The organism is Prochlorococcus marinus str. MIT 0918 (genome assembly GCF_027359415.1).
Taxonomy (GTDB): Bacteria; Cyanobacteriota; Cyanobacteriia; order PCC-6307; family Cyanobiaceae; genus Prochlorococcus_E; species Prochlorococcus_E marinus_C.
In genome coordinates this window covers 109633-167303 of the sequence record NZ_CP114780.1, presented here as the reverse complement: position 1 = coordinate 167303, position 57671 = coordinate 109633, and the positions used below count along the sequence as shown (strand labels likewise).

The 57671-nt window shown below is 34.4% G+C and carries 67 protein-coding genes and 1 tRNA gene (2 of these 68 only partly in view); 39 read left to right on the top strand and 29 right to left on the bottom strand.

Annotation, left to right across the window (positions count from 1 at the left end; translation table 11 throughout):
• Positions 1-529 carry the 3' portion of a helix-turn-helix domain-containing protein gene (locus O5636_RS01050; protein ID WP_269622777.1) on the top strand. 5 nt of this gene lie to the left of the window's left edge, so 529 of the gene's 534 nt are visible here — the last part of the coding sequence; its start codon lies beyond the left edge, outside the window; the stop codon is at positions 527-529.
• A gap of 26 nt (positions 530-555) precedes the next feature.
• Here the strand turns inward: O5636_RS01050 and malQ are convergent, their stop codons facing one another.
• Positions 556-2103: a 4-alpha-glucanotransferase gene (gene malQ / locus O5636_RS01045; protein WP_269622776.1), complete on the bottom strand. Its 1548-nt coding sequence runs from the start codon at positions 2101-2103 to the stop codon at positions 556-558.
• A 320-nt stretch (positions 2104-2423) separates the two neighbouring features.
• A complete protein-coding gene (locus O5636_RS01040) occupies positions 2424-2966 on the bottom strand; it encodes a hypothetical protein (RefSeq protein WP_269622775.1) in 543 nt (180 codons plus the stop codon).
• An 86-nt stretch (positions 2967-3052) separates the two neighbouring features.
• On the opposite strand from O5636_RS01040, the gene O5636_RS01035 reads away from it, so the two are divergent.
• Entirely contained in the window at positions 3053-4048 is a 996-nt protein-coding gene (locus O5636_RS01035) for a ribose-phosphate pyrophosphokinase (RefSeq protein WP_269622774.1), read from the top strand.
• 8 nt (positions 4049-4056) lie between these two features.
• On the opposite strand, the gene O5636_RS01030 is transcribed toward O5636_RS01035, so the two are convergent.
• On the bottom strand, positions 4057-4476 hold the full coding sequence (locus tag O5636_RS01030; RefSeq protein ID WP_269622773.1) for a hypothetical protein: 420 nt from the start codon (positions 4474-4476) through the stop codon (positions 4057-4059).
• 486 nt (positions 4477-4962) lie between these two features.
• On the opposite strand from O5636_RS01030, the gene O5636_RS01025 reads away from it, so the two are divergent.
• Both O5636_RS01025 and O5636_RS01020 read left to right on the top strand, forming a co-directional pair.
• Positions 4963-6102, top strand: a complete 1140-nt coding sequence (locus O5636_RS01025; RefSeq protein WP_269622772.1) for a histidine kinase — start codon at positions 4963-4965, stop codon at positions 6100-6102.
• A gap of 51 nt (positions 6103-6153) precedes the next feature.
• Positions 6154-6226 (top strand) — tRNA-Glu (locus O5636_RS01020).
• 12 nt (positions 6227-6238) lie between these two features.
• Here O5636_RS01020 and O5636_RS01015 read toward each other — a convergent pair.
• Positions 6239-6796 carry an SRPBCC family protein gene (locus O5636_RS01015; RefSeq protein WP_420063778.1) on the bottom strand — a complete coding sequence of 186 codons (558 nt, stop codon included), beginning with the start codon at positions 6794-6796 and terminating at the stop codon, positions 6239-6241.
• Between the two features lie 169 nt (positions 6797-6965).
• Between O5636_RS01015 and O5636_RS01010 the strand changes: the two genes are divergently transcribed.
• The 4 genes from O5636_RS01010 to O5636_RS00995 all read left to right on the top strand — a co-directional run bounded on the left by O5636_RS01010 (position 6966) and on the right by O5636_RS00995 (position 12542).
• Complete coding sequence (locus O5636_RS01010; protein ID WP_269622771.1) at positions 6966-8063, top strand: FAD-binding oxidoreductase; 1098 nt, start codon at positions 6966-6968, stop codon at positions 8061-8063.
• Positions 8064-8236: 173 nt separating this feature from the next.
• Positions 8237-9754 carry a glucose-6-phosphate dehydrogenase gene (gene zwf / locus O5636_RS01005; protein ID WP_420063777.1) on the top strand — a complete coding sequence of 506 codons (1518 nt, stop codon included), beginning with the start codon at positions 8237-8239 and terminating at the stop codon, positions 9752-9754.
• A 45-nt stretch (positions 9755-9799) separates the two neighbouring features.
• The gene (locus O5636_RS01000; protein ID WP_269622770.1) at positions 9800-11107 is read left to right on the top strand and encodes a glucose-6-phosphate dehydrogenase assembly protein OpcA; all 1308 of its coding nucleotides are present in this window, start codon (positions 9800-9802) and stop codon (positions 11105-11107) included.
• A gap of 31 nt (positions 11108-11138) precedes the next feature.
• On the top strand, positions 11139-12542 hold the full coding sequence (locus tag O5636_RS00995) for a cobyrinate a,c-diamide synthase (protein ID WP_269622769.1): 1404 nt from the start codon (positions 11139-11141) through the stop codon (positions 12540-12542).
• A gap of 5 nt (positions 12543-12547) precedes the next feature.
• On the opposite strand, the gene O5636_RS00990 is transcribed toward O5636_RS00995, so the two are convergent.
• The 4 genes from O5636_RS00990 to folD are packed head-to-tail and all read right to left on the bottom strand — an operon-like array spanning position 12548 to position 16357.
• Positions 12548-13996 carry an ATP-dependent DNA helicase gene (locus O5636_RS00990; RefSeq protein ID WP_269622768.1) on the bottom strand — a complete coding sequence of 483 codons (1449 nt, stop codon included), beginning with the start codon at positions 13994-13996 and terminating at the stop codon, positions 12548-12550.
• Positions 13993-14508 carry a divergent PAP2 family protein gene (locus O5636_RS00985; RefSeq protein WP_269622767.1) on the bottom strand — a complete coding sequence of 172 codons (516 nt, stop codon included), beginning with the start codon at positions 14506-14508 and terminating at the stop codon, positions 13993-13995. Before O5636_RS00985 ends, O5636_RS00990 begins: the two co-directional genes overlap by 4 nt.
• Positions 14505-15407, bottom strand: a complete 903-nt coding sequence (gene crtE, locus O5636_RS00980; RefSeq protein ID WP_269622766.1) for a geranylgeranyl diphosphate synthase CrtE — start codon at positions 15405-15407, stop codon at positions 14505-14507. The genes O5636_RS00985 and crtE overlap by 4 nt, the downstream gene beginning before the upstream one ends.
• A gap of 41 nt (positions 15408-15448) precedes the next feature.
• Entirely contained in the window at positions 15449-16357 is a 909-nt protein-coding gene (gene folD, locus O5636_RS00975) for a bifunctional methylenetetrahydrofolate dehydrogenase/methenyltetrahydrofolate cyclohydrolase FolD (protein ID WP_269622765.1), read from the bottom strand.
• A gap of 178 nt (positions 16358-16535) precedes the next feature.
• On the opposite strand from folD, the gene O5636_RS00970 reads away from it, so the two are divergent.
• Positions 16536-18530: an HDIG domain-containing metalloprotein gene (locus tag O5636_RS00970; protein ID WP_269623598.1), complete on the top strand. Its 1995-nt coding sequence runs from the start codon at positions 16536-16538 to the stop codon at positions 18528-18530.
• A 61-nt stretch (positions 18531-18591) separates the two neighbouring features.
• Here the strand turns inward: O5636_RS00970 and O5636_RS00965 are convergent, their stop codons facing one another.
• The 3 genes from O5636_RS00965 to O5636_RS00955 form a co-directional block, all read right to left on the bottom strand.
• Entirely contained in the window at positions 18592-18996 is a 405-nt protein-coding gene (locus O5636_RS00965; protein ID WP_420063776.1) for a hypothetical protein, read from the bottom strand.
• Positions 18997-19243: 247 nt separating this feature from the next.
• Positions 19244-19459, bottom strand: a complete 216-nt coding sequence (locus O5636_RS00960; protein WP_269622764.1) for a hypothetical protein — start codon at positions 19457-19459, stop codon at positions 19244-19246.
• Positions 19460-19541: 82 nt separating this feature from the next.
• On the bottom strand, positions 19542-21152 hold the full coding sequence (locus tag O5636_RS00955) for a 2-isopropylmalate synthase (RefSeq protein ID WP_269622763.1): 1611 nt from the start codon (positions 21150-21152) through the stop codon (positions 19542-19544).
• A gap of 86 nt (positions 21153-21238) precedes the next feature.
• Between O5636_RS00955 and O5636_RS00950 the strand changes: the two genes are divergently transcribed.
• Positions 21239-22801 (top strand): glycoside hydrolase family 57 protein, encoded by a 1563-nt coding sequence (locus O5636_RS00950; protein ID WP_269622762.1) that lies wholly within the window; start codon positions 21239-21241, stop codon positions 22799-22801.
• Between the two features lie 10 nt (positions 22802-22811).
• Here O5636_RS00950 and crtL read toward each other — a convergent pair whose 3' ends face one another.
• Together crtL and gyrA are read right to left on the bottom strand one after the other, a co-directional pair.
• Positions 22812-24041 carry a lycopene beta cyclase gene (gene crtL, locus O5636_RS00945; protein WP_420063775.1) on the bottom strand — a complete coding sequence of 410 codons (1230 nt, stop codon included), beginning with the start codon at positions 24039-24041 and terminating at the stop codon, positions 22812-22814.
• Positions 24038-26653 (bottom strand): DNA gyrase subunit A, encoded by a 2616-nt coding sequence (gyrA, locus tag O5636_RS00940; protein ID WP_269622761.1) that lies wholly within the window; start codon positions 26651-26653, stop codon positions 24038-24040. The genes crtL and gyrA overlap by 4 nt, the downstream gene beginning before the upstream one ends.
• A 670-nt stretch (positions 26654-27323) precedes the next feature.
• Between gyrA and O5636_RS00935 the strand changes: the two genes are divergently transcribed.
• The 4 genes from O5636_RS00935 to rsmD all read left to right on the top strand — a co-directional run bounded on the left by O5636_RS00935 (position 27324) and on the right by rsmD (position 30311).
• Positions 27324-28487: a GuaB3 family IMP dehydrogenase-related protein gene (locus O5636_RS00935; protein WP_269622760.1), complete on the top strand. Its 1164-nt coding sequence runs from the start codon at positions 27324-27326 to the stop codon at positions 28485-28487.
• 226 nt (positions 28488-28713) lie between these two features.
• Positions 28714-29037: a thioredoxin gene (gene trxA, locus O5636_RS00930; protein WP_269622759.1), complete on the top strand. Its 324-nt coding sequence runs from the start codon at positions 28714-28716 to the stop codon at positions 29035-29037.
• 29 nt (positions 29038-29066) lie between these two features.
• Positions 29067-29702, top strand: a complete 636-nt coding sequence (gene hisH, locus O5636_RS00925) for an imidazole glycerol phosphate synthase subunit HisH (protein WP_269622758.1) — start codon at positions 29067-29069, stop codon at positions 29700-29702.
• A 6-nt stretch (positions 29703-29708) separates the two neighbouring features.
• Positions 29709-30311, top strand: a complete 603-nt coding sequence (gene rsmD / locus O5636_RS00920) for a 16S rRNA (guanine(966)-N(2))-methyltransferase RsmD (RefSeq protein WP_269622757.1) — start codon at positions 29709-29711, stop codon at positions 30309-30311.
• Here rsmD and petG read toward each other — a convergent pair.
• The gene (gene petG / locus O5636_RS00915) at positions 30292-30411 is read right to left on the bottom strand and encodes a cytochrome b6-f complex subunit V (RefSeq protein WP_269622756.1); all 120 of its coding nucleotides are present in this window, start codon (positions 30409-30411) and stop codon (positions 30292-30294) included. The two genes, rsmD and petG, sit on opposite strands and share 20 nt — an antisense overlap.
• 56 nt (positions 30412-30467) lie before the next feature.
• Here petG and O5636_RS00910 point away from each other — a divergent pair, with 56 nt between their 5' ends.
• The 11 genes from O5636_RS00910 (at position 30468) to O5636_RS00860 (ending at position 39755) form a co-directional block, all read left to right on the top strand.
• Positions 30468-30860 carry a c-type cytochrome gene (locus O5636_RS00910; protein WP_420063774.1) on the top strand — a complete coding sequence of 131 codons (393 nt, stop codon included), beginning with the start codon at positions 30468-30470 and terminating at the stop codon, positions 30858-30860.
• Between the two features lie 2 nt (positions 30861-30862).
• Positions 30863-31603 carry an RNA methyltransferase gene (locus O5636_RS00905; RefSeq protein WP_269622755.1) on the top strand — a complete coding sequence of 247 codons (741 nt, stop codon included), beginning with the start codon at positions 30863-30865 and terminating at the stop codon, positions 31601-31603.
• Between the two features lie 95 nt (positions 31604-31698).
• Positions 31699-32658 (top strand): serine hydrolase, encoded by a 960-nt coding sequence (locus tag O5636_RS00900; protein ID WP_269622754.1) that lies wholly within the window; start codon positions 31699-31701, stop codon positions 32656-32658.
• Between the two features lie 114 nt (positions 32659-32772).
• Complete coding sequence (gene bchI, locus O5636_RS00895; RefSeq protein WP_269622753.1) at positions 32773-33861, top strand: magnesium chelatase ATPase subunit I; 1089 nt, start codon at positions 32773-32775, stop codon at positions 33859-33861.
• Positions 33862-33865: 4 nt separating this feature from the next.
• Positions 33866-34330, top strand: a complete 465-nt coding sequence (gene ruvC / locus O5636_RS00890; protein ID WP_269622752.1) for a crossover junction endodeoxyribonuclease RuvC — start codon at positions 33866-33868, stop codon at positions 34328-34330.
• 17 nt (positions 34331-34347) lie between these two features.
• Positions 34348-34929 (top strand): 5-formyltetrahydrofolate cyclo-ligase, encoded by a 582-nt coding sequence (locus tag O5636_RS00885; protein WP_269622751.1) that lies wholly within the window; start codon positions 34348-34350, stop codon positions 34927-34929.
• Positions 34930-34963: 34 nt separating this feature from the next.
• Positions 34964-35410, top strand: a complete 447-nt coding sequence (locus tag O5636_RS00880) for a SufE family protein (protein WP_269622750.1) — start codon at positions 34964-34966, stop codon at positions 35408-35410.
• Positions 35411-35461: 51 nt separating this feature from the next.
• Positions 35462-36778, top strand: a complete 1317-nt coding sequence (locus tag O5636_RS00875) for a homoserine dehydrogenase (protein WP_269622749.1) — start codon at positions 35462-35464, stop codon at positions 36776-36778.
• A 138-nt stretch (positions 36779-36916) separates the two neighbouring features.
• On the top strand, positions 36917-37120 hold the full coding sequence (locus O5636_RS00870; protein ID WP_269622748.1) for a hypothetical protein: 204 nt from the start codon (positions 36917-36919) through the stop codon (positions 37118-37120).
• Between the two features lie 15 nt (positions 37121-37135).
• The gene (locus O5636_RS00865) at positions 37136-38743 is read left to right on the top strand and encodes an ABC transporter substrate-binding protein (RefSeq protein ID WP_269622747.1); all 1608 of its coding nucleotides are present in this window, start codon (positions 37136-37138) and stop codon (positions 38741-38743) included.
• On the top strand, positions 38736-39755 hold the full coding sequence (locus O5636_RS00860) for an ABC transporter permease (protein ID WP_269622746.1): 1020 nt from the start codon (positions 38736-38738) through the stop codon (positions 39753-39755). The genes O5636_RS00865 and O5636_RS00860 overlap by 8 nt, the downstream gene beginning before the upstream one ends.
• Here the strand turns inward: O5636_RS00860 and O5636_RS00855 are convergent.
• A complete protein-coding gene (locus O5636_RS00855; protein ID WP_269622745.1) occupies positions 39752-41335 on the bottom strand; it encodes an alpha/beta hydrolase in 1584 nt (527 codons plus the stop codon). The genes O5636_RS00860 and O5636_RS00855 overlap by 4 nt on opposite strands.
• A 23-nt stretch (positions 41336-41358) precedes the next feature.
• Here O5636_RS00855 and O5636_RS00850 point away from each other — a divergent pair, with 23 nt between their 5' ends.
• Complete coding sequence (locus tag O5636_RS00850) at positions 41359-42612, top strand: MFS transporter (RefSeq protein ID WP_269622744.1); 1254 nt, start codon at positions 41359-41361, stop codon at positions 42610-42612.
• A gap of 51 nt (positions 42613-42663) precedes the next feature.
• On the opposite strand, the gene O5636_RS00845 is transcribed toward O5636_RS00850, so the two are convergent.
• Entirely contained in the window at positions 42664-43014 is a 351-nt protein-coding gene (locus O5636_RS00845; RefSeq protein WP_269622743.1) for a DUF2834 domain-containing protein, read from the bottom strand.
• A 181-nt stretch (positions 43015-43195) separates the two neighbouring features.
• Between O5636_RS00845 and O5636_RS00840 the strand changes: the two genes are divergently transcribed.
• The 3 genes from O5636_RS00840 (at position 43196) to O5636_RS00830 (ending at position 44725) form a co-directional block, all read left to right on the top strand.
• Positions 43196-44014: a PfkB family carbohydrate kinase gene (locus O5636_RS00840; protein WP_269622742.1), complete on the top strand. Its 819-nt coding sequence runs from the start codon at positions 43196-43198 to the stop codon at positions 44012-44014.
• A gap of 69 nt (positions 44015-44083) precedes the next feature.
• On the top strand, positions 44084-44296 hold the full coding sequence (locus tag O5636_RS00835; protein ID WP_269622741.1) for a hypothetical protein: 213 nt from the start codon (positions 44084-44086) through the stop codon (positions 44294-44296).
• Between the two features lie 249 nt (positions 44297-44545).
• Positions 44546-44725: a hypothetical protein gene (locus O5636_RS00830; RefSeq protein ID WP_269622740.1), complete on the top strand. Its 180-nt coding sequence runs from the start codon at positions 44546-44548 to the stop codon at positions 44723-44725.
• 79 nt (positions 44726-44804) lie between these two features.
• On the opposite strand, the gene O5636_RS00825 is transcribed toward O5636_RS00830, so the two are convergent.
• The 3 genes from O5636_RS00825 to O5636_RS00815 form a co-directional block, all read right to left on the bottom strand.
• The gene (locus O5636_RS00825; protein ID WP_269622739.1) at positions 44805-45053 is read right to left on the bottom strand and encodes a hypothetical protein; all 249 of its coding nucleotides are present in this window, start codon (positions 45051-45053) and stop codon (positions 44805-44807) included.
• 126 nt (positions 45054-45179) lie between these two features.
• The gene (locus O5636_RS00820; protein ID WP_269622738.1) at positions 45180-45374 is read right to left on the bottom strand and encodes a hypothetical protein; all 195 of its coding nucleotides are present in this window, start codon (positions 45372-45374) and stop codon (positions 45180-45182) included.
• Positions 45375-45497: 123 nt separating this feature from the next.
• Positions 45498-46049, bottom strand: coding sequence for a pentapeptide repeat-containing protein (locus tag O5636_RS00815; RefSeq protein ID WP_269622737.1), 552 nt, complete (start codon positions 46047-46049; stop codon positions 45498-45500).
• An 868-nt stretch (positions 46050-46917) separates the two neighbouring features.
• Here O5636_RS00815 and O5636_RS00810 point away from each other — a divergent pair.
• Entirely contained in the window at positions 46918-47121 is a 204-nt protein-coding gene (locus O5636_RS00810; protein ID WP_269622736.1) for a hypothetical protein, read from the top strand.
• Positions 47122-47161: 40 nt separating this feature from the next.
• On the opposite strand, the gene fldA is transcribed toward O5636_RS00810, so the two are convergent.
• The 3 genes from fldA to O5636_RS00795 form a co-directional block, all read right to left on the bottom strand.
• Positions 47162-47683: a flavodoxin FldA gene (gene fldA, locus O5636_RS00805; protein ID WP_269622735.1), complete on the bottom strand. Its 522-nt coding sequence runs from the start codon at positions 47681-47683 to the stop codon at positions 47162-47164.
• Positions 47684-47794: 111 nt separating this feature from the next.
• On the bottom strand, positions 47795-48106 hold the full coding sequence (locus tag O5636_RS00800) for a hypothetical protein (RefSeq protein WP_269622734.1): 312 nt from the start codon (positions 48104-48106) through the stop codon (positions 47795-47797).
• 436 nt (positions 48107-48542) lie between these two features.
• The gene (locus O5636_RS00795) at positions 48543-49628 is read right to left on the bottom strand and encodes a chlorophyll a/b binding light-harvesting protein (RefSeq protein WP_269622733.1); all 1086 of its coding nucleotides are present in this window, start codon (positions 49626-49628) and stop codon (positions 48543-48545) included.
• A gap of 572 nt (positions 49629-50200) precedes the next feature.
• Here O5636_RS00795 and O5636_RS00790 point away from each other — a divergent pair.
• Positions 50201-50413, top strand: a complete 213-nt coding sequence (locus O5636_RS00790; RefSeq protein ID WP_269622732.1) for a hypothetical protein — start codon at positions 50201-50203, stop codon at positions 50411-50413.
• A 193-nt stretch (positions 50414-50606) separates the two neighbouring features.
• Here O5636_RS00790 and O5636_RS00785 read toward each other — a convergent pair whose 3' ends face one another.
• Positions 50607-51656, bottom strand: coding sequence for a chlorophyll a/b binding light-harvesting protein (locus tag O5636_RS00785; RefSeq protein ID WP_269622731.1), 1050 nt, complete (start codon positions 51654-51656; stop codon positions 50607-50609).
• Positions 51657-51847: 191 nt separating this feature from the next.
• Here O5636_RS00785 and O5636_RS00780 point away from each other — a divergent pair, with 191 nt between their 5' ends.
• Both O5636_RS00780 and O5636_RS00775 read left to right on the top strand, forming a co-directional pair.
• A complete protein-coding gene (locus O5636_RS00780) occupies positions 51848-51997 on the top strand; it encodes a hypothetical protein (protein ID WP_269622730.1) in 150 nt (49 codons plus the stop codon).
• A 393-nt stretch (positions 51998-52390) separates the two neighbouring features.
• Positions 52391-52585 (top strand): hypothetical protein, encoded by a 195-nt coding sequence (locus O5636_RS00775; protein WP_269622729.1) that lies wholly within the window; start codon positions 52391-52393, stop codon positions 52583-52585.
• A gap of 148 nt (positions 52586-52733) precedes the next feature.
• Here the strand turns inward: O5636_RS00775 and O5636_RS00770 are convergent, their stop codons facing one another.
• Both O5636_RS00770 and O5636_RS00765 read right to left on the bottom strand, forming a co-directional pair.
• Positions 52734-53792: a chlorophyll a/b binding light-harvesting protein gene (locus O5636_RS00770; protein WP_269622728.1), complete on the bottom strand. Its 1059-nt coding sequence runs from the start codon at positions 53790-53792 to the stop codon at positions 52734-52736.
• 108 nt (positions 53793-53900) lie between these two features.
• Entirely contained in the window at positions 53901-54059 is a 159-nt protein-coding gene (locus O5636_RS00765) for a hypothetical protein (RefSeq protein WP_269622727.1), read from the bottom strand.
• Positions 54060-54274: 215 nt separating this feature from the next.
• Here O5636_RS00765 and O5636_RS00760 point away from each other — a divergent pair, with 215 nt between their 5' ends.
• The 5 genes from O5636_RS00760 to O5636_RS00740 all read left to right on the top strand — a co-directional run bounded on the left by O5636_RS00760 (position 54275) and on the right by O5636_RS00740 (position 55754).
• Positions 54275-54382 (top strand): high light inducible protein, encoded by a 108-nt coding sequence (locus tag O5636_RS00760; protein ID WP_269622726.1) that lies wholly within the window; start codon positions 54275-54277, stop codon positions 54380-54382.
• Positions 54383-54394: 12 nt separating this feature from the next.
• Positions 54395-54604 carry a high light inducible protein gene (locus tag O5636_RS00755; RefSeq protein WP_269622725.1) on the top strand — a complete coding sequence of 70 codons (210 nt, stop codon included), beginning with the start codon at positions 54395-54397 and terminating at the stop codon, positions 54602-54604.
• 202 nt (positions 54605-54806) lie between these two features.
• Positions 54807-55136 carry a hypothetical protein gene (locus O5636_RS00750; protein WP_269622724.1) on the top strand — a complete coding sequence of 110 codons (330 nt, stop codon included), beginning with the start codon at positions 54807-54809 and terminating at the stop codon, positions 55134-55136.
• A 139-nt stretch (positions 55137-55275) separates the two neighbouring features.
• Positions 55276-55416, top strand: a complete 141-nt coding sequence (locus O5636_RS00745) for a hypothetical protein (RefSeq protein WP_269622723.1) — start codon at positions 55276-55278, stop codon at positions 55414-55416.
• A gap of 107 nt (positions 55417-55523) precedes the next feature.
• Positions 55524-55754 (top strand): hypothetical protein, encoded by a 231-nt coding sequence (locus tag O5636_RS00740; protein WP_269622722.1) that lies wholly within the window; start codon positions 55524-55526, stop codon positions 55752-55754.
• Positions 55755-55804: 50 nt separating this feature from the next.
• On the opposite strand, the gene O5636_RS00735 is transcribed toward O5636_RS00740, so the two are convergent.
• The 3 genes from O5636_RS00735 to O5636_RS00725 all read right to left on the bottom strand — a co-directional run bounded on the left by O5636_RS00735 (position 55805) and on the right by O5636_RS00725 (position 57224).
• A complete protein-coding gene (locus O5636_RS00735; RefSeq protein ID WP_269622721.1) occupies positions 55805-56011 on the bottom strand; it encodes a hypothetical protein in 207 nt (68 codons plus the stop codon).
• 223 nt (positions 56012-56234) lie between these two features.
• A complete protein-coding gene (locus O5636_RS00730) occupies positions 56235-56510 on the bottom strand; it encodes a DUF2470 domain-containing protein (protein ID WP_269622720.1) in 276 nt (91 codons plus the stop codon).
• A 45-nt stretch (positions 56511-56555) separates the two neighbouring features.
• The gene (locus tag O5636_RS00725) at positions 56556-57224 is read right to left on the bottom strand and encodes a DUF3386 domain-containing protein (protein WP_269622719.1); all 669 of its coding nucleotides are present in this window, start codon (positions 57222-57224) and stop codon (positions 56556-56558) included.
• Between the two features lie 166 nt (positions 57225-57390).
• Here O5636_RS00725 and O5636_RS00720 point away from each other — a divergent pair, with 166 nt between their 5' ends.
• A complete protein-coding gene (locus O5636_RS00720; RefSeq protein WP_269622718.1) occupies positions 57391-57624 on the top strand; it encodes a hypothetical protein in 234 nt (77 codons plus the stop codon).
• 8 nt (positions 57625-57632) lie between these two features.
• Here the strand turns inward: O5636_RS00720 and O5636_RS00715 are convergent, their stop codons facing one another.
• Positions 57633-57671, bottom strand: partial view of a Nif11-like leader peptide family natural product precursor gene (locus O5636_RS00715; RefSeq protein WP_269622717.1) — the end only. The gene runs 177 nt beyond the window's last position; only the last 39 of its 216 coding nucleotides appear in the window; its start codon lies beyond the right edge, outside the window — the gene reads right to left on this strand; the stop codon is at positions 57633-57635.

Sequence of the window (57671 nt, the reverse complement as noted above, 5' to 3'; positions counted from 1 at the left end):
TAGATGGATCAAGAATGATTCAAAAATTAAACTAGTAATTCAAAAAAATAAATATCCAGATAAAGAGTCTATTCAAAAAGCAGGCCTATTGCTCAGAGAACAAAGAGAGCAAAATGGAATTAATATAATAACACTTTCTCAAAGAACAAAGATATCAGTCACGGTCATTGAATCAATAGAAAATGGCTGGATAGAAAATCTACCAGAAAGAACATATCTAATATCTATGTTAAAGATACTTGAAAAAGAACTAAATATTGAGGAAACTATACTGGAAAAATTACTCTTTGCAGATATAAAAGCCAATAAAGGTTTAAATGTGAATCATTTTAAGATGAAAGAAAATCAATCAATATATTATTCAAGATATAACTTGTATTATTTTTTCTGCATATTAATCTCAATCTTTTTTCTAAATGTTTACCAAATTTATTTAGCAAAGAAAAATGTTCTTACAACCAATCCATTATATTTTAATAATATCAATGAAGAAAATCCATCTATACTAATGAAAGAAATAGAAGAATAATGAAATGAAAATTGATATGATATATATTAAATCAATAAAGAATGAATATTCTTAAAAGAACGTCCACATTTATCAGAAAGTTCTCCATATTTCTTTATCGACATTCTAAAATCATCATTAAAATCTTTTAATCTCCAAGACCAATTAAAACCAATTGTACCTGGCTTATTTAGTCTTGCCTCATTTCCTAAAGAAAGAACATCTTGCACAGGACAAACAAACAGAAAGGTTTTTGTGTTCATTCCAATCTCTATTAATTTCCAAGCCGGAGAATTATAAGTTCCTTTATCTCTATTGTTTACCATTTCCCTAACTTCATTATCAGACTCTTCCCACCAACCATTAGTAGTCGCATTATCATGAGTTCCAGAATATACAATCCACTTATAACCTTTAATGTTTTCTGGCAAATAAGGGTTATCTAAATTTCCATCAAATGCAAATTGAAGAATTTTCATACCTGGGAAACCAAAGTAATCACGTAGCTTCTTAACATTGGAAGTTATTACGCCAAGATCTTCTGCCACCAATGGAAGATTGGCACCAAAATCTTTTTTCAAATGGGAAATTAATTCCAATCCAGGTGATGGAATCCAACATCCATTTTTTGCAGTTTTATGATCCCCTGGGACAGACCAATATGAATCAAGAGCCCTAAAATGATCTAAACGCAACAAATCAACTTGTGACCATTGCCTTTTAAATCGACTTCTCCACCAACTAAAATTTGTTCTCTTATGTTTACTCCAACGGTATACAGGGGTTCCCCAAAGTTGGCCTGTTTCAGAAAAGTAATCTGGTGGAACACCACTTTGTTTATCTAAATTACCTTTAGCAAGTACTGAAAAAAGTGATCGATTTGCCCATACATCTGCACTATCTCTTGAAACATAAAAAGGCAGGTCTCCAAAAAGCAGAACTCCCAGATCCTTTGATAAAGACCTTAATTTATTCCATTGGCGATTTAAATGCCATTGCAATAAAGAATGCTCTAACAAATTATCTTTATACTTAAGTTTCCAAAGACTTAATTCATTACTTCTAAAAGAAGAAAAAGGTTCTGGCCACTCCCACCATGGAATTCCCTTAAATTGACGCCTTAATTCCATAAAACAAGAATGATTCTCCAGCCAAAATTGATTGGAGGACCATTCCAGAAATTCATTATGATGTTTTATATTTTGACCTTTCCATGATCTAACCAAAGCTTGACCAATTTTATAACTTTTTATTTGTGCTTTACCAAAATCAATCTTATCAATATTATTTTCAGTAGTTATATTTGAGAATTCATTAATAATTGAAGAAGGCAAAAAACCATCTTCTATGAGATCATCTAAATCAATTAACCAAGGATTTAAAGCAAAACAAGAAGGAGAACTATAAGGGGAACCAGTTGAATCAGTTGGAGTAAGAGGTAAGAATTGCCAAACACTTATATGATTCTCAGCAAGCAACTTAATAAAAGTCCTAGCAGATTCTCCAAAAGTCCCACAAATATCTTTGCTTGGCAAAGAAGATGGGTGAATTAAAATCCCAGTAAATCTTGGCTTTGATATAGAATCAAGCACCATTAGAGGAAAGTTTCAAAAAACATAAAATCTTTTTCTTTTCTAGAAAACGTTGAATAATGAAGAAGACTTATTCAATGTAACAAGTGATAAGAATATATCCAGGTAGAGTGGTTCATTGTATTGCAATTACTTTGCTTGGAATTTGGTGTTCGAATTTGATTTCCAATAATATAACACTGGAATTCAATAATATTAGAGAAGATATTAAAATTATTTCTAAACCTAGATAGGAAATACACATATCTAATTTCTATATTTTTATTTTAATAAATTAATTTTAGAGATATAGATAATACTAAGTTTTTTTAAGATAACCTTAATCATTTTTTTTCAATTAGCAGCGATATACGCTTTCTTATATTGAACATACTTTCTTCCATTTGCTGAAGAGATAAAGAGCTGATTTTATTAATTTGGAAATCAGCTCTTAAAACTTCATCCGGCATGAGACCACACCACGGCAACCCATCTAATTTTCTATCTAAAGAGTTCCAAATACCGCCTAACTGAATTAATCCAACTAAAGGAACCCTTAAATCCTTGCATAAACTTACATAAGCAGCCGCGATGCCAGGAATATTGCCTGAAGTGAGTGGTGGTATTAATAAAATGAATGGTATTTTCCATGCTCCAATTGCTCCTAACCAGCTATCTCCAGATGGTCTTAACATGGCTGGATCTCCACAAATTTTCCCAATATCATTTCTTTTTACAAATAATTCAAGAACAACATTTGGATCTTCTTCACATGCAATATTTAAAACTCTTGTACCTGTAAACTTAGAAATAGCAATGGATCCTGCAATCTCTAACTCCTTAGACAAATCACCAATCGAATAAAGAATAGGGTTATGAGAAATCATCGATCGCCTACAAGAGTTAAAAAAAATTTGGAATAGAGAGCTATCAGCATTAGCATCAATATAAGGGTTATTGATTGCGGCGAATTGTGACTAGCTTTATCACCGCATCTACGGCTGAAAATCTAAAGAACAGCCATAATACTCAAAGATTAAAGCTAATAAGCGGTACTTCTAATCCTACTCTTGCAAAAGAGATAGCATCATATATAGGCATAGAGGATGTACCACTTGTATCTAAAAGGTTTGCCGATGGGGAACTATATGTACAGATTCAGCAATCAATAAGAGGATGTGATGTTTTTTTAATACAACCAACATGTGCTCCTGTAAATGACAGCCTTATGGAGTTAATGATCATGGTAGATGCATGTAAAAGAGCCTCAGCTAGACAAGTTACTGCTGTTATTCCTTATTATGGATATGCAAGGGCAGACAGGAAAACAGCCGGAAGAGAATCGATTACAGCCAAACTCACTGCAAACCTCCTCGTATCTTCAGGAGTTGACAGAGTCCTAGCTATGGATTTGCATTCAGCCCAAATCCAAGGTTATTTTGATATACCTTGTGATCACATATATGGATCACCAGTATTAGTTGATTACCTTTCAACAAAAAACTTAAGTGATGTGGTGGTAGTTTCTCCTGATGTTGGAGGGGTTGCTAGAGCAAGAGCATTTGCAAAACAAATGAAAGGTGCACCGCTTGCTATTATTGATAAAAGGAGATCAGCTCATAATATCGCTGAGAGCCTTACAGTTATTGGTGATGTCTCAAATAAAACCGCAATATTAATTGATGACATGATTGATACTGGTGGAACTATATGTGCAGGCGCACAACTTCTAAGAAAAGAAGGAGCTAAAAGAGTAATTGCATGTGCCTCACATGCAGTTTTTTCACCGCCAGCCTATACACGTTTATCAGCAAAAGACCTTTTTGAAGAAGTGGTAGTTACAAATAGTATTCCTGTTCCAAGGGATCAATTATTTAGTCAATTAAAAGTACTTTCTGTTGCAAATATGCTTGGAGAAGCAATATGGAGAATACATGAAGAAAGCTCAATAAGTTCTATGTTCAGATAAACTTAAGATCATTTTCTTTTGGTTTTTTTCTTCAATTCTTTTAAATATTTTTCTACATCTTTCTTTGTCTTATTTGGAATTTTATCTGGGCAGTATTCAACTGCTGCTGGGATGAGTTGATTATTTGCACCAACTATTAACTCTTTTCTTGATAATTCTTTATCGCCTATAACTTTAATCTTTCCACCATGTTTTCCTTCTAATAAATTAACATATGTAATAGCTGCAATAGCTGAAGCCTTGGAGAATTCAATGTCTACCTCGCGTGCAACACAAATATAAGTAGCTCCTATAGCTCTATATAAAAAAAGGTCCTCTTCTGTGGCTGATTTTTTTTGTAGAGTCTTTTCCGCTAATGCTGGAGAAAAAGAATATCCAAGAAATACTTGAAAAAGAAGAAATCCCAAAGAGAGTTTTCTTAAACGCATAGTGATTTTTCTCAAGTGAGTAAAGCAATTAAACACAGAGTCCAGTAAGCTTCAAATTAAACATAATTATAATAGTCTATCTTCTTAAAAATTCAATTATCCTTTAAAAGCAATATAAATCACTTTTAACTAAAGATAAAATAATTGTTTTTCTATGAGTTATATCCTCTAGACCCTATTAGAAAAAAAACCATTTAAAAAAAATAATATTTTAAAGGAATAAATGAATATATATATAACCTAAACTGAGAGTAAAATATATTTTGATTTGATTTTATATTTACTTTTAACAACAATATACATACATTATTAACATCAAACTTGTTTGCAAAAATAAAGCCTAATATTAATGATTAAAGCCTTAAGAAAAGGCTTTAATCATTAATATTATTAAATATAACAGAACAAAGTGATCATAAATCTCTTCATAAAGCACTATATCGACTATGCTGTATAAACTATTCTCTACTTCAATTGTTCTAAGCTGTGATCAAACAAACAGCTACTGAACTAAAAAAGCTCACACTTCTTCTCGTTGCAAGTAAGCAACAGTTATCAAGAGCTGATTTAAGATCTCTAATAAACTTTCTCAAGTCAGAGGCTTCTGGATTTGAAGTAACTCTTCAATTCTCGGACCCAAAACAAGAACCTGAATTGCTTGAATTTCATAGACTTGTAGCAATACCAGCACTAATAAAAATTAATCCACTTCCTAAACAGGTTTTTGCAGGTACCAGAATTTTTCAACAAATTCAGAATTGGCTCCCAAGATGGGAAGAAGAATTCTTTAAAAATGGTCTTGACTTAAATCTCAAAAAAACAGAAATTGAATTCAATAGAACTAAACAAGAATTACATCTACAAGATGAAAATCTGGTCTTAAAACAAGAAAACGAAACCCTCACGAACCGTATTGAAGCTCAGGAAAGACTACTTAGGATGGTCGCTCATGAATTGAGGACACCTCTTTCTGCAGCAAAGTTAGCTATTCAAAGCCAACAACTTGGGCAGATTGATTTAAGTAAATTGCAAGAGGTTATAAAAAGACGTTTAGAGGAAATTGAATCACTTTCAAAAGACCTCCTTGAAGTTGGTTCAACCAGATGGGAAGCTTTATGCACACCTAAACAATCAAACCTTGCAAATATTTCTGCAGAAGTAATTCTTGAATTAGAGAAATTTTGGTTAAGTAGAGGAATTGGAATTAATACAGATATACCTTCGGATCTACCAGCTGTATTTGTAGATCACAAGAGGATCAGACAAGTCTTATTAAATTTAATTGAAAATGCTCTTAAGTTTTCAGTTAAAGGAGATTCCATAGAAATAACTATGCTCCACAGAACTAATCAATGGGTTCAGGTAAGCATTTGTGACAATGGTCCTGGAATCCCCAAGGAAGAACAACAAAGAATATTTCTAGATCGTGTTCGATTACCTCAAACTTCTGACAAAACTTCTGGCTTTGGAATAGGACTATCTGTCTGCAGAAGAATAGTAGAAGTCCATGGTGGAAAGATATGGGTAGTCTCTGAACCCAACAAAGGAGCCTGTTTTTATTTCACAGTTCCGGTTTGGGATAAACAAAACAAGTCCCTTGAGGTCTTGACGCAGGAGCAGTCTTAAACTTAGCTTTCAAATGTGATAGTGATCACATTTGTGTATGATCACCGGCAAGGCCCCATCGTCTAGAGGCCTAGGACACCTCCCTTTCACGGAGGCGACAGGGGTTCGAATCCCCTTGGGGCTATACATTAATTTTTCATAAGCCTATTTGAGCGGCAGCTTTCTCAACTGCTAATAGATTTGTTGTCAAATTTTTTCTTAAATGCTTTTCAATAAGACTTACAGGCATACCAAAACAACCTTGGACAGTAAGTTCATAAGTTAAAGAACTATTTAGATCACTTAACAAAGGTGCTATTTTCCAAGACCCATCAAATCTTCTAAAATCTCCTTTAACCAAATTGAATGTTAGCGATCCATTGTTCTTATCCTCTAAAAGCTTTATCCAAACCTCAGCTGAAAAATTCAATCCTAAAAATTCCTGAGAACCGACTTGTTTTAAATAAACTTCATTTTCAACTCTTGAAAGGACTTGACTAGTTCGAAGATTTGGAATTAATTCACTGAGTTGATTGTAATTAGTTAATACTGTCCAAAGAGCATCAAATCCTAAGGGAGTCCTCAATTGTGCCGCTAGTCTTCTTGCTCCGCCTGGAAGAACCTCCATTGTTTGTTCAATAGTTCTATTTTCGATAACTCTTCGATGCGAAGCTAATCGGTCTCCAGAATGTTCGTTTTTGTTACTAGAAACCAATTGACCAAAAGAACAAAATCCAATGAACAATACATAAAAAAAAACCATCTTGGTTGTTTTAATAGAATGTTCAGACTTGTGCCAATCTCAAAACGTAAACTTTAAAAAAGGATATATCCCCTAATAAAGTCGAAATATTGGTATTCTCTTTAGCGGTTTTAAGTTTTTAATGGCTTATTCGGAAGCACAAGTTTTGGCCGGTGGCCTAGCGCATATTCCAGTTTTAATTGGATTAGTTGGTTTTTTTCAAAAATTCCACCGCAGTATTAACAAAAAGCCTGGTAAAGCTGGCCTAACAGATGAAAAGTCTGTTAAGCAGCCCCCCAAGCCTCCTGAAAAGCCTTCTGCGCCTGCCAAGGCAGTTAAAAAACCTGCGCACGCAAATGTCCCTGTAAATACTTATAAACCTAAATCTCCATTCGAAGGCACAGTTACAGAGAACTATAGTCTTTTAAAAGATGGTGCCATTGGAAGGGTTAATCATATAACTTTTGATCTTTCAAATGGAAATCCTCAACTTAAATATATCGAAGGACAAAGCATAGGAATTATTCCAGCTGGACAAGATGCTAAAGGTAAGCCTCACAAAATACGTCTATATTCAATTGCTAGTACAAGGTATGGTGATAATTTCCAGGGAAACACAGTATCATTATGTGTTAGACAACTTCAGTATGAACAGGATGGGAAAACTATTGATGGAGTTTGTTCAACGTATCTTTGTGACATAAAACCTGGCGACAAAGTCAAAATAACAGGACCTGTAGGGAAAGAAATGCTTCTTCCAGATGATGAAGATGCAAATATCATCATGCTTGCTACTGGAACTGGTATAGCTCCAATGAGAGCTTATTTAAGGAAGATGTTCGAGCCAACAGAAAGAGAAAAAAATAATTGGTATTTCAAAGGTAAAGCTTGGTTATTTATGGGTGCTCCAAAAACAGCAAATCTTTTATACGATGATGATTTTGAGCATTACAAATCTCAATTCCCTGAGAATCTTCGTTATACAAAAGCAATTAGTAGGGAGCAAAACAATACAAAAGGTGGTCGAATGTATATACAGGATCGAGTACTCGAACATGCTGATGAAATTTTCTCCTTAATTGAAAATCCAAAAACACATATATACCTCTGTGGACTTAAGGGAATGGAACCAGGTATAGACGAAGCAATGACAGCTGCAGCCTTAGCTAAAGGTTTGAATTGGTCAGAATTAAGGCCTCAGCTAAAAAAAGCAGGAAGATGGCATGTAGAGACGTACTAACAACTTGATCATATAAATCTAAAAATTATCAATTTATATATTTTGGAACTAATTTTTGAAAATTCCTACTCAAGATAATTTGGTGATCTGAGAACAAAAGATAGCCTGTATTAAATAAATATTTTGAATTAATTATATTTGATATACCAACAGGGGATTGGATTCAAATTAAAATGCCTATTACAAATCCATTAAGAGTAGGTCTTAGACAAGAAAGAGTTATTTCCCCACAATGTTTGATTATATTTGGCGCCAGCGGAGACTTAACCCATAGAAAATTAGTGCCTGCGTTATTTGAGTTATTCAAACAACGAAGATTACCACAAGAATTTGCTGTCATCGGTTGTGCTCGCCGACGTTGGAGTGATGAAGAGTTTCGCCATAAAATGGAACATTCTTTGACGAAAGAAATCCAAGAAAATCCGAAAGAATGGAAAGAGTTTTCATCTTCACTTTTTTATGAACCAGTTAATCTTGAAAATAGTCAAGATATTTTGACTTTAAGAGAAAGACTAAATGAAATAGACAAACTAAAAGCAACTCATGCAAATAGAACTTTTTATCTTTCAGTTTCTCCAAAATTCTATTCAAGTGGATGCAAAGCATTGGCTTCAGCAGGATTATTAAATGATCCAAAGAGAAGCAGAATAGTTATAGAAAAACCCTTTGGCCGTGATTTCAGTAGCGCACAAAGCCTAAATAAATTGGTCCAAACTTGTGCTCTCGAAAGTCAAATATTCCGCATTGATCATTATCTTGGCAAAGAAACTGTACAAAATATTTTGGTAATGAGATTTGCAAATACAATATTTGAACCTATATGGAATAGAAATTTTATTTCGAATGTACAAATAACTTCGGGAGAGACTGTAGGAGTTGAAGATCGAGCTGCTTATTACGAAACCTCAGGTGCTTTAAGAGATATGGTGCAAAACCATTTAACCCAAATGCTTGCAATAACAGCTATGGAACCACCTGGTCATTTTGATCCAGAAGCAATAAGAAATGAAAAAGCCAAAGTACTTCAAGCAGCTCATTTGGCAGATGAATTAGAACCTTGGAAATGTTGTGTTCGGGGTCAATATTCCAAAGGAGGTTCTAAATCCAATCCCCTAATGGGCTATCGAGAGGAACCTGGTGTCAGCCCAAATAGCACTACAGAAACCTATGTAGCAATGAAACTCTTTATTAATAATTGGCGCTGGCAAGGTGTGCCTTTTTACATTCGAACTGGTAAACGATTGGCAAAAAGAACAAGCGAGGTAGTCCTTACGTTTCGTGAAGCTCCTGTACATTTATTTGACGCAGCAGGAGGAAGTCCAACCTCTAATCAACTAATTCTAAGAATCCAACCTAATGAAGGAGCTGAATTTAAATTTGAAGTTAAGTCTCCTGGATCAGGGATGAGAAGTAGACCTGTTGAGATGGAATTCTCATATGATGAATCGTTTGGCGAACCATCTGACGAAGGCTATGTAAGGCTTTTAGCAGACGCAATGCTAGGAGATCCCACATTATTTACTAGAAGCGATGAAGTAGAAGCAGCTTGGAGACTTTACACACCTCTCCTAGAAATAATAGAAGATAGCCCATGGCAACTTCCTACTTATCAATACGAAGCTAGGACTTGGGGCCCCTCAGAAGCTGATGCTTTATTAGCTAAGGATCATCTGCTTTGGCGAAGACCTTAAACTTATTTTCTTTTCAAAGCTTAATTTCAATTTTAAAAAAGCAAAATGTCGCCACAACTTACTCTTCAAACGCCCATACAACTTCCTCCAGAAGAAATACCAAATTACTTAAAAAAACTTTGGGCTCTTGATGAGACAGATAATAAAGGTGCTAATACATTCTGCCTTCTTGTTTGGCAACCAGCATGGCTTGAACAAAAGCTAGTAAGAATGGGAGAAATTAAGGGCCCAATAATAGGGAATCAAAGAAGTGAACTAATAGAAGCAGCAAGGAAAATAATTTTAAGTGCTAATTTGCCTCATTCAACTCCACCTTTAGATAAAAAAGTTTCTACATCATTAAATGCTTTATCTTTATCTTATGCAGAAGATGATTTAAGAGGACAACACATTGATGCAGCCATCAGTGAACTTCAACCAAGACGTCTAATAACACTAGCTCCTACTCTTGAAAGAAAACATGATTTAGAAACTCTTATTGCAGCTTATTGTCCTCTACCTGAAGAAGGAGGAGGTAATTCTGCCTGTGGAGATGTAATAGTTCTAAGAGGAGATACAAATTCACTTAAGGAAGGACTTGACATTGTTGAAGAATTGATTCCTCAAGACCTTCCTTCATGGCTTTGGTGGAATAGTCATCTTGATGAAGAGACTCATCTACTTAATAATTTAGCTTTACCAACTAGACGAATTATTATTGATACTGCACTTGGTGAACCTACAAGATGCTTAGAAGTTTTGCAGCAAAGAATAATAAGCGGTCAAGCTGTTAATGATCTTAATTGGCTAAGACTTAGAACATGGCGTGAAACTCTTGCTATGGTTTTTGATCCTCCTACACGCAGAGATTCTCTTTCAAAAATTATTAATTTGGATATTGATATCGAAGGAAAACATCTTGTTCAAGGATTACTTTTAGCATCATGGATAGCAGATAAACTTGAATGGAAATTAACCAACAAAGTTTCTAAAGAAGGCAATACTATAACCACAAAGTTTCAGCGATCAGATAAAGAGATCGTACAATTGAGATTAATGACATTGCCAATAGGTAAACCAAGTATTCATCCTGGTCAAATCATAGGAATAAGACTAATTTGTAAGAATATAGAAGAAGGGAAAGAAAATTCTTTATGCGTAATACTAGCCTCTGAATCAGGCGAATGCATGCGTCTTGAAGCAGGTGGCATGGCAAATATGGAACTATTAGAAGAAGTAGTTCCTATTCAACAAAACCCTGTGGAAATGGATGTAGCCCGCCTACTTGAGACCAGTAGAGGGACAACAAGTCCACTACTTAATAATGCAACTCCAATAGCTACAAAAATGCTTAATCTAATTAACTCAATCTAAGAAATTTAAAAACCTTTAAAGAAAAGCCAAAATGGCATTAGTAATAGGAGCTCCTTCAAGTAATAGTGGCAAAACACTTCTTAGTATTCTACTAACAGCTTGGGCTCATAAAAGAAAAAAAAGCATTCAAACATTCAAAATTGGCCCTGATTACCTTGACCCTCAATTACTAACTCTAATTTCTAAGAAACCGTGTAGAAATTTAGACAAAATCTTATGTGGTACAGATTGGATAAAGAGTAACTTCAATGAGTTCAGTAGTTCTTCTGAACTTACCCTAATTGAAGGGGTTATGGGTTTATATGATGGTATTGGTTCTTCTTCTAAAGGAAGTACAGCAGATATATCAAAGATATTAAAGCTTCCTATATTATTAATTATTGATGCTAGTGGACAAGGTTCTTCAATTGCTGCTCTTCTAAAAGGATTTAGGGATTTTGATAATGATTTAAATATTGCTGGCGTAATTTTAAACAATGTAAATAGTACACGTCACAAGAATTTGTTAACTGAAGTTCTTAGCAGTATTAATATTAAAGTTCTAGGTTGCATTCCAAAAATCGATAGTCTTTATATTCCAAATAAATCTCTTGGGTTAATACCAGCTCATGAAATAACAGATTTAGAAGAAAAGATTGATGAATGGTCTTTTTTGTCTGAGAAGTTTTTAAATATTACTTCAATAGAAAAGCTTCTTAAATCACCAAAGAATTCAAAAGGGGCAATAGAAAGTATAAGTATTGACATTAAAGATGAAGACTTTAAAAAAGATTTAACAATTGCTATCGCAAGAGACAATGCATTCCATTTCAGATATCCAGAAACTAAAGAATCCCTTGAAAGATTAGGATTTAAAATAATTGATTGGGAAATAATTAAGGACCAATCAATTCCAAAAGAAGCAAAAGGACTAATTATTCCAGGAGGATTTCCTGAAGAATTCACAGAAGAAATAAGTCAATCAAAAAGAAGTTTAAACTCTATTAAAAACTTCTTTGGCAAACACCCTATATATGCAGAATGTGGAGGAATGCTTATCTTAGGAAAATCATTAACTGATTCTAATGGTAAAGATTTCCCTATGGCTGGTTTATTACCTTTTAAAGCAAAAAAAGGATCACTAAGCATAGGTTATCGAAAAGCAATTTCTATGAGTGAAAATCTGATTTCTAACAAAGGAGACGTTTTTATGGGGCATGAATTTCACAGATGGGAATTAGAAGTTATTAATAAAAAAAAGAATCTATTAAGTAATAATCATAATCCTAGTTTTAATAAGAATGAGCTATCAAAAATCTGGGAAGTTCAAGGTTGGGGAATAGATTCTTTTAAGGAAGGATGGGGGAATCAATTATTTCATGCAAGCTGGATTCATCTTCATTGGGCAAGTTCGCCAAAAATACTTAAAAGATGGTCAGATATCTTAAGGAGTTAGTAATATCAATTTGAAAAAATAAGTTTATCATTCCAAATATTATCTATTGGATTTATTGATGAATCGCCTGCAAGCCAAACTGCTTTACTTGCTCTAGATACAGCTACATATAACAAATGTTTTCTTAGAGAATCTTCTCTTGCCCAAAAAACATCTGAGGCAATATAAACTTCTTCAAAAGTACTACCTTGACTTCTATGAACTGTTAGTACAGATGCTGGTCCAACAAATGCAAATGAATCTCTTAGATAAAAAAAATTTTTCCATATATGACGAGACTCTTTTTTAGATAGTTTCTTAGCAAGATTACTTAATTGGTTCATTAATTTATCAAGGACAACTCTAGAATTTGATCCAATTTCAGGCATGAGTCTTATCAAGAAAATATTATTGGATACACGAACTTTTGCTACAAGAGAATTAATTTCTGGAATATCAAATCCTAAGTCTCCTCCTAATTCGTTATCTGGTAAATAAAACTTTTCATTATTTACGTCTTCAACAATCATCTCTGTATTTGATCCCAATAAGATGCCTGGTTCTTCCAGTTTTTCATTACTTTTTAAAGAAGCCAAACTCATAACAGCTCTTCTACTAATCAACACTTCTCCAGGCAAAACAGGCATTTCATCCGCCAATTTTCCGTGCAATGCTCTACGGGCATGAGGAGTAAGCCTCTCAAGGTATCTATTCGTATAACAAAGTATCCTTACAGAATCAGGATCATTTTTGGCAGTAGATTCCTTTAAAGCTAATTTAGCTTGTTCTAACCAAGTTGTTTGATCTAGAGAACCAATAACTCCTGAATTAGGCTTCCCAAGTGAGAAACATGGAGGAGCACTACAAGGAAAATCTTTTTCTTTAATAAGATTAGCTAATTTCAGCACTGAACCTTGATGCCTTACCACCTCATTCAAATGACTCTTAGTTGCTCTTATTATTGAAAAGACAGGACTAACTGATTCACCTATTGGTGGCAATTGCGCAGGGTCGCCAACAAACACCAACCTAGTATTAAAACTCTTTGCACATGAAATAACTATTTCCAGAAGATTACTTTCTAACATAGAAGCTTCATCTATGAGAACCATGCCCAACTGATCTAAAGCCTTTAAAGTTTTATCAGTTTTTTCACAAACCTCTAAGTTACCTTTTCTCTTAAGCTTTAACCGAAGAAGCCTATGAATAGTAGCGGGATACCAAGTGGGGTTTATTTGCTCTTTATCTAAGGCCTTTCTTAAAACACCTACTGCTTTATGCGTAGGAGCTGCAACTGTCCAACAAATTTTCCTGCTCTCAACAATCTTGAGGAACTTTCTAGCCAAGAAAGTCTTGCCACTTCCCGCATATCCACTCAAAATAAATATATTTGAAGATGGTTTTTCATCAAGCCAAATATTAAATTTTTCAAGTGCTTTATTCTGATCAAATGTTAGTTTTTGTTTATTGATCACCCTACTAATAATCCAAAACTTTGTATAAAATGTAAAGGAGATCCAATTAAAACAATTCCTGGCAAAGCAATTAAGGGCCCAAGTAAAGACCCTATTAAAACTTCAATCCTAGTATGACCAAGACTTTCTTTCAAAGGTGATTCTGGTTGTGAGGGCCAAAGTTCTGACGGTAATTCATTAACTCGAGCAGCAATTATTCCTGCAGATCTTCTAACACCGCTAGCGTCATACATAACAACAAATGCAAAAGTTGCCGCTAAAGCAAATGCTGGATGGTCAAATCCAAGGTCAAGGCCAATTCCAGAAGCAGTTGCTGTAACCAAAGCAGAGTGGCTCGAAGGCATTCCACCTGTTTCCAAAAGGACAGAAGGGCGCCACTTCTGAAAAAAAATCAATTCAACAAACAACTTGGAAAATTGCGCTATGCCACAAGAAAGTAAGGCCCAACACAAAACAGAGTTGTCAAGTAATTCTGCAATTGAAAAAAATTGACTATTTTGAAAAAGAGTCATCTATCTCTACTAATTATATAGTCAGCTAAAGCTATAAGGGGCAAAGCATTTTTTTCCCAAGGTTTTAAAGCTTCTTTAGCATTTTCAATAAGTTCTTTTGCCCTTGCTCTTGATTCATCTAAACCAAGCAGCTTTGGGTATGTAGTTTTATCTGCTATCAAATCCTTACCAGCCGTCTTGCCTAAAACTTCACTACTTGAGGTCACATCTAGAATATCATCTATTATTTGAAATGCTAATCCTATAGCATTTGCATAAACCCTTAAAGCATTAAGAAGGGAATTACTTGCGCCACCTATAAGGGCTCCGCAGACCACTGAAGCCCTAAGAAGAGCTCCCGTTTTGTGAATATGAATAAATTCAAGAGTATCCAGATCAACTTCTTTCCCTTCACACTCAAGATCTTCTACTTGACCACCTACCAAACCTGGTGCACCAGCAACTAATGAAAGTTCTCCTACAACCTTCAATAATCTTTCTGAAGATACTCCAGGACTTCGAAGAGAAACCATCTCAAATGCTCTTGTCAAAAGAGCATCTCCTGCAAGAATTGCCAAAGCATCGCCATATATCTTGTGATTAGTAGGACGTCCCCTTCGTAAATCATCATTATCCATTGAAGGCAAATCATCATGTATCAAGGACATGGTATGAATCATTTCAATTGCCACTGCTGCAGACATTGCCATATCAGAATCTTCTCCTGTCAACTCACAAGCTGCTAAGCACAAGATAGGTCTCAACCTTTTACCTCCAGCCAAAAGGGAATATCGCATAGCTTCTCTTAGTTGCTCAGGTCTTTCTGGCCCTAAAGAAGCATCTAAAGCTACTTCCACTCGATTCCTAGCTTTCGCTAGATAAGCGGTGAAGTCAAAAGAAGAAATGACTGCTTCCGCCATGAAAAAAAAATAATTACTTAAATTCTCTCAGGATTAAGGCTTTATGGAAGCAAATCGCTAAGAGTAGATGACAAACCGCAATGGAATTGCCAACAATTCACTGTATTAACTAACAACATTGAAACAGTCATAGGCCCTACTCCACCTGGGACAGGAGTAATAGCTTTTACTTTATAAGCAACTTCTTCTGATCTCACATCCCCACAAAGTTTATATCCTAATTTTCCTGGCATAGAAGATTCTTTGTTTATTCGATGAATGCCAACATCAACAACTATAGAATTAGCTCGAACATGCTCATCCCCAATTAAATGAGCTTTTCCAGCAGCAACGATTAAAATATCTGCCTGATTAGTTAATACAGGCAGATTTGCTGTTTTTGAATGGGCAATAGTTACTGTTGCATCTGCAGCTTGAAGCATTAAAGCCATAGGCTTTCCTACAAGAATGCTTCTACCAATTACTACAGCATTCTTCCCTTCCAAAGTAACTTTATTACGCCGAAGCAATGCCATTATTCCTGCAGGGGTACAAGATCTTGGTCCTTTTTCCCCTTTAATTAATCGACCTAAATTTAAAGCATGCAGTCCATCAACATCCTTATCAGGACTAATAGCCTGTAATAGGGGTGCTGCATCAATTCCTTGTGGTAAAGGTAACTGTAAGAGGATTCCATCTATCTTATGATCATTATTTAATGATTCTATTGTTTGAATAATTGCTTCAGGAGAGCTATCTGCACCAAGATGAAGAACAACACTATTAAGGCCTACTCTTCTACATGCCTTTTCCTTATTAGATACATAAACTTTGCTCGCAGGGTCATCCCCAACCCTTATAACCCCAAGCCCTGGAGGTCTCCCAACTTGAGCAACAAATCGGTTAATCTCTGCAATGAGTCTCAATTCCAACTCTCTTGCGAGTAACTTTCCATCAAGAATGTTTTTCATTTGAACAAATTAATTTGAATGAACCATGCTGCCAATAGCTAGCTAACTTTATAAAGACCTTCTTAAAGCATTGCCAAAAATTCCTAGTTTAAAAAGCATCTTGAGAAACTGGTCGATTAGCCAGGCCCCACGAAGGGCTGTCATTAATTGGTCGGCAGCTGACAGAGCTGGTCTTTTAATGGTTTGTTTGTTAATTGCAATAATTTCTAGCTACAAATTATTAGCTGTTCCTGACTTAAAACCTGGAGATATAGCGCCATTTGAATCAATCGCAGCTAAAGATGCTCTTGTAATTGACAGTGCAGCACTTCAACAAAAAAGGTCTGATCTTATTCCACTTACTTCAGTACAAGTAATTGACCAAAAAGAGTCTCAAAAGCTTTTAAAAGAATTGGTTTATCAACTTAAAGAATTAGAGCTCTTAGCAACCAATGATGCAGATCGAATAGGACCAGTCAATCTTACAAGGCTAGAGAGAAAATGGCTTGCGAAACAATCTATAGAAAAAAGAGCTTCTTGGAGCAGAGAAATAATTGAAGTTGCTGAAAAAATGCTTAGCCAAGGTCTTATAAAAACGCTTGCTCAAGATCAACTCAAAAGTTCAGCTTACCTTCAATTGTCTTCACTAAAAGGAAGCCAATCAGAGTCAAAAACTATTGGAAGTAAATTAATTGCAAATACTTTCAATGGCAAGAGTAATCTTCGTCATGATTCCAATAGAAGTCAGCAACTACTAGAAGAACTAATTACAAAACAAGGCATTCCAAAGATTGAAGTTAAGAAAGGTGATTTGATCACAAGAAAAGGCGAAACTATAAATCAAAAAAGATATGACGTTCTTGATTATTTTGGTCTAATAAATAGACGCGCAAAGCCAATTGAGTGGTTTTGGAGTTTTACTGAAGCATTTTTAAGTTGCCTTATATTACTTATGGTTATGAGAAGAGACAAACCTTCTCTTAAGCCTAAACATGCATTGTTAGCACTAGGACTATTATTAATTGCACAATTAAGTAAAGATTGGTTTGGAGCAGCAATAAGTCCTTTACAAATCCTAGTTCCCCCTACTCTTCTTCTTTCACAGGGGATAGGTACTGCTTCAGCCTTAGGTTGGTTGGCAATAGGTAGTCTCTTATGGCCTGTCCCAGTTAGTGGAATTGGTGAAGGAAGATTAATTATTGCCGCATTAACAGCTTCATTAGTTGCCTTTCAAGGAGGGCGTATGAGAAGTAGAGCTCAACTTCTTCAAATAGCTGTATTACTTCCAGTTAGTGCTCTTCTATTAGAATGGATTCTTATAAGAAATAAAATCTCCCCATCAGATAGTGCCTGGGGAAGACTAGCTCCAAATTCAGAAGCATTAATTACCGAAGCTTTAGTTCTTGGAGCAATGTTGATGATTACTATATTGCTTTTACCAATTCTTGAAAGTACATTTGGTTTACTAACCAGGGCAAGATTATTAGAACTTGCAGATCAGGAAAGACCTCTACTAAGGAAATTATCTAAAGAAGCTCCAGGAACTTTTGAACATACTTTAATGATATGCAGCTTGGCTGAAGAAGGTGCAAGGAGTATTGGAGCTGATACAGATCTTGTAAGGACCGGGGGGCTTTACCATGATATAGGCAAACTACATGCACCAAATTGGTTCATTGAAAATCAAGAAGAGGGCAAAAACCCTCATGATGAACTTAATGATCCCTATAAAAGCGCAGAGATATTACAAGCACATGTAGATGAGGGGTTAAGAATGGCCAAACGTTATCGATTACCAACTGCAATTGCTGATTTCATCCCTGAACATCAAGGCACATTAAAAATGGGGTTTTTTCTCCAAAAAGCAAAGGAAGTTGAACCATCTGCTTCAGAAAAAAACTTTCGTTATAAAGGTCCCATTCCTCAAACTCAAGAAACTGCAATCCTAATGCTTGCAGATGGCTGTGAAGCTTCACTCAGAGCCTTGAACTTAAATAGCAATGAAAAAGAAGCAGATGCAACCATTAGAAAAATTGTTGAATCTAGGGAAACAGATGGGCAATTAATTAATAGTGGACTTTCAAAAGCTGAGATTGAACTAATAATTAATTCTTTCATCAATGTATGGAAAAGGATGAGACATCGAAGGATTAAATATCCTATTTATACTAAAAAACCTTTATTCACCTCTTAAGAGAATGAAATTAAAAATAAGTTTATAATCTAATAATAAGTTAACCTAATTAAGGTTTATATTAATATCTTACTCTTCTCCTATGGACTGGTAATAACCAATAAATCAATGCAAACAAATTTAATATAGCTATTAATAAAGATAAACCACTTAAACCTATTAAATCACCTTCTCGCATCAATCGAACAACCCCATAAGGAATTGATCCAGCTATAACCATTGAAAGTGAAACTAATGAAACAATAATCCCCCACTTCCTTTGAGCTAAAAGTCCAGCAGAAGCTACAATTCCAACAATTGCTGCAGGCCAAGCCAAACTTATTGCAATGCTTATATTTGCAATATGCATTGGTGGGCCAAGACTAACTACATAAGCAATAAAAGGAAGCGCAAGAAGATTCGAAAAAAGTCCTAACCAAGAAAGTATCCAGTAACCTTTTACAGGCTTTACCATTAAGAACTCCATATCCACTTAAATTAAAATAACGTTAATTAACCCATTTTCTTGATATTAAGTTAGCTATTGAAATGATACTATCTTTTAAATATAAATGAACGATAAGCTTTATAAAGTTAGTTAGACGCTTAATCTATTCCTTTAAAAGATAATTGAAAATAAATATTCTTGGGAAATCTCAAATTCAAATATCATTGAATTAATTGACTCTTAGAAATTAATTTTATGGCAAATTATATAGAAATAAGTATAAAAGTTATGAATATTGGATCGTCCTCCAACAACCATTTTCAGTCATAATCTCTATTCCAATAGAACTATAGTTACCAGAAAGATCTTTCTTTTGAGTAGAAGTCCATTGTTTAGCAGCCAATCTAGCTGCATCTATTGATTCATAAGGCATATCTAGTACTGGATGAGGAAGACCATCCATTCCTACCAGACGAAATTTGTTAGCTTCAGGCATAGCCATGTCCTATGTACGCTCAACCAACTGTCACTTAACTATTCTATATGAAATAAGAAAGAAAAACGCAATACAACAAAAATATGATCTAAAGATTTCCGTTTACAACATCATATTGGGGATGCAATGCAAAATTCTGATCTGAAGAAACAAGTCTGTTCAAAGCATTTATATAGGCCTGAGCTGAAGCTACAACCACATCAGTATCTGAAGAGTGTCCTGAGAAAATCTGTCCATTCCTCCTCAACCTAATTGTGACCTCACCAAGTGCATCTATACCCTCAGTGACTGATTTTACTGAAAATTCAATTAATTCATTTTGTTCATTAGTCAAAGATTTAAGGGCTTTGCATACTGCATCTACTGGACCGGTTCCTAAAGCTACTGTTGTCTGTTCCTGTCCTTCCTGATCTTCAATAGTCACTGTAGCTGTTGGTTTTAAAGCTGTTCCACAACTTACTTGCACTAATTTTAATTGGAAACGTGCTTCAGGTTGCATCACTTGTTCACTAACTATGGCCTCCAGATCTCTATCTGTAATTTCTCTTTTACGGTCTGCTAAATCCTTAAATCTAGCAAATGCATCATTTAAATCCTCTCTAGTTAAGTCGTAACCTAGATCTTCTAATCTTGCTCTAACAGCACTTCTACCACTTAATTTTCCTAAAGAAATTCTATTATCGCTAAGTCCAACTGTTTTTGCATCAACTATTTCATAAGTAAGTCTGTTTTTTAAAACACCATCTTGATGAATACCTGATTCATGTGCAAAAGCATTTGCTCCTACTATTGCTTTATTAGGTTGAACAACCATTCCAGTAAGATTTGAGACTAGCCGAGATGTCTTGGTAATTTCTTCTGTTCTTATAGCAGTTAGTGGGGTTGGACTATTCATCTCTTTCCCTAAAAAAGTATTAAAATACCTTCTTCTTACATGTAACGCCATAACTAACTCTTCAAGGGCTGCATTTCCTGCTCTTTCACCAATGCCATTAACAGTGCATTCCATTTGCCTAGCACCATTTTTAACTGCTTCAAGAAAATTAGCCACTGCAAGTCCTAAATCATTGTGACCATGAACAGATAAAACCGCTTCATCAATATTTGGAACATTCTTGTTTATTCCAGCGATCAATTGTCCAAATTCTGTTGGTGTTGTATATCCGACAGTATCAGGAATATTAATGGTGGAAGCTCCTGAAGAAATAGCACTTTGAATTATTTGGTATAGGAAATTTGGATCACTTCTTGCTGCATCTTCGCAAGAAAACTCAACATCTTCTGAAAATGATCTTGCGTAACTAACCATTTCAGGAACTATCTGAAGAACATCAGATCTTGACTTACGAAGTTTGTGTTTTAAATGAATATCGCTAGTTGCAATGAAAGTATGAATACGCTTTCTTGGGGCTGGAGATATAGCTTCTCCACATGCTTTTATATCTGATTTAGAAGCTCTTGCTAAACCACAAATAATCGGACCATCCTCCCCTCCGACTTGATCAGCAATTCTCTGAACAGCCTTAAAGTCTCCTTGACTAGCAAAAGGGAAGCCTGCCTCTATAATATCAACACCCAATCTTGCAAGTTGATGTGCTATCGCTAATTTCTCTTCCAAATTTAAACTTGCACCAGGAGATTGTTCCCCGTCTCTGAGAGTTGTATCAAAAATCAAAACTCTTCCAGGATCCTTAGCCATATAATTTCCTAATACAATTAAACAATTTATTTTATTCTAACTATATTTCTATAAGATATTAAATCTAAAGAACCTCATACTAGAACTTGTTTACAGGCAAACTCGCCCTTGTTCTGCATGCTCATCTTCCATATGTGAGATCTGCAAACCCTGGATCTCTTGAAGAGGACTGGTTTTTCCAGGCTCTCTTTGAATGTTATCTACCTATCTTAAAAGTACTTGAGAAATCATTACAAGAAAAAGATGAAACGCCAAAAATCACCATTTCTCTATCACCCACACTTCTATCTCTTTTAGATGACAAAGATTTAAAAGCTAGGTTTCCTGATTGGTTGAAAGATAGATTAAATCTTCTTAATTATATTGATAAAGAAAGACAAATTGCATCTGATTACCTAGACAAATATATAAATAACCAACTAAGTGATTGGGAATCATGTGAAGGGAACCTAATACAAAGGTTTTCGCAACTACAAAAATATAATGTAGTTGATCTACTTACTTGTGCAGCCACTCATGGATATCTTCCATTACTTAGAGAAAACATAGAGTGTGTCAAAGCACAATTATCAACTGCTGTAAAAGAACATTTTCGTTTTTTCGGAGTAAAACCTAAAGGGATATGGCTACCAGAATGTGCTTATTATGAAGGCTTAGATAAATTAATGCTGGAATGCGGCCTTAGATATTCAATTTTAGATGGACATGGCTTATTACATGCTAATCCTAGGCCTAGGTATGGGATATATGCACCAATTTGTTCTAGTAATGGTGTTGCCTTTTTTGGTAGAGATAGTGACTCAACACTACCAGTTTGGTCTTCGAGAGAAGGATACCCAGGAGATAAAAACTACAGAGAGTTTCATCGCGATTTAGGGTGGGATCTACCTCAAAAAATATTAAAAAAAATTGGGATAAAAGACTCCAGGCCTCTTGGTTTAAAACTTCATAAAGTCACTTCAAGAAATACATCTCTGACTGAAAAAAAGTTTTACGATCCAAAATTGGCAGCCGAAAAAGCTAAAGAACATGCAAAGAATTATCTCCAAGATAGACATATACAACTTAAACGATTAAATCAAGAAATTGATCAAGAACCAATCTTAGTAGCCCCATTTGATGCAGAACTCTTTGGGCATTGGTGGTTTGAAGGACCAATATTTTTAGCCGAGATATTTAAACAAGCCAAAGAAGAGAATATATTCTTTACTAATTTGAATGATATTCTAAGGTCTACTTCAAAATTACAATTATGTGAGCCTTGCCCGTCAAGTTGGGGGCAAGGAGGTTTTCACAAATACTGGCTTAATGAAAGTAATTCCTGGTTAATTTCTGAATGGAGTAAGGCTGGGAAGGCAATGGTAAATAGATGCAGTAATGGAGTCGAAAAAGAATACGAAATTAGAATTCTTCAACAAGCAGCTAGAGAATTACTACTTTCTCAATCATCAGACTGGAGCTTTATATTAAAAGCTGGAACTACTACTGATTTAGCTAAAAAAAGAATCTATAAACATTTAGATCGTTTTTGGACCTTGATAAATGCATTAGATAGAGAAGATAATCCTTCAGATTTAAAACTTAAAGAATTTGAATTAGAAGACTCTATATTTCCATTAATTCAAGCCAAAGACTGGTGCAAAATATAACTTATAAACATTAATTTTTAACTATCCCAATCATCCCTAATTTTATCTTTAATGGAGCTAATGTAAAAAGCTTCAACATTACTATTATCAATTCATGAAGAGGCAATGTATTGGCAAGAAATCTCGACCAATCTTTCTTAGATAATTTAAAAAAGGTAGCAAAAAAAGTTCTCAACAGAGCCTCATCAAAACTCATCAAACGATTTAAACCAAATTGATATAACCTATGTCTTTGTATTAATTCATTAGACCATAGAACTCTCCAACCTTCTTTAGCCAAGGCCTTTGAATCTAAAGGAGGGTCTATTGACAATGATTTTGATAGTTGTCGAGCCAGTGAAGGAGATCTTCTCAAAAGTGCTCCTACCATATAACCAGAAGCAGGATGTACCATACTGGCTGAGCCACCAAAAGCAAGTAAAGCTTGATTCCTATCAGGCAAAGGAAGATTCATTGGAAACAAACAATATTCTTCATGCATTACTTCTAAAACTTTAATTCCACGACTTGATAGTCTTGCAAGTAATCTCTCCTTCAAAGTATTCCATGAAACTGGGGGTGAAAAAGCAAGAGAGGTTTCTTCTACAAAAAAAACTCCCTCACCAAAATCCATTGCATACAAAAACGTAGGTGGCTCCTTTAATTGTTCATTTGTCAAATGGTCCGGGCGAAAGTCCATAAGAACAAATTGATCTTTATCAACAGGTGGGCAACTAAATCTTCCAACAATTCCATATGCTGATTGTTGTGCAACATCCTCTTTATAAGAACGTCGAATAAACGGTGACCTATGTCCACTAGCATCAATAACTACTCTAGCTCGATATGTATTTCCTGAAGAGCATATCACTTCGGTTATTTCATCTGTATATCTAATATTTTTAGCCGTTTCTATACTCCATTCAAGACCAAGGCATTTTTTTAACAGCTCATTCTGAAAAGCTGCTTGGTCAAAAAGTCCATAATCAAAACAATGAGTAACAAGGTGATTCCCATCATTATTTTGACCATCCCCAAAATAACTAACCGTATTTTTCCACCGATGACCTAAAAGACTTGCTATCCCTAGCGATTCAAGCTCTTCAGCCCAGATTCCATAGGTATTAGGCCAAGGCTTTTCAGGAGAATGTGAGGCTAACGCACTTACATTCAATCCTTGTTCAATCAATTCAGAGGCAATGCAAAGAGCAGCAGGTCCTGCGCCCATAACCAATACATCTGAACATTTTTTCAATTTCAACTTTCAGGAGAATCTTTTAACACAGATTGATCAGTGCCTGTAACTTCATCATTATTTTCTTGTTCTACTTGTTGAGGTGGTACTAAAACAACCTCAGCTAAATGATCTCCTAAATCTAAGCGCTGGAGTCTAACTCCAGTAGCAGCTCGTGACTGTTGTGAGATTTGATCAGCACTTGTTCTAACAATTACACCTTTTTCACTAACTAGTAAAAGCTCTTCTCCTTTTCCTAAAACTTTTAGTCCAACTAATTCATCATCTTGATTTCTAAATTTGATAGCACGTAAGCCCATGCCAGATCGTTTTTGAAGTCTAAATTGAGTAATTGGAACTCTTTTCCCTAATCCATCAGCCGAAGCGACCAAAACCCAAGGGCCTTCATATTCATTGGTTGTAGAAAGTTCATTTTCTTGAGATATATCAGCTACCTTGTCAGCAAGCTCCTGAGAAAGTACATCCATACTTACCAACGAATCTCCTTGACGCAAATTCATTGATCTAACTCCTCTAGCAGTTCTTCCCAAGGGTCTAAGTTCAGCATCATTTATACGGAAATGGATAGTCATACCATTTTTTGATCCAATTAATACACTATCGCCTGAAGAAGCCAATCTCACCCATCTAAGTGCATCCCCGTCCTCAAGACTTATAGAAATCAAACCATTTGCTCTGATTTTATTAAAAGCTGAAACTGATGTCCTTTTAATAAAACCTCCATTAGTCAGCATTAATAAATGATTATCGTCATCAAATGAAGCCACTGAAATTATAGAAGTAATTGCTTCTTCTCGTGGTATTGGCAAAAGCTGAACAACTGGAGTTCCTTTTGCAGCTCTGCTGCATTGAGGAACCCTATAAGCTGGCACTGAATAGACAACTCCTCTATCACTAAAAAGCAAAAGGTTGTCATGGTCATTACAACTAATAAATAACTTAACTTCCTCTTCTCCTTGACTTCTAGTCCCAGACTTACCTCTTGTTCCTCGACTTGTAGACTCAAATTCATTAACAGGCATTCTTTTGAAATAACCAGTTTCTGTTAACAATACAACTGACCTTTCATTTGCAATTAAATCTATATCTTCAAGCCCACTTCCTAAATCTAAAATCTCTGTTCTTCTAGGAAGATAATACTTATCTCTTATATAAGATAATTCTGATTTAATGATTTCGTAAACTCTATTCTTATTAGCTAAAATATCATTAAAATCTTCTATCTTTTTTAAAAGATCCTCATGTTCAAGTCTTATTTTGTCAGACTCTAAAGCAGTTAATCTCCTTAATTGCATTTGCAATATAGCGTCTGCTTGAACATCTGTTAATCCATGAACTTCTTGCAATTTTTTCTTAGCTACTGAAGTATCAGGAGCTGAACGTATTAAAGAAATAATCTCATCAAGTTGATCTAATGCAAGTAAAAGTCCTAAAAGAAGATGGTTCCTTTCTTCTGCTTTTCTTAATAGATAACGAGTTCTTTTTTCAATTGTCTCTACTCGAAAATCTAAGAAAACATGTAACATTTTGAGCAATGATAGTGTTATAGGCTCACCATCAACCAAAGCAAGCATATTTGCACTAAAATTTGACTGCAAAGGAGTTAATTTAAATAGGTTATTCAAAACAACCTGGGGATAAGAATCTCGCCTTAGCTCTACCACTATCCTCATACCATCACGATCACTTTCATCTCTAATATCAGATATGCCTTCAAGCTTTTTATCATTAACCATATAAGCAATACGTTCTATCAAAGCAGCTTTATTTGTTTGATAAGGCAATTGGGTTATCACAATTGCATCTCTATCAGGCCTCCCCTTATTTTCAATAGTTTCTATTTCCGCGACCCCTCTCATGGTTACAGAACCTCTCCCAGAAAGATATGTTTCTCTAATTCCACTTCTACCGAGGATCTGTCCTCCAGTAGGAAAATCTGGGCCTGGAATTATTTTCATTAATTCTTGATCAGAAAGTTCTTGATTGGATATCAAAGCCATCAATCCATCAATTATTTCTCCAAGATTATGTGGAGGAATATTTGTAGCCATTCCAACAGCAATGCCAGAAGAGCCATTAAGTAAAAGCTGTGGAATCCTTGCCGGCAATACAGATGGTTCTTGTTGTGAACCATCAAAATTATCTAAAAATTCAACTGTTTCAGATTCTATATCCTCTAATAGACCATCCTGAGTTAGAGCTTTAAGACGAGATTCTGTATACCTCATTGCTGCAGGAGGATCATTATCTATAGAACCAAAATTCCCATGTCCATCTACCAAAGGCATTTGCATGGAAAAATCTTGAGCCATTCGGACCAAAGCGTCATAAACAGCAGTGTCACCATGCGGATGATATTTACCTAAAACCTCTCCAACAACTCTTGCACATTTCCTATAAGGCCTATCACTAGTCAATCCCAATTCATACATGGCATAAAGGATTCTGCGATGAACCGGTTTCAAACCATCTCTTGCATCTGGCAACGCTCTGCCAACAATCACACTCATCGCATATTCCAAATAGGAACGAGACATCTCACTGCGAAGGTCTGTCTGGATGATCCGATCTTCAAATTCATCTGGAACACTATTATTGAGTTCCGTTGGATCAGCCATGCAAAATAATTTTGACCATTGAAGTTATTTTATCTTGAAATAAGCTTAATTGTTAGAGTAAAAAATTAAATTTATTCGCATGATTTGATATCATCACAACTCATAACTCCATAAGACAAAAGCATATATAAATTAAATTAAAGAATCCAACACATTACTTTTTACTATAAATTAAGAAAATAAACATTAAACTATTGCTATTTACTGAGAAATAGTCTTCTTCTTAGAGAAGAATTTATTAAAATTAAACTAACTAACACACTAATTTAAACCTATTAGAATATTTTAAACTCTATATTTTAACTATCTCTATAAGATCTTTTAATTAGAAGTAAAATCTAAATACATCATAAGAATTACAGTTAGATATCACACATATAAATTTCATCAGAATTATTTAAAGCTTGCCCCCCCTTGATCCTGCTATAAAAATTGATGGTTACAGATTTTTAAACAATTGAATTCAAAAAGGACTTAACTCAAGAAATCGAAACTGATCTCACAGTTTAATAAGACAATTATTACTTCTGGCCATTAAAAAAAGATGCTGATTAAGAAACTTTTCATTCACTTACGAACGCTATAAGGATAATCTCCAATAACAATCCTCAATTTCCAACCATCTAATGTTTTTAGTTGGTAGCTTTTACAAAACCTATTGATACCTAATGTGAATATCCAACTTGGCCGCTCAAAACAAGTTCGTCGAGCCTATGGCATAGACGAAATAGCTCTTGTACCTGGAGGTAAAACGGTTGACCCTGAAAATACTGATACCAATTTAAGTCTTGGAGGGATAAATTTAGAAGTCCCGATTATTGCAAGTGCAATGGATGGAGTTGTGGACGTCAGTATGGCAGTTTCCCTTTCAAAATTAGGGGCGCTTGGGGTTTTAAACCTAGAAGGAGTACAAACGAGATACGAAAACCCTGAAGAAGTATTAAATCGAATTACTTCTATTGGAAAAGATGGGTTTGTACCCCTTATGCAAGAAATCTATAGTCAACCAATAAAAGAAGCATTAATAAAAAAAAGAATAAAAGAAATAAAAGAAAAAGGAGGAATAGCAGCTGTTAGTGGAACTCCTTTAGCTGCTATAAATTTTCAAAAAACAATCGAAGAAGCAGGCGCAGACATCTTTTTTCTTCAAGCTACTGTTGTATCCACTGAACATATTGGCAAAAAGAATCAACAAAATCTTGACATTTCAAATCTATGCCAAAGTCTTGATATCCCTGTCATGGTTGGGAATTGTGTTACTTATGATGTAGCTCTAAATCTCATGAGGGCTGGCGCTTCAGGAGTTCTTGTTGGCATTGGGCCTGGGGCTGCCTGTACTTCTAGAGGAGTATTAGGCGTTGGAGTACCTCAAGCAACTGCTATTGCAGACTGTGCGTCAGCAAGAGATGAATTCCAAAAAGAATCAAACAAATATATTCCAATAATTGCCGATGGCGGAATAATTACCGGGGGTGATATATGCAAATGCATTGCTTGCGGAGCAGATGGGGTGATGATTGGTTCTCCAATTGCTAGAGCGGAAGAAGCTCCTGGGAATGGTTATCACTGGGGAATGGCAACTCCAAGTCCTCTACTGCCAAGAGGGACCAGAATTAAAGTTGGTTCAACAGGAACATTAGAAAAGATACTAAAAGGACCAGCAACCTTAGATGATGGAACACACAATCTTCTTGGTGCATTAAAAACTTCAATGGGGACCCTTGGTGCACAAAGCATTAAAGAAATGCAAGAAGTTGAAGTAGTAATCGCCCCATCTTTACTCTCAGAAGGCAAGGTATACCAAAAAGCACAGCAACTAGGAATGGGCAAATAACTTGCCAAATATAATCAGCTCTAGTCTATTAAATAAAAATAACCCAGCAAAAAAAACAATTTCTACTTAGGTTGTCTATTGCGTTTGTATTAACTCCTTAGGAAGTATGTAACCAGAAGATATCCAGAGTCGCCTTTTAAAGTTCAAATAAATACAAGTAATGGCAAGAATCATTTTCTCAGGCAAAATAAATGACATATGATTCTTTTTAGTAACTTTTAATTGTATGTCTAGCGCCAGTGCTGTTACTGATTCTTCTTTTGAGCAGGAAGTTCTTCAAAGTAGTTTGCCCGTACTTGTTGATTTTTGGGCTCCCTGGTGCGGCCCATGCAGGATGGTCTCCCCAATAGTTGATGAAATATCAAAAGATTTCGAAGGGAAAATAAAAGTATGCAAACTTAATACAGATGAAAATCCCAATGTTGCCAGCCAGTATGGGATTCGAAGCATTCCAACATTAATGATTTTCAAAGGTGGTCAAAAGGTTGATACTGTTGTTGGAGCAGTTCCTAAAGCAACCCTTTCAGGAACTGTTTCCAAACACCTATAAAGATCTCTTAGAAAAAATTCATTCTGCAAGTGGTAATCAATATTGGACTTATAGATTATGGGATGGGAAATCTACATTCAGTAGAAAGGTCATTCAATAGGCTCGGACAAAATATAACTATAGTCAAAGATCCAAGTGATATTAAGCTTTGCAATGCATTAATCCTCCCAGGTGTTGGTTCATTTAGACCAGCCATGAGGAATCTAGAAGACACCAAACTCATTCCAGAAATACAAAGCTGGGTCTTAAATGACAAACCTCTTTTAGGTATATGCTTGGGACTTCAATTGTTATTTGAATTTAGCGAAGAAGGAAATGCTCAAGGATTAGGTTTGATAAAAGGCAAGGTATCGAATTTGCCCACCAATCAAAATCAACATATTCCTCACATTGGATGGGCCTTACTTAACCAGAGTAAACACTGCCCTTTATTTACAAAAAACAACGATCCTCAATGGATGTATTTTGTACATTCATTTGCAGTAATGCCATCTAATAAAAAAGATATCGCAGCAACAATTGATTTTGGAAGCACACAAGTTACAGCAATAATTTGGAGAAATAAATTAGCCGCATGTCAATTTCATCCAGAAAAATCTGGCAAATCAGGTGAATTATTGCTAAAACAATGGCTATCTTGGTTGAAAACTGATCTTAATAACTAACTCACATTGAAATCACAACTGAGGCTAATAAATGGCAGGAAAATTAAAAGTCCTACAGGTAAATTAGTACGACCTACAACCTCTATTGTTAGAGAAGCTGTAATGAACATACTTCAAGAAAAACTTAAAGATGCTAATTGGCTTGATCTTTTTAGTGGTAGTGGAATTATGAGTTGTGAAGCCATACAAAAAGGAGCAAAAGCTATACTAGCAGTTGAACTTAACAAGACAAACTATAAAACCTGTAAAGAAAATATCTTATCCATTTCAAATAGTGAGAACCACAATGTGCATGTAAATATTATCAACTCAGAGGCAAACAAACTATTAAAACTAGGTTTTAAGAAATATTTAATAAATCTATTAAAGCAAAACTACCAAAAACAAAATAAATTTGATCTAATTTATATAGATCCACCTTTCAAACTCAATTTATATTCTTCTGTTCTTAAGAATCTTATAAAAGGTGACTGGGTAAAAGAAAATGCTATTGCTATTTGTGAAACCTCAAAAAAAACAATATTTCATATCCCCTCTGAATGGTCTTTAAAAACCGAAAAAAATTATGGGGAAATTAAATTATTTTTCCTCACTCCCAATCCGGAATAGAACCACCTCTACGATATTGGTTCCAAGCACTCACAAATAAGCCTAAAATCGTAATAGGTACTAAGCCTAAAACAATGCCACAAAGCAACGGTTCAATCATTTGCTAGCAAAAAGTGAGAGTATTAATCACAATTGTTTCATGTTAGCGATCATTTCGTGAAAATTACTTCATCAATTGGAGCAGTAAAAGAAGAAAAGTCTCAAAAGGGATTCAAATTTCTTTTGATAATCAGTGTGATTTCCTGCATTATGATAATTTCACTACTTGTTTGGGGTGCACCTGAAGATCCATATATAGAAAAAGCATTAAGTCTCACCGGTTCAATAAATAAAGGAAACAATTTATTCCGAATGAATTGTGTAGGTTGTCATGGGATCTCAGCACAAGGACTTGTTGGACCTGATCTACATAATGTAACTAAAGAGCTAAATGATAAGAAGATAATTATTCAAGTAATAAAAGGTCTCACCCCTCCAATGCCTAGTTTTGAAATGGACCCTCAATCCATGTCAGACCTACTTACTTATCTCCATTCGTTAGAGAACTAATTGTGGATAAAAGAAAGATTGACGTCAAAATAATCTTAGTAGAGCCAATAGGAGAAATTAACTTAGGGAGCATAGCCAGACTTTGTAAGAATTTTGATGTTAATGAATTAAGACTAGTTTCTCCACGTTGTGATCCATTAAGTCCCGATTCATTAAAGATGGCCATGCATGGCAAATCATTTCTTGAGAATGCAAAAATATATAAAGAATTAATAGATGCAGTAGAAGATTGTGGTCACATCATTGCTACTTGTGGTCGTATTGATCATGGGAAAAGTATCCCTCTAAATTCTTCCAAACATGTTTTAGAGTGGATTCTTAAAAAATCTACAAACAAACCAATTGCTTTGGTTTTTGGAAGAGAAGACAGAGGACTTTCAAATACTGAACTTCTATTGGCACAGAAAGTCATTTCAATACAAACATCAAAAGACTATCCATCTCTTAACCTCTCACATGCAGTAGCAATTATTCTCAATAATTTATACACTTCTAAAAATGAATTTTCTTTCTTAGAAAATGATTCTCTAATTGAATATGCCCCAGCAATAGAATTAAATAACTTTATTGAGGATGCAAAAAAACTCTTACTAGAAATAGGTTTTCTACACAAACATACTGCTAAATCAAGAATGTCAAAGATACAAGTGTTACTTCAAAGAGGCGAAGTAAGATCAGATGAGATTGCCTTAATCAGAGGAATTTTAAGGCAATTAAGATGGTTTCACAAAAAAACCAAGTAAACCCTTAATCAAAAGGAGGTTATTTGAAAAATTATCGCAACAATTTGTATAAAAAACAATCCAACAAGCTTCCAAAGATAATCTTCCAACTTTGTTTGTCAGGAATAACTATAGGAGTTTTAGTAGGAACAGCACTGAAAAATGTGCCGATCAATAAACAAACTAAAAAGGTAGATTCCATAACAAATATAAGTAATAAATCTCTTAAGAATTTAAATATAAAATACTATAATATAGATGAAGTTAAAAAAGAGTGGGATAAAATAGATTCTGCCAATAGAGATATAGAAATAAGTGGTTATGTTTTACTAGAAAATGGTCAGTCCTTAACTTTAAATCCAAATAAAATACTTCCTAGTGGAAGTACTATAAATATATACATTTTATTATTGTGCCTAGAAATGATAGATAAAGGGAAGTTGCAATGGGATGAAAAGTTAACGATTACACCAGATATAATTGCTGAAGGTTCAGGATGGATGAGATATGAACCTATAGGAAAAGAATTTCCATTGTTCAAAGTTGCAACAGAGATGATAAGAGTTAGTGATAATACAGCAACTAATCTTCTAATAGAAAGATTAGGAGGAATAAGAAAATTAAGGAATAAACTAGACAAACTCAAACTTAATCAAACAAAAATAAACAGTCTCTTGCCTGATTCAAAAGGTACTAACAAAACAACAGTTCAAAACCTCGTAAAAGCTTTGAAATTAGCTAATGATGGAAATTTTCTTAGCCTAAAGTCTAGAGATCTTTTCAGGGAAGTTTTAAGTACATCAATCACAAATAGTCTTATACCTGAAGGCCTGCTTAAAGGATTAAATCTTGAGCAAAGGGAAATTGATTACACGCTTTTAAAAAAAGGCTTTCGAGTATTTAACAAAACAGGGATCCTAGGACTTTCATTTGCTGACGCAGCAATAATACAGATGCCAAACGCTTCAAATATATTTGCTGGATTTATTGTCCAAACTCCTGTTAATGATCCAAAGGCATCGAGAATTATCCAGAAACTAGCTGCCTCAATAACTAATCTATCCAAAAAAGATTGAATGAAATTATAATGAATGAATTAAAAAGATTGCTTTATCAAGCTTTTTAATAAAAAAACAAGTCTTAGGTAACCCCCTTATGAAACAATCCATTCCAAGAGAAACAATTAACCAGTGAGTTCATCAAGCAAGCGAAGGGTGTTCCCTTTTGCAGCAGTAATTGGCCAGGAAGAGATGAAACTAGCTCTTCTGCTTAACGTAATTGACCCTCGAATTGGCGGGGTAATGATTATGGGAGATAGAGGCACTGGCAAATCCACAACTATCCGAGCATTGGCTGATCTCTTGCCAGGAATTAATGTTGTACAAGGAGATCCTTACAATAGTTCGCCAGATGATCCTGATCTTCAAAGTACTGAAGTCCTCCAACAAATAGATGCAGGGGAGACTCCTCTTATAGAGGAAAAACAAGTTCCTATGGTAGACCTACCACTTGGTGCAACTGAAGATCGTCTTTGTGGAACAATTGATATTGAAAAAGCACTTAGCGAAGGAGTTAGAGCCTTTGAACCAGGTCTTTTAGCTAAAGCGAATAGAGGGCTGCTTTATGTAGATGAAGTTAATTTGCTTGATGATCATCTAGTGGATGTTCTTCTTGACTCAGCGGCCTCTGGCTGGAACACAGTTGAAAGAGAAGGTATTTCTATAAGACACCCAGCAAGATTTGTTTTAATTGGCTCAGGCAATCCAGAAGAAGGAGAACTAAGACCTCAACTTCTAGACAGGTTTGGAATGAGTGTTGAAGTTCGAACAGTAAGAGAGCCAGAATTAAGAGTTAAAGTTGTTGATCAAAGAACTTCTTTTGACAATGATCCAGAAACTTTTATCTCCTCTATAAAATCTTCTCAAGATGCTTTACAGGAAAAAGTTGTTGCGGCTCAAAAACTTTTAACAAATGTACAAATTGATGATGATTTAAGGTTAAACATTTCGGCTATTTGTGGAGAGTTAGATGTAGACGGTCTAAGAGGAGATATTGTCACAAATAGATCATCAAGAGCATTAGCTGCCTTTGAAGGCCGTACAGAAGTTTCGGAAGATGATATCGCGCGTGTAATCTCATGCTCATTGAGACATAGATTAAGAAAAGATCCTTTAGAACAAATTGATTCAGGTGATCGAGTTATCAAAGCTTTTTGTAAAATCTTTGATAGAAATGATCAAAATAATCTTGCTGATTTTGAATTAGCAACATCGGAGTAAACAATTGATAATCCTTGGAATAGATCCAGGACTTGCAAGAGTTGGATATGGACTTATAGATACAAAAGATAACCAAACAGTAATGCTTGATTGTGGAATTATAAAAACTGACAAAGAGAACAGTGAAGGGGATAGAATGTTAGAGATAAGCAAAGATCTTCGTCAATTAATAAGAAAATGGCAACCTGATTTAGCCGCAGTAGAAAAATTTTTCTTTTACAAATCAAGTACAACAATAAGTGTTTTACAAGCCAGAGGGGTTTTAATCATGACACTTGCCCGTTTTAAAATTCCTATTGTTGAGTTTCCACCTATGCAAATAAAGCTTGCTGTAACAGGATCAGGACATGCAAAGAAACCTGAAGTTTTAGACGCTGTAATGAGAGAACTAAATCTTAAAAGACCTCCTCGTCCAGATGATGCTGCAGATGCTTTAGCTATTGCATTAACAGGCTTATATCAGCAATAAAATTATTAATATTTAAAATGAATAGATCAAAAGAAAAAAAGATTATAAGGTCTAAATGTCTTGCAATAAGAGAAAAAGTGCTTCCTATTGCTCAGGAGCAAATTTATATCCAAGTAGAAAAAACAATAAATACTCTTTTAAAAAAAGAAAAAGAAAAAATAATTATTGGTATTTACTGGCCCCTTAAAGGTGAAGTAGACCTTAGATCCCTAAAAGAATTGCCAGGAATATCGTTAGCCTTACCAGCTAGTAATAAAAATGGTGGCCTTAGTTACCACAAATGGTCAAAAAATACTTTATTGAAAGATGCATGTGGCATTCCTGCACCATTAACTGAACCTCCCCTTAAGCCAAATGAACTTAAATTATTATTAGTACCAGCATTAGCTGTAGATAAAAATGGGATTAGAATTGGTTATGGGGGAGGCTTCTTTGATCGTTTAAGGAGTAATCCCAATTGGAGAAAAATACAAGCCTTAGCAATAATTCCTCAAGCTTGTATTTCAAACACCCCTCTTCCTAAAGATTCTTGGGATATACCCTTTGATGGTTGGATTAATGAAATAGACACTTTCCAAGTAAATCATACTGATTACTAGTTAGGCTTTTAAAAAATGTATATAGCCTAGATCTATGGCAGAAGAACCAAACGAATCTCGTTCACAAGATTATGGAAGTGATGAAATAAATAAAGTCGTTTTGAGAATGAAATCTTGTACTGAACCAAGAAAACGCTATGAATACTTACTTTCGTTAGCCAAAAATTTTACTTGTATTCCAGTAGATTCTTTATGTGAGTCTATGAAAGTAAAAGGATGTATTTCACAGGTATATGTTTTTGGTGAACTAATCGAAGGAAAGTTATTATGGAAAGGGTATTCAGATGCCTTAATTACAAAAGGAATGTTAGCTCTTCTTATCAAAGGACTTAATAATCTAACTCCTAAAGAAGTTATGGAGATTAATCCAAGTTTCATTCCAGAAACAGGTCTGAATAAAAGCCTTACGCCTTCAAGAGCAAATGGTTTTATGAACATCTTTCTTAAAATGAGGACTCAAGCAGCAACTTTTTGCAAATGATACTTAGTACTTTTATAGAGTTATTAATCAAACAAGTTTCATAAGTAGGTTATGACTAAAAAAATTGGCATAGGACTTCTTGGACTTGGAACTGTAGGAACTGGGGTTGCAAATATTGTTAATTCTCCTGAGGGAAGACATCCATTAGTCTCATCAATTCATCTTGCAAAAATAGCTGTTAAAAGCCTTCAGAAGCCTAGAGCAATCACTTTAGATTCAAAAATTTTAACTAATGACCCACTAGAGGTTATTAACGATCCCAATGTTCAAGTGGTTGTAGAAGTAATGGGTGGGATTGAACCAGCAAGAAGCTTGATATTACGTGCTATAGAAGCAGGTAAATCAGTAGTAACTGCAAACAAATCTGTCATTGCAAGACATGGTGAAGAGATTGCAAAAGAAGCAAATAAGGCTGGGGTTTATGTCTTGATTGAAGCAGCCGTTGGTGGAGGTATTCCAATTATTGAACCACTTAAGCAATCGCTTGGAGGTAACCGCATCAGTAAAGTAACTGGAATCATTAACGGAACAACCAATTACATCCTCAGTCAAATGAGTCGAGGAGGAGCAAACTATCAAGATGTTTTAAAAGAAGCTCAACAACTTGGATATGCTGAAGCAGACCCCACAGCTGATGTAGAAGGTCATGATGCCGCAGATAAAATTGCAATCCTAAGTGGTCTTGCTTTTGGAGGAGCAATTGAAAGGACAAAAATACCTACCAAAGGCATAAGTAATCTTAAAATTCTAGATATTGAATACGCTCAGAAACTTGGTTACGAAATTAAGCTATTGGCTATCGCAGAAAATCTAGATATTTCTCAGGCAAAAGACTCATCACTATCTGTGGCATTAAGAGTAGAACCAACTCTTGTACCTATAGAACATCCTCTTTCAGGGGTAAATGGTGTAAACAATGCCATTCTTATTGAGGGAGATCCAATTGGAGAGGTTATGTTTTATGGCCCTGGAGCAGGGTCCGGACCTACTGCCTCAGCAGTCGTTGCTGATATTTTGAACATTGCAGGTGTAAAACTAATGTCAGAAAATAAAAATTCATTAGACCCTCTTTTATCCGCTTTCCGTTGGAGAAATTGCGAATTAGCAGATCCTCGTCAAATTCCTCAAAAAAATTATGTTCGATTAATCACGGTTGATTCTGCAGGGGTTATTGGACAAATTGGTAATGTATTCGGCAAGGAAAATGTTTCTATTCAATCAATAGTCCAATATGATTCCATAGAATCTGAAGCTGAAATAATAATAATTACTCATAATGTAACTAGGGGGCAAATAAGGGACTCTCTTGACAAAATAAAAGAACTTAATGAGGTTACTAAGGTAGCAACACATTTAAGTTGTCTTTAAATAAAGTTAAATATGGCAAGTAAGAAAGAATATTGTTAATTATAAGAAAGTGGATAATATCCACCAAAACTAAGCTTATTTCCCTTTGTTTAGGCAAAAGTCAATAAGCAAAGTAAGAAAATATACTCAAATCCTTCTATGAAAAAAGAAAACCTGAGTCAAGGTGATTGTGTACAACTATTAAATGATGAAAATTTTTTTCAAATTATTGGGATAGATAATGAGCATCAGAAATGCTGGGTAAGAAAATGGCCATTACTACCGACAGGGTGTCCTGTTTTTGAAATACCTATCAAAGAAATTTCAATGCCTTCTAAATCTTATAAGGAAATTATCAAATAAGAACTTTCTTAGTTAATGGTTAAATTATTTAAAACCAAAATCAAATATTATCAATCTTTAATAACATCTATATCTATATTTTTATTAGCTATAACTCAAATTTCTTGCCAACAAAATAAATCAAATAATTCTAGAATAACTATTGCAAGCAAAGGGAAAATAGAGTCACTAGATCCAGCACAAGTAAATAAACTATTAGCTATTCAGATAATAAATCTTTTAGGTGACCCACTTTATAGCATAGCTAGTGATGGTTCTTTAAAACCAATTCTTGCAAAAGATAAACCTGAAATCAGTTCTGATGGACTAACAATTTCTATTCCTCTTAGGGAAGATGTTCTATTTCATGATGGCACTCCTTTTAATTCTGAAGCAATGGCTTTTAGTATTAAACGTTTTATAAAAATAGGCACTCTTAATTATATAGTTGACGGAAGAATAAAAAATATAGATGCAACTAATCCCTATCTTCTTAAATTAAAACTTACAAGACCTTCTAGCTCAATAAAAGGATTACTTACATCAATAAATCTCACTCCAATATCACCAAAGGCATATTCGGAACATACAGATAGGTTTCTAAATGATAATTTTATTGGAACTGGACCATATAAATTAAAAAATTACTCCCCTGAGAGGCAAACATTTGAAGTTTTTGAAAAATACTGGGGAGAAAAAGCAACTAATTCTGGAATAAATTATGTAAGTTTTAATACCTCAACATCATTGTTTAGTGCTATTCGCACAGGGCAGGTGGATATTCTTTTATCAAATTCTATCGATGATGGACATAGGCTTGCACTTCATAGACTATCAAAGAAAAATCTTCTCCTTGAAGGAGAAGGTCCAGCAATGCAAATAGGATATATTGCTTTAAATTCAAATTCGAACCTTCTCGACAAAATAATTATTAGAAAAGCACTTTCATATTCTATAGACAGAGAACTTATTAGTAAAAAAGTAAGTTATGGACTAAGAGAACCTTTAAGAACTTTAACTCCACCTATTTTACAAATCAAAAAAGCATCTATATGGCCAAGATATAATCCTAATGAAGCAATTAGATTATTTAAAAAAGCTGGTTTTTGTGATAATAAGAAACTAATACTACCTCTTACCTATCGATCCAATGTGCCTGCAGATAAATTACTAGCACTAACTTGGAATGAGCAAATCAAACGAGATCTTTCTAGATGCCTAAAACTATCCTTAAATGGTGTTGAATCAACGACTATTTATAAACAACTATCAGAAGGTGTTTACGATGCGGTTATACTTGGATGGACAGGTGACTACCCTGATCCATATGCATATTTATCTCCATTGCTAGATTGCAAAAAAATAGAAAACACAATTTGTAAAAGTGGCGAAGCTGTATATGGAGGAACTTTTTGGGGAAATGAAAATCTTCAAAATATTTTAGATCAAAGTGAATTACTAACAGGCAAAAAAAGACTTGAAAGTTTTATTATGATAGAAAAAATAGCTGCAGAAGGTGCTTCTATTTTGCCTGTTTGGCTAGTAAAACCAAAAGTATGGGGACAAATAAATCTTACTCATCCAAAATTTGATCGAAGTGGAAAATTAATTCTTAAAACCCTTAAAAAACAAGAGCATGAATAGAAGCAGATATCTTATAAATTATTCAATGGTTAGATTATCTCTAGCACCTGTTATGTTATGGCTAATTTCAACTTTTGTTTTCTTACTACTAAGAATTGCACCAGGCGACCCTGTTGATGCAATCCTTGGCAATCGCGCTGATGACAATGCCAGAGAAATAATGAGAGAAAAGCTTGGATTAAATATGCCATTAATTAATCAATATTTTCATTTCTTAAATAGACTTATCCATGGAGACTTAGGGGAATCTCTTAACACTCAAGAACCAGTGAGAGAAATAATCGCAAAGACATTACCTGCAAGTATTGAATTAGGAGTTATAGCATTAATAATTGCCGCATTAATAGGTATTAGTGTTGGGTTCACCGGTGTGGCTAATCCAGAAGGCAAAACAGATCTAGTAGGAAGATTATTTGGTATTGGCACGTATGCATTACCCCCCTTCTGGGCGGCAATGCTCATACAACTTTTATTCGCAGTTATCTTAGGTTGGTTACCAGTAGGAGGTCGTTTTCCACCTCAATTATCACCACCTCAAGGAAGTGGTTTTTTCATATTTGATAGTATTAGGCTAGGCGACATATCTTCATTAAATGCATCTATAAGGCACCTAATACTTCCATCAAGTACGTTAGGAATATTATTAAGTGGAATATTTAGTCGTTCCCTAAGAGTTAATTTAGATAAAACCCTTAAAACTAATTATATAGAGGCCGCAAAAAGCCGAGGAATAAAAGATAATCAAATATTATTTGCACATGCTTTACCTAATGCTTTACTCCCTGTATTAACTATTGCAGGATTAACTATTGCATCATTAATAGGAGGAGCACTTCTAATAGAAGTTACTTTTTCTTGGCCTGGGATCGCACTAAGTCTTCAAGAAGCAATAAGTCAAAGAGACTATCCTATAGTTCAAGGTATTATTGTAGTAATTTCAACGTTAGTAGTAGTTATTAATTTAACTATAGACCTCATAATTGCTTTTATAGACCCAAGAGTAAAGTATTAGTTATTTAATATCTTAGAAGTCGTTGATTGATCTAGAACATGAAAGATTAATTTAGTTGTGGCATTATTTGTTGAAACATTTAATTCTTTACCTTTTTCAAGATTATCAAGAAATCTAATTATTTCTGACGCCAATAGACTTTGGACAGAGAATGGGTGAGTACCAACTAATGCATCACTTAACTGATAAAGGTCATTTTCTATTGCTTTTTCAAGTTTATCTTGGACTCTTATAGGGGAGAAATGACTTGCACCTTCAATAATTAAAGCTCTACTAAAGTTATTTTTTCTTGTTGATAATAAAAGTCCTAATTGTTCTGTGATAGCTGGTGTAATTAAGTCAAAAGTACCCCCTGTTAAAAAAACAGGAACATTAATTTTTAAACTTGAAAAATCTGGCCATAATAAGTTTCCAAAACTATTTATACCTACAATTGCATCCAAATTATCTATTCTTGGTGGATTAGGTAATGGAATATTTAATACTTGACATTGTAAAATCCTTGAAAGATTAGTTATAGAAAGATTATTAAGTACATAGTCACATCTTTCCGCTAATCCTATTTGAGGTGAAGCACCCGAAGCCATAAAAGAAATTAAAGCTCCCAAAGAATGTCCCATTAAAACGATGTTTTCACCTTTTATATTTAGGAGTCCTTTCTCTTTTGCATTTATTACAGCTTTTAAGTCAGATAATCTATATGAGAAAACTTCTGCACTACCTGGCAATGGGTCTCTGCCTAAGACAAGAGAATACATTGCCTTGGCATTACTTCCTGGATGATCAATCACAACAACTTCCCAACCTTGATGACTAAGGCTTCTTGCAAGCCATTCAAAATGATTTGGATCTCCTCCTAAACCAGGCATAAAAACTATCCAATTAGATCTAGTAGTACTTCTAGAGACAGGCTTCCAAACTTGAATCAAAAGGGGTTCATAACGATGTTCTACCGTAACCTTCATAGTTTCTTTTAAAGTTTCCTTAAGTCCTGTATTAGAAAAATTTTCTAGTTCTACAAGTTTTGTTTTATTAGAAAGCCTTCTTAAATCAAGTAATAATTTTTGTTGTTTTTTTAATTCATCTCTCCAAGTACTAATTACTTCAACCCAACCATCCAAATCAAAATGAATAACTTCAGCAGGCAATTCTTTCAGAAGGTCAATTAAAGAAACTTGTTCTTGATTTTCTAGAAGATTTTCTAGAGTATTAAAAACTTTAGTTCCTGTTCTATCTTGATCAAGAGTAACTAGATCACTTATTTCATCAAGTAACTTCTTGCCTGCCCAACTCCTCATCAGTTGTCGAGCCATACTTTTATCTTTAATTAACGGTGTTTCAAGAAAATTAGATAAAGCTTCTCTGCTTTCAAAGCCAAGTAAATTAAGCCAAAAAAACAAATCATTATCTTCAGAACCAACTAATAACTCATCAACGTTTTTATCGTTTATATCATCTTTCCATAAATTTAATTCATCTATTGGAATGGGTATAGTCATACCCTCAAAATGAAATTCAACTCTTTCAGCTGCTTTTAGTTGAACACCTAAAATATTGCTGACTGCAATACTGGCAGTCAAGCTAGTAAGAAGTATTCTTCGTATTGACCGTCTTAAAAACAACGACAAAGCTCAGAAAGTGGTGGAACCAGTTTCCATCTAATTTGCGCATAATAACAATTTGTCGCTTCTTAGCATCTATTGGAGCAGGGGGTGTTCTTTATTTAACTCCATTAATTTTCAACGATCTTTCTTTTTCCGCTACAGAGATAGGAATTGGCTTTGTTGCAGCAGCTTTCGCTGGAACAATCACAAGGTTCTCCACAGGTGTTTTTTTGGATAAAGGTATAAGCTTCTCATTGCCTCTAAGAATTGCAGGAATACTGGCTATTACGGCTGACTTGTTTTTATTAATTGCTTCTACAAAACAAATCTATTTTATAGGCGAATTTTTTCTTGGAGCTGCTGCAGGGATTTACTGGCCATCAGTTGAACTAGCTATTCCAACATGCTGCGATAAAAATAATTCAAATAAAGGTTTTGCTTTAGCAAGAAGTGCTGATGCACTAGGAATAACTACTGGTGCATTAATTGGTTCTATAGCAGCATCTTTTAACTATATAAGGTTTATTTACATCAACGAAGCAATATGCATGCTTATACTTATATCAATTGTTCAAGGGATATCTTTTAAAAGCCTATTCCAATCTTCAAATAAACAAAAAAACCACAGAAAAGAAGAAAGATTATATACCAAAAGAAAAGAATTGAATGATTTACTTAAATTAATTGCTCCAATACTTATTTTAAGTATTTTGAGTACAGGTATATTATCATTAATGCAAATAGCGCTACAACTTGACATCGCCAATGGGGGTATATATAGGCCTGGAATAAATGGGAAATGGACAACATGGATAATATCTTTTCAACTAACGTTACTCCCCTTAATACAATGGCCCATAGGCTATTGGTTGACAAAGAGGAATTTTATCTATGGTTTCAAGATAAGTCTCTTAAGCTTTTCATTAGGATGCCTATTACTATCATTATCAAGTTTATTTAGTAATGGAATCTTCTTGTTAATTATAGCTTTAATACCTATATCAATTGGAATTGCAAGTTATTTACCAACAGGGACTGAAGCTATATTTAAGGTATCACCCATCAAATATAAAGGGTTAGGTATGGCTCTATATTCTCAAACTTTTGGAATAAGTTTTCTAATATTCCCTTTAGTAGCTGGTAAATTGATAGATAGTCAAGGAAATGCTATGTTACTATGGTTAATAATAAGCTTTACTTGCATAGTTGCATATCCTATAACAAATTATATTGAAAGGACTAGAATTATTTAAGCTATAAATATTTTATTTAACTATCCCTAACAATAATCAGACTTAGTAATCTTATTTATCTTCTATTTCACTCAGCCTAAGTTCACGTAAAAACAGAAAGAGTGGGGTTGAGAAAGCAATTGCAATAGTAAATGTAGTTAAAACTATAATCCAAAAATTCCTCATTTCAAGCCTCCTCGATTCGATATACATCCATAGAAAAATTGATGAAGAAGATATGAATAAATCTAAAGATAAAGATTTTGCTGCTGGATTATTTGTTGCTAAAGATATAAAAGATTGAATATCAAATCCAGGTCCATAAGCTCGTACGAAATCAATATTAGAAAGTGTTGGCAAAACAGCACCTGCAATACATAGTAGTAAATACAAGTATCCGATTTTTGAAGAAGGAAGTTTCATTTGCAAGCAATTACTTACTGGATTTTATAAGCGAAACGAATTATAAGAACAAATTTATCGCTCACTTGCTGAAATCAACTAAAAATCAAGGTTAATAAATTAAAATCAAAATTAAAGAATCGTATTTAAAACTAAAAAAAATATTAAACTTACATTTGAGTACAAAAGAGCCTCGACTCATTTGAAACCATTTAACTCCTTAAATTTAGCCGTAGTAGGTCATATTGAATGGGTGACTTTCCTATCTGTAAACAAATTACCTTCGGAAGGATTAATTAGCCATGGTTCTAATCTATTAGAAGAACCTGCTGGGGGAGGAGCAGTGGCTGGGGTGCAAATGGCAAATCTAACTAAGGAAAAAGTGCACTTTTTCACTTCTCTTGGCAATGACAATATTGGGAAAATATGTGCTCAAAGACTTGAAGAACTAGGCCTCATAATGCATATAGCATGGAGAAATCAACCCACTAGAAGAGCCATTAGTCTTATTGATAGCAGTGGAGAAAGAGCAATAACTGTAATAGGAGAGAGGCTGCAACCTAAAGGGCAAGACAAGTTGCCTTGGGAAATATTAAATGAATTTGATGGGGTTTTTATAACTGCAGCTGATGGAATGGCTATTAATTTAGCTAGACAGGCACAAATATTATGTGCAACTCCGAGAGTGAAGATAGAGAATTTAAATTCTGCCAATATAGAGCTTGATGCATTAATTGGAAGCGGTTTAGATCCAGACGAACAAATAAAAGAAGAAGAGAAAAAATTCAAGACAAAGATAAAAATCTCAACTGAAGGAGCTCTTGGAGGAAAAGTAGAGCCTGGAGGTCGATATAAAGCTTTGAAATTGAATAAAAAGATAGTTGATACTTATGGATGCGGTGACAGTTTTGCCGCTGGTGTAACAGTTGGTTTAGCAGGAGGTTTAGACATATCGAAAGCAATAGAAATAGGTGCTAAGTGTGGAGCTGAATGCACCGCTAGATTTGGACCATATAATTAAAGGGCAAAGATTAACCAACCAGACTCCAATAACTATTGTCTTAAGAACATCAAAACTTAAATTTAAAAAATGAAAGAACAAAAAACAGCTCAAAAAACTCAAATAAAAACGAGCAAAAGCCTAACTTCAAAAGTTCTCATAGCTTTGTTAACAATCACTATTTTATTTATTGAATCTATTTTTGTTTTATTAAAGGGATTCCGAAGAGGAATATTTAAGAAGCAAGTCCTTTCTAATCGAAGTAATCTTGGCTTTGATATTGATATAATTATTAAATCATAAAATAGTAATATATTATTGGCACTAAGCAAAAAATAATGTTTTAATTAGCTAAAAGAAGTGTTTATCATGAAAGTAATTACGCTTATAATATTCATAAGTTTATTTCTATTAATTTATTTTAATAAAAAATCAATCTTTAAGAGCAAAGATCTAACTCTTATAAAAAGGTTTAGAAAAGTTTCCAAGAAAAGAACACATATTAATCGTAGGCTCTATGAAAGTTATTGGGATTCTCTACTTATCAATCCAATGAATAATATAAAAATAAATCCTTGGGATAAAGAAGATGAGTTATTGGAAAAAGTAAATATTCACAAAAGTAGATTAAAAAAATATGGGGAATCCAAAATGAATGATCAAGTATATTATAAAGGACCAAAAGGGGGTATATTTACTCTTTCAAACAAAGGTAATAAAAAATACGTTTAGCCTATACATGCTCCAACCAAATCCTTACCTTAATTCTTTTTAGGCATATATATTTATTCTTTTATACTGTAAACCATAGCTATGCTGCGCCATAATAATCTCTATAATCCCTATTTGCCCAATGATCCTTATACAAATTAAATTGCTCAGGAGTCTCTAGTTTACTTGCTTTGTTTTTAGATATGAGTTTATGGATTTGCTCTTCAACTCTTAGATTATTGTTAACCCCTTTAGAAGAGACGCTATTTAACTTATCTCTATAACTTTTAGCAAGTTTTTCTATTGAAAAACCCTGAGTAACAGATCTTTCTACTAAATGATCAGTCATTTAAACAACATATAATATTTTTATTAAAACATATAATGTTAGATAAGCAATAACAAAGTCTTATTTTATCAATCCTAAAGTTGGTCTAAAAATAATTAAATAAATAATAAAATACCTAAATTATTTTCAAGTATTAATAGGACTAATAAGTTGTTCTTCGCAACGAATTAAATCAATACAGTTGGGATGGTCATGTATATATTTATTGAATTCCATCGCAAGTGTCCTAGCTTCGAAAGAATCACTTGCATAAAAGCAGTTCTCTTCCTTGCCATTATCAAAAGATCGATAACGAACTGTATATGGTCTTAAATGATTCATTGACTCCTTAAGAATTAGGATGTCAATTTCACTATCACTCTTCTTCAAGGCTAATTACCAGAAATGTCTGCCAATCAATATATTAAAAGCTTCATTTATAACTAATAAAATAGATACTAATTCTCAACTCCCTGGCATAGCAGGTTTATAACCCCCTTCATTATCTAAACATTCAAGACTTTCACTAGTTGAAACCCCCGTAACAGGGTTAACACCTTCGGCAATTTTGCAAAGATTGCGCTGATCATCACTATCAAGAACTGCAAAACTAAAATCAGCACCATCTATTTGTGCGCCAGCAAAACTACTTCCAGAAGCAATCATGTTTACAAGGACAGCATTTCTCAAATCAGTTTTCTGAAAGTTAACTCGATCAGAAAGCGTGTCTGTTAAATCTATACCGTTGAGATTTGACCCTTTGAGGTCAGCCAATGTAACCACCGTCCCATGTAAGTCAACATCACTAAAATTTGCATCTCTAGCAGTAGCGCCTGCTATAGAAGACTTAGACAAGTCCTGGCCATGAAGATCGATTCCTGTAATTTGAGACCTAACATAATTAGGTACTTCATCTCCTACATTCAAGACTGCCTCAGCTGGCAAACAAGTCCAAAGCCAAACCAGAAGTGTTACTGCTAAAGCAAACAACTTTTTAAAAGAAAAAAATGACGACATGAAATTTAGTCGTGAGGAGTCAGAAAATAATTATCTCTCTAATTCTAATTATCTATCACACAATTTATATAATCATTACTATAGATAAAACAATGGGTAGTCAAGTCATTTAATCAAAGTGGCTTACCAGAAAAATATAGATGCACTGCTGGATTGATCCAATACAACCCTACGCCTGACATAAGTAACAAGTTAAAAAAAACGAGTATGCCTCCCATGAAAAATGATTGATTAAGAGCATATGAATTGCCTTGCCTTATTTCTTTATCCAAAAGTGACCTAAACTCCATTGATATTAAGAAAATAACTTTTTAGAAAATATAACTAATAAAAATTCCTACTGTGAGTTAATTTAAATCTTTAGAGATAAATAATCCATTTAAAAGGTTTCCTTAACCTTTTGGAGAAGTCCTTATTTTGGAGGAGAGAAGGTGGAGACATATTGCATTCAAAACAATCTTCTTATCATTTTAACAATTTATATAAACACTTAAGAAAGAAATGAATCATTTAGGAAATTCGAGAAATGTATTTATAATTAAAATGAAATTAATCAGAAAGATATATTAACCTTAAGCTAATTAACAAAAGGTAGTAATAAAGTAAATCCATATTGATATTTGGGTATTAGGACTCTGGTTAATAGTATCTAACTAGTAGTCAATTCAAAAGCTAAGAGCTTAATCTGATCATTTATTGCTCTTTTTTCGAATACTTTTAACTCCTAGTTATTTTGCTCTAATGAAGCCTAACGACAAAGATCTAGAATTTTAAGGTTGTTCTATGGGAACGATCTCTATTATTATTGAGTTTGTTCAATGAGAAGTATCTCATTGAGCATAACATCGTCAAATAAATGTTTAAGTAAATGTCCACAAGTAAACGAGAAGAGATTAGCTCTCATTTGCGCTATATACGCCAAGAGCTAAGAGATTTAGACCAAATTCTTACTGAAGATGGTTTACTCCCTGAACTGACAGAGTTAAAAGAAGTCTATAACTCATTAGATGCTCTACATCAACTTCTAACTGGGAAAGTAAAGAAGAAACCTAAGCCTGAATTTGATGATTAATATTAGAATCTATTTTTTGCAGAGTTCTATCTAAAAGCCTTTATAGGCCAGGCATCTCCTGTTTCAACTGCTCAGCCCACTGAGATATTCTTGTATCAGTCATATCAGATTCACTATCTTCATCAAGTGGCAACCCACAGAAAGTAGATCCAATTACGCTTTTTGATTCGTCAAAAGTATAATCATTCGTATTTACATAACCAACCATTGTTGCTCCAGCTTGTTTGAAATATCTATGCAGTTCTTCCATTGCATCGCAATAGTTTTCTGTATAAGTTGATGAATCACCTAAACCAAAAATAGCCACTTTCTTACCTGAAAGATTAAGTTCTCCTATTTCCTCCAAAATAGTATCCCAAGCCGTGCCTGATCTCTCTGAATCTGCTCCCGTATTCCAAGTAGGTATCCCACAAATGATTCCATCATGAGTGGCAAATTCATTTAGATCATCAACATCTGACATATCTTTTGGAGAATTAGCTTGGCCTAGCAAGCCATGAATCCTTTCTGCAATGTCTTCCGTTTTTCCTGTTGTTGTGGCGAAATAAATTCCTATTGTCATTGAAAATATTTAATCAAATATGTCCTAAGACATCTTTTAAATTCCTGATGAAAAGAAATTACAATTCAAAGGTTAATCTTATACTTTTAAGAGTAACTATCTTTTCTTTTCTTAGTACAGCAACTGAGGGAGTGCGCTATGAAGACCATAAGTAATGATAATAAAAGACATGAAACCTAAACTTAAAAGCATAGAAGTATAGAGCCTATTAATTGAATAATTTTCTTCTACTGGTGTAAAATCTGCTATAACAAATGTTTTTAATGAATATTTAGACCTATCAAAAAGCCCAGAAGGTTTTAATTTGAATCCCGATTGAGCAGAAGTTTTATCTATATTATTTGTTGGATTACGATCTTCCTTAAATAATCGTGGGAACATATAAGTATGCCATAAAGCAATTACAGCAACCCAAAAGATCATACTAAAGCCGCTAATTCCAAAGAGAAAATACTTAAAGATTTCCATATAAGAGTTTAAAAATAATGTTGTTAGAACTTATAAAGTAGATATATTTGAGGATCTTTTATTATTATCTAAAATCTTACCTCTTATATACATAAAGATGCAAAGTGTTCCTATAATTATTGGAGGATGGGCTGAAATTAATTTAGATACTGTTTGAATTTCATCAGCAGTCATAATCTTATTTCATTAATATCTACAAATTCTATAACCAAAGACTTGACTAAGATGTGATCAAAATTATGCTATTGAGCATTTTTTTTTACCTTTATAAATAACATTTACCATTTTCAAACTAAAGGCTAAAAAAAAAGCCTCTTCAATAAAGAAGAGGCTTTAATAACTGGTTAAAAGACTTTATATAAAAAAATAAAATCTATTAAATGCAACTTAATTAGTTCTTAATTGTAAAAGTTGCTTTTTGCTCATTTCCAATTGATGCAGTTACATTCTTAAAGTTAAAGCCTAAGGCTCTTAGTGCATGCCAGAAATGGCCTTGCAGAAAGAAGAAACCAAGATAATAATGAACATTGCTCAAAGCAGCACGCGCTGAATGCCCCCAAAATGCTGTTGCATCAGAAAGGTCACCAGTATCTACCCAATAAGGAGAAACAGCAAATTTAAGTTCTAATGGTTCTCCGTACCAAGCTTCTGGATAAACAGTCGTATTGCTTGCACACCAGAAAGCTGCAACGATTGCCATCCAACCAATACCTGCTAATGACCAAGAAAGAACAGCCTCTGCAGAAAGCAATTCTGCTCCTTTAAATTTACTCCATTCGCCAAGTCTTTTCTCTTCCCATGGAGTTGATCCAGCAACGATATGGAAAGCTCCACCTGTAATTTCAGCGAATCCTAGGAAAGCATGTCCACCCATGACATCCTCAAGGCTGTCAATAGTAATGAAATCAAATTGTCTTTGCCAGATCATAGAAAGGTCAAGGTTGTAATTAACCTGACGTACTGCTTCTACAGCAGGATCATAAATACCATGAATCCTTGCCCATTCAACAAACCAAACACAAGCAACACCCATAAAAATCAAATGGTGTCCAAGAATAAAAGTTTGATTGTCTGGGTTATTCCATTCAAGCTTAAATTTCTGAGCTTGTAACACTTCACTATCTTCTACATTCTCATCAAAGAGAATTCCATGAAGGAGTCCTCCTCCTCCATAAACCATAGAGAAGATAAGGTGAAAGATTGCAATGGTTGCTACACCAGCTCCTGTCCATACTCCAGCTTCATCAAAGCCAATGCCGATAGAAGCAAGGTGAGCCAAGAATAAAGAGCTTTGATGCCCCATAGGTATTTCTGGGTTGTATCTAGCAAGCTCCCAAAGAGTGCTACCACCAGCCGCAAAGCAGATCAAGCCTGTATGGCCTACATGAGAGGCAATAAATCGGCCAGAGCGGTTGGTAACCACAGAATTACCAGCCCACCATCCATAGGTAACTTCTGGATTTCCATAGGTCTGCATAATTTTTAAGCAATACAGGCAAATATCCAATGCAGATTACACTGTGCTCAATAGATATGCGCAGAATAGTTAAAGGTCTTTATTTAGTTGGTAAGAAATATTTTCGATCTGTAAAAAAAAACTCGTAACTAAAGGCCATTTCAACAAAAAATTTAAAGGCATCATAATTGGAGAAATCAGAGAAAATGACTGCAGTGCAAGTCTTTACAGAGTTAACCAAAAAAAAAGCTGAGCAAGAAAAGAAAGGTTCGATGAAATATGAACACAACCTAAAAAAGTGAACTTAAAAAAAAAAAAAAACATTAAGAAATCAATTCAAGCTGACTTAACCAAAAAAAACTCTAAATCTTACTATCGAATTCTAAATTTTTTTTCAACCATTTCTATACGATCCTTCTCTTAAATCAAATACTCTCGAAATAAGCCATCTATGAATGGATAGGATTTAAAATCAAGCACAAGAATTTCTCGAGTTTCTTACGCTCATTAAATTAATAGTAATGTCAAAAAAAAGTTTTCTCGTAAATAATGCAAATCTCTAGGCTATAACTGACTTACTTTTAATTGTCTTGATGATTGATTTCTCGCATTTGCTGGATTTCGCAACGCAACTACCTCATCCATCAGATTTAGGTTTAGTAAAGCCATCAGGTGGATTCCAATTAGTACCAGTTATCTTTGGAATACTTGCAATAATTCAAGTATCTCAATTTCATTGGTATGCAAGAGACTGTAACGATCCGGAGAAGTTTGAAGGAACGGAAAGACAAAAATTATCCCGTTAAACTCACTTCAGAAAAACGTTATCCAAACCTAAGGTTTCTTATTAGAGCTTTAGTTAACTAAAAAAGGCAGGGCTAAATTATGCCCTGCCTTTTTATTTTCCTCATTTGTTAAAGAAGATAAAAAAACCCCTAAAAGTTAGGGGTTTTTTTATCTTCTTTAAAGCTATTCAACTTAAGAGAAAGCTTTTTGTATTCAGAGTGTTCTTGGTATACCAAATGGACCTGTTCTATCAAGCAAGCGCTTGAAGTCAAATCCCATAGCTCTTAAAGCATGCCATAAATGACCTTGAATAAAGAAGAAGCCAAGGTAGTAATGGACGTTAACAAGAGCAGCTCTAGAGGTATGACCTAAGAAAGCTGTTCCACCAGGAACTGTATCTATCCAATAAGGAGCAATCCCAAACTTTAATTGAAGAACTTCTCCATACCAAGACTCAGGATAAACAGTTGTATTTGTTGCGGCCCAGAAAGCAGCAACACATGCCATCCATCCAATACCTGCTAATGACCAAGAAAGAATTGCTTCTGCAGAAAGCAATCCTTTACCTTTGAATTTTGTGTAAGTACCAATTTGCTTAGTTGCAATATGGAATGCACCTCCACCAATCTGGAAGAAAGCTAAAAACGCATGTCCACCCATGACATCCTCAAGGTTATCAATGGCTAAGAAATCAAATTGATGATTCCAAATCTGAGTGAGGTCAAGATTGTAATTAACTTGACGAATTGCCTCAATAGCTGGATCGTAAATGCCATGAATCCTTGCCCACTCAACAAACCAAATATTGGCCACACCAAAGAAAATTAAGTGGTGACCAAGAATAAAAGTTTGATTGTCTGGGTTATCCCATTCCAATTTGAACTTTCTGGCTTGTGGCACTTCTGATTCCTGCATATCTCCTGTGAAATATACGGAATGTAAAAGTCCTCCTCCCCCATAAACCATGGAGAGAATTAAATGAAGTATCGCGATATTGGCAACACCAACACCAGTCCAGACTCCAGCTTCATCAAAGCCAATGCCAACTGAAGCCAAATGTGCAAGGAAAAGAGAACTTTGATGACCCATAGGTAATGAAGGGTCAAAGCCTGCTAGTTCAACAAGTGTGGCCGCACCGCACCCAAAGGCAATTAGTCCTGTATGAGCAGCATGAGCTGCAATGAATTTGCCTGAACGGTTGGTTACTCCAGAATTACCAGCCCACCACCCGTAGGTGACGTTTGGGTTTCCGTAGGTCTGCATAATTTCTTTTTAAGCGAAAAAAAGGCGCTATTCCCCATGAACACTACATGCAGGTTCATTGTTTTGTGCGGAATAGTTAGAGGTCTTTATCTAAGAGAAATAAAAAAACATTTTTCAACATGCAACGAGATGAGATTTTCTGTGCTCTTTATGTTTATCTATAAGGAAATTTTCCACATCACTAAGATTCAATGCTTGAACTCATTCACTCAAGTCCTTTGTTAGCAACTATTACAGTTGGGGGGTTTAATCCACTCGCAGCAACTTTTGGATTAATTACCTTTATTCAAGTAACACAGTTTATTTACTACGGCTTAGACGCCAATGATCCTTCTAACTAAAGGAGTGGTTATGGACTAAACCATCAAAGATTGTTTAAAGCAAACATAAAAAAGCCCCTTTAAATATTGAAGGGGCTTTTTTATGTTTGCTTTAAAGAAGTTAACAAAAGCAAGCTACATAGAATAAAACTCGTTTTAAGATATCCCTAATAGTTCAGATAATCAGATTTAGTGCAAATTCCTTTGTTTTTTAGGCTCATGCCATATGAATTCTTAGTAAAAAAAAAAAATAATGCTTTTTAAGCACTAGGGAAAGGTTTTTATTTGTTTGTCAATGTAAGTAGAGTTTTTACTTGTTAGAGAAATTTGATAAAGCTGATGTAAAATTAGTCAGCACGGGTTTGGCAAAGTGGCCACCTGGGTTATCTATACACACAATTGCAATCCAACTCAATGATTGATCCAACTCATTTACTTGATTTCGCCACCCAACTTCCTCACCCAACTGACATTGGAATTATCAAGCCATCAGGTGGCTTTAACCTAGGAGCTGCTCTATGTGGCTTAGGAGCATTTTTTGGAGCTTCTCAATTCTTTTATTATTCTGACGATGCTAAAAGAATCGATCCCTGGGCTAAAAGAGACTAGTTTTTTCTGAAAAGGGTTTAGAAAAATCTCAAACTTTCCTTTTACTCAATCTTTAAATTAAGAAAAGAGCATTAAGGATTTTTAATTTGCACCAATAAAAAAGCCTCGCATTACTGCGAGGCTTTTTTATTGGGATTTTAATCTAATGCTAAGAAGCTGTTGATTCAGTTAAACCGCCAATAGCTTTTGCTATACGCCTAAAGTCGAATCCTAATGCACGTAAAGCGTGCCAAAGATGTCCTTGAAGGCAGAAGAAAGCAAAATAATATTGAACATTGACCAAAGCGGCCCTAGAAGTATGTCCAAAAAAGTACTTGCAATCTGAAATGTCGCCAGTATCAGCCCAATAAGGAGAAATACCAAACTTAAATTGCAATGGTTCCCCATACCATTCTGTTGGATAAACAGTTGTGTTTCCAGCTGCCCAAAAAGCTGCAACTACACCCATTAGGAAAAGACCTGCTAAAGACCAAGAAAGAACAGCTTCTGCAGAAAGAAGTCCATTCCCCTTGAATTTGGTGTATTCCCCAATTTGTCTAGTGGCAATGTGAAAAGCTCCTCCACTTATTTGTAAGAAAGCTAAAAAGGCATGACCACTCATAACATCTTCGAGGCTATCTATAGTGAGGAAATCAAATTGATGCCCCCATACCATTCCAAAATCCCCATATCCAGGGAAAATTGTACGTACAGCGCCTAAAGAAGGGTCATATATGCCATGAACCCTGGCCCACTCAACGAACCAGATATTCGCAACACCCAAGAAAATCAAATGGTGCCCAAGGATAAAGGTCAGGTTGTCAGGGTTGTCCCATTCCAGCCTAAATTTATCTACACGACCAATTGGACCTTCTTGTAGGTCTGGATCAAAAAATAAGGAATGAGCTAAGCCTGCTCCTCCATAAACCAAAGAAAAGATTAAATGGAAAATTGCAATAGTTGCAACACCTGCTCCTGTCCATACACCAGCTTCATCAAAGCCAATACCTAAAGACGCTAAATGGGAAAGGTATATAGAGCTCTGATGTCCCATTGGTACTGAGGGATCAAAACGTGAAAGTTCCCAAAGACAACTTGCACCAGTCGCGAAGCAAATAATTCCTGTGTGGCCAACATGAGAGCCAATAAAACGGCCAGCTCTGTTGGTTACTACAGAATTACCAACCCACCACCCATAGGTGACATCTGGGTTTCCGTAGGTCTGCATAATTTTTTAAAATGAAAACAAAAAACCTGACATAAGAGTACAAGCGTCTATCTAAATATGGACAGAATAGTTAAAGGTCTTTATTTAATAAAAAAATTATCTTGGAAATTACGGTGATTTTTCATCTGATTCTTTTAGCTCATTAGGATCATTAAAATTTAGAAAAGCAATTAATTCAGTTAAATCTGAATAAGAACAACCAGTTAATTCCATTAATTCGAGAAAGAAATCTTGAAATTGACTGTCTTCGCTTGCTTTAGAAGACATAAATATAAAATGGATAAAAACCTTTATAAAAGAATGTAGCTATGCATATCTAGGAAAACTATCAACTTACAAAATGAATTGCTTTAAAAGATATTGCCGGCAGATTTTTACACCTCATACATATGTTTCTGCTAAAGGCAGCAAAAAGAACCAAAAATTGCTTTACAAAGCTTTACATATTATGTAATAATGCTTTACAACATTACTTTTTGATTGTGACTCCAGAAGCTGAAAAATTTAATGGCTGGGCAGCAATGATTGGCTTTTTAGCTGCATTTGGTGCTTATGCCACTACTGGTCAAATAATCCCAGGCATATTTTAACCCTAGAAAATAATGACTTCATCAACTCAAGATCAAATAACAACTGAATCAGGTAACAGGCAAAACATCTTTCCTGTAGAAGCTCAACCTCAATTAATAGAAAATTATTCAAGTTATGTTGAGGATGCAGAAAAAGCTAATGGCCGCTGGGCAATGATTGGCTTTGTAGCACTAATTGGTTCTTATATAACAACTGGTCAAATAATTCCCGGTGTTTTTTAAAAGGATATAAAAACAAGACTTTGTGAAATTTAGAAAGATAATAAAATAATATTTTATTCATTAAAACAAAAAAATAATATAGCTTAAGGGATATCAAACTATTATGAATAACTGAGAAATCTAGGTTATAACAATTAAAAATATTAACTAAAATTTTTGCTAAAAGAACTAGTATTTATTTATATTCTTAAAATAATTCTCAATGCAATCAAAAAGCGAAATCATCGCTTCCTCTGCTGGATGGGTATCCGCCTTGCTAAATTTCATTCCAGGATTAGGAACAGGTTATTTATACCAGAGGCGCTGGAGAGCATATTGGATCACCTCACTAGTATCTGCATTTTGGGTTTATTTTGATTTCTCTAGGCAATTAGCATATGACCCTTCTGATCCAGCAGGCTTTCAAGGTGAAGATATAGGCTTTCTAGGATTAATTGCAATATCATCAATTACAGCATTTGAAGCAGCATTAAAAGTGAAAAATGAAAGAGAAATCTTAAAGAGAGGGGGCGCAAGTTTGTCCAAAGAATAAAAAAACGGGTTTCGTTTTCTCCAATAAACAATCCATAAGAATAAATTTAGTCACCTGCATGAAGATTTTGTAATAGCTTTCTAAGAAATTTCCCCTTTTGAAGATTATCGAGTAGGCTCAATCAAATTTTTTATTTCTTTTGAACGAATTCCAAGAGCTAAGCATATACTCATCTGTAGCAATTATTCTAATTGCATACTTATTTTTTCAAGATAGCGGAGATGATGATGATGAAGGAGGTGGCTTAATGCAACCTGTTTATCTAGGTTCCAGAAATTAGAATTGAAAATTTATAACCGTTTTTTAATTTACAGAGATTCAACGAAAATCAAGATTCTTCAAACACGCACCTCAAAGAGCTAGAATATAAAGAGAATCTTAAGGAGAATGAGGTATTTATCCCATCATCCTGATAAGAGCCTTAGAGAAATAGATGTTTTTTTAACGACTAGGCTCAATTTTCTTCATGGGGAAAATCGCAAGGCTGTAATTATGGAATTTAAGGAATGGCTTATAGAAGACAAGATTGAGGATGACTCTATCTGGAGTATTCCTGATTTAACAGATAAGATCTTATGTGAGTTTTTCAAGCGAGCGATTTCTAAAAAATATAAGTAAGTTCAATTAGAGCAAAATACTAGTCAGGGTATTAGATGAAAAGATTTGTTTTAGGGCAGAAAATCATCTAAATCTAAAGCTTTTCCTAAAGCATTGATGAAATCCGTCAAATTACATTTCACTAGACCATCGTCAGATTTCGTTCCATAACCTGAAGCTAAACAAAGGGCATCGCCATTATTCTGATATTCATCTCGGTGATGCTCTATGAACTCAGCAAGAGCCTTTCCTGTTAACTTCTCTATTTCATTGTCCATGTGAATAATTCCCTCTTTTTTTAAATTTACAAAAAAAACAATGTAAATTGAATTCCAGTTATATTTATTTAAATATAAAGAAAAGATATAAACGATTTCACCGATTCAATTGGGTTTTCAAGTATTAAGATTTAACAAGACTTTTGATTATTGCAATTGTTTTAATTTAAAAATTATCTTTTTAATGTAAAAGCTAATAGGTTATTAGATAAAGCTTCATCCTCTAAATAGATTGTTCTGGAAGCTCTTTAATCATGGAAACCAATGTTTTATGAGCATCTGAACTGTCCTTTAAGTAATGGTCAAAAGGTATTTTAACACTTTTATTATCTACTAATAATATCATCATATCAGGTTTTATATCAATCATAATAACATTAACAGGCTTCTTAATACCTCCATAATAAGAAGCATATTTTATTAGTGAACCTTTATGATCAGAATTCATATGCTTGCAAATTCTCTTGCTAACATTAATATTTAAAAGGTCATTATCCATAGCTGATTATTAAGATGAAAAGAAATATTAGATGGTACTATAAGATTATTTTAGAATACTTAGATTTAAGAAGCAATACTTTTCTATAGAAGAATTATTATTATTATTAGGGTTTTCTTTCTCGATGGTTCTCGTAGAAAGAGCCCAAGGTCCATTTTCGTTCAAAGGAACAAATTCATCCACAAAAATACTTCTATTACCTTTGGGTAACTTAGTAGTAGTATCATAATATTGGCTTGTATATTTTCTACTCAAATAACCACTGCCAGTTTCTATAGTTTCCTTAGTAAATATCTCTACGATATTGCCATGAATATGCCTATAAACCATAGTGACTACATTATCTTTAATCCTATATTTATCACCGGAATTTTTACCTCCCACTAAAACCTCTAGTCCTAGTTCATTCATATCTCCACCTAAAAAGGTATTTTCCCCATGGACTTGATCAAAGCTCCTCTTAACTCTATGAATTGCAACTTCCCATAATTGGGAAGAAATAGCTTTGCTAATAATTTCATTCTCTATTTCTGTCACATTAGCTTTTAAATCTTTGCCAAGAGAAAATAATCCTTGAACCTCTTCATCGCCATTTGTCCAAGTGCATATGCCTTTATATCCACAAAAATTAGTATCCCAAGTATAACGATTTTCATAAGCAGCTTTGAATAGCTTAGAACAATTTTTACCTATATAGGAATTCTCTTCTGACATTGAAATTAGAGGATAATAATAATATTAACTATAATTTAACAATAATAAAATAATTAAACAATAATAACCTATTAGTTCTTCTTATTCTAAAAGAGGTTTTGATTTTCCTTAAACCAAAACTAAAAAGCGCCATGCCCAGGATAATGGGTTAAAATAAAATTCTTCTATGTTCGTACAATCTTTGGCTATAGAACCTGAGATTATTCCTAATAATAGTGATGCAGGGGAAGAAGCTAAGCCTGTATATCCTAAATGGATTACAATATCAATTTTAATAATTATATTTAGCCTGATAATATTTTTCTTAAATGCGATTATTACTTTTTCATTAATGATTATAGGTGTTATATTTATTTGGAGACTTGCTAAGAAAAAACTTTCCTCTGAAAACACATTGTAATCATTTTACTAATTATATTCTCCAGGCACATCCTTTTTCCTAACTGT

Coding starts and splice junctions, on each gene's coding strand:
- O5636_RS00865 (WP_269622747.1), top strand. CDS start 37,136: ATGGTTAAATTATTTAAAACCAAAATCAAATATTATCAATCTTTAATA.
- O5636_RS00875 (WP_269622749.1), top strand. CDS start 35,462: ATGACTAAAAAAATTGGCATAGGACTTCTTGGACTTGGAACTGTAGGA.
- O5636_RS00830 (WP_269622740.1), top strand. CDS start 44,546: ATGAATAATATAAAAATAAATCCTTGGGATAAAGAAGATGAGTTATTG.
- O5636_RS00995 (WP_269622769.1), top strand. CDS start 11,139: ATGGCATTAGTAATAGGAGCTCCTTCAAGTAATAGTGGCAAAACACTT.
- O5636_RS00750 (WP_269622724.1), top strand. CDS start 54,807: ATGCAATCAAAAAGCGAAATCATCGCTTCCTCTGCTGGATGGGTATCC.
- O5636_RS00765 (WP_269622727.1), bottom strand. CDS start 54,059: ATGTCTTCTAAAGCAAGCGAAGACAGTCAATTTCAAGATTTCTTTCTC.
- O5636_RS00870 (WP_269622748.1), top strand. CDS start 36,917: ATGAAAAAAGAAAACCTGAGTCAAGGTGATTGTGTACAACTATTAAAT.
- O5636_RS00790 (WP_269622732.1), top strand. CDS start 50,201: ATGATTGATTTCTCGCATTTGCTGGATTTCGCAACGCAACTACCTCAT.
- trxA (WP_269622759.1), top strand. CDS start 28,714: ATGTCTAGCGCCAGTGCTGTTACTGATTCTTCTTTTGAGCAGGAAGTT.
- O5636_RS00795 (WP_269622733.1), bottom strand. CDS start 49,628: ATGCAGACCTATGGAAATCCAGAAGTTACCTATGGATGGTGGGCTGGT.
- O5636_RS00985 (WP_269622767.1), bottom strand. CDS start 14,508: ATGACTCTTTTTCAAAATAGTCAATTTTTTTCAATTGCAGAATTACTT.
- O5636_RS00960 (WP_269622764.1), bottom strand. CDS start 19,459: ATGGCTATGCCTGAAGCTAACAAATTTCGTCTGGTAGGAATGGATGGT.
- O5636_RS01010 (WP_269622771.1), top strand. CDS start 6,966: ATGGCTTATTCGGAAGCACAAGTTTTGGCCGGTGGCCTAGCGCATATT.
- O5636_RS00780 (WP_269622730.1), top strand. CDS start 51,848: ATGCTTGAACTCATTCACTCAAGTCCTTTGTTAGCAACTATTACAGTT.
- O5636_RS00810 (WP_269622736.1), top strand. CDS start 46,918: ATGTCCACAAGTAAACGAGAAGAGATTAGCTCTCATTTGCGCTATATA.
- O5636_RS00740 (WP_269622722.1), top strand. CDS start 55,524: ATGAGGTATTTATCCCATCATCCTGATAAGAGCCTTAGAGAAATAGAT.
- zwf (WP_420063777.1), top strand. CDS start 8,237: ATGCCTATTACAAATCCATTAAGAGTAGGTCTTAGACAAGAAAGAGTT.
- O5636_RS00735 (WP_269622721.1), bottom strand. CDS start 56,011: ATGGACAATGAAATAGAGAAGTTAACAGGAAAGGCTCTTGCTGAGTTC.
- O5636_RS01030 (WP_269622773.1), bottom strand. CDS start 4,476: ATGCGTTTAAGAAAACTCTCTTTGGGATTTCTTCTTTTTCAAGTATTT.
- O5636_RS01040 (WP_269622775.1), bottom strand. CDS start 2,966: ATGATTTCTCATAACCCTATTCTTTATTCGATTGGTGATTTGTCTAAG.
- O5636_RS00955 (WP_269622763.1), bottom strand. CDS start 21,152: ATGGCTAAGGATCCTGGAAGAGTTTTGATTTTTGATACAACTCTCAGA.
- O5636_RS00835 (WP_269622741.1), top strand. CDS start 44,084: ATGAAAGAACAAAAAACAGCTCAAAAAACTCAAATAAAAACGAGCAAA.
- O5636_RS00800 (WP_269622734.1), bottom strand. CDS start 48,106: ATGATCTTTTGGGTTGCTGTAATTGCTTTATGGCATACTTATATGTTC.
- O5636_RS01000 (WP_269622770.1), top strand. CDS start 9,800: ATGTCGCCACAACTTACTCTTCAAACGCCCATACAACTTCCTCCAGAA.
- fldA (WP_269622735.1), bottom strand. CDS start 47,683: ATGACAATAGGAATTTATTTCGCCACAACAACAGGAAAAACGGAAGAC.
- O5636_RS00825 (WP_269622739.1), bottom strand. CDS start 45,053: ATGACTGATCATTTAGTAGAAAGATCTGTTACTCAGGGTTTTTCAATA.
- O5636_RS00815 (WP_269622737.1), bottom strand. CDS start 46,049: ATGTCGTCATTTTTTTCTTTTAAAAAGTTGTTTGCTTTAGCAGTAACA.
- O5636_RS00860 (WP_269622746.1), top strand. CDS start 38,736: ATGAATAGAAGCAGATATCTTATAAATTATTCAATGGTTAGATTATCT.
- petG (WP_269622756.1), bottom strand. CDS start 30,411: ATGATTGAACCGTTGCTTTGTGGCATTGTTTTAGGCTTAGTACCTATT.
- O5636_RS00885 (WP_269622751.1), top strand. CDS start 34,348: ATGAATAGATCAAAAGAAAAAAAGATTATAAGGTCTAAATGTCTTGCA.
- O5636_RS00880 (WP_269622750.1), top strand. CDS start 34,964: ATGGCAGAAGAACCAAACGAATCTCGTTCACAAGATTATGGAAGTGAT.
- O5636_RS00720 (WP_269622718.1), top strand. CDS start 57,391: ATGTTCGTACAATCTTTGGCTATAGAACCTGAGATTATTCCTAATAAT.
- O5636_RS00965 (WP_420063776.1), bottom strand. CDS start 18,996: ATGGAGTTCTTAATGGTAAAGCCTGTAAAAGGTTACTGGATACTTTCT.
- folD (WP_269622765.1), bottom strand. CDS start 16,357: ATGAAAAACATTCTTGATGGAAAGTTACTCGCAAGAGAGTTGGAATTG.
- O5636_RS00820 (WP_269622738.1), bottom strand. CDS start 45,374: ATGAATCATTTAAGACCATATACAGTTCGTTATCGATCTTTTGATAAT.
- O5636_RS00770 (WP_269622728.1), bottom strand. CDS start 53,792: ATGCAGACCTACGGAAACCCAGATGTCACCTATGGGTGGTGGGTTGGT.
- O5636_RS00775 (WP_269622729.1), top strand. CDS start 52,391: ATGATTGATCCAACTCATTTACTTGATTTCGCCACCCAACTTCCTCAC.
- O5636_RS00725 (WP_269622719.1), bottom strand. CDS start 57,224: ATGTCAGAAGAGAATTCCTATATAGGTAAAAATTGTTCTAAGCTATTC.
- O5636_RS00970 (WP_269623598.1), top strand. CDS start 16,536: ATGGTTTGTTTGTTAATTGCAATAATTTCTAGCTACAAATTATTAGCT.
- O5636_RS00730 (WP_269622720.1), bottom strand. CDS start 56,510: ATGGATAATGACCTTTTAAATATTAATGTTAGCAAGAGAATTTGCAAG.
- O5636_RS00785 (WP_269622731.1), bottom strand. CDS start 51,656: ATGCAGACCTACGGAAACCCAAACGTCACCTACGGGTGGTGGGCTGGT.
- O5636_RS00755 (WP_269622725.1), top strand. CDS start 54,395: ATGACTTCATCAACTCAAGATCAAATAACAACTGAATCAGGTAACAGG.
- crtE (WP_269622766.1), bottom strand. CDS start 15,407: ATGGCGGAAGCAGTCATTTCTTCTTTTGACTTCACCGCTTATCTAGCG.
- malQ (WP_269622776.1), bottom strand. CDS start 2,103: ATGGTGCTTGATTCTATATCAAAGCCAAGATTTACTGGGATTTTAATT.
- gyrA (WP_269622761.1), bottom strand. CDS start 26,653: ATGGCTGATCCAACGGAACTCAATAATAGTGTTCCAGATGAATTTGAA.
- O5636_RS00845 (WP_269622743.1), bottom strand. CDS start 43,014: ATGAAACTTCCTTCTTCAAAAATCGGATACTTGTATTTACTACTATGT.